Origin of the sequence: Granulicella arctica (assembly GCF_025685605.1) — a bacterium.
GTDB classification, from domain to species: domain Bacteria; phylum Acidobacteriota; class Terriglobia; order Terriglobales; family Acidobacteriaceae; genus Edaphobacter; species Edaphobacter arcticus.
Map to the genome: position 1 here is coordinate 172,708 of NZ_JAGTUT010000001.1, position 57,671 is coordinate 230,378.

Consider the following 57,671-nt stretch of genomic DNA (forward strand, 5'->3'; position numbering starts at 1 on the left):
ACAAGATCGAGGACAATATAAGCATGAAGGCGGTCATTCTTGCAGGTGGACTTGGAACCCGAATCAGCGAAGAGACATCGGTACGCCCGAAACCAATGGTGGAGATTGGTGGGCGTCCCATCCTCTGGCACATCCTCAAGATGTATTCCCAGCATGGCATCTTCGATTTCGTCATTTGCCTCGGCTACAAGGGCTATGTCATCAAGGAATACTTCGCAAATTACTTCCTGCATACGGCTGATGTCACCTTCCACATGACCGATAACCGCATGGAAGTTCACGGCAACACCACCGAACCTTGGCATATCACACTGGTCGAGACGGGTGCTGAGACGGGCACGGGCGGGCGTTTGAAGAAGGTAGCGAGCCACGTAGCGAACGAAGATGCATTTTGCATGACCTACGGCGACGGCGTGTCGGATGTGAATATCACCGAGTCAATCAAATTTCATAAGAGTCACGGAAAACTTGCGACTCTGACCGCTGTACAACCGGTTGCGCGCTTCGGCATGCTCGGTATCGAAGGCGATGAAATACATACCTTCCAGGAAAAGCCGTCGTCTGATCTCGGTTGGTTGAATGGCGGTTTCTTCGTCTTGTCACCGAAGGTTCTCGAGACCATTCCAGACGAGCCGTCGACCATGTGGGAGCGCGAACCGCTCGAGCGTATCGCCAGCGAACACAATCTTCACGCCTATCGCCACTCAGGCTTCTGGCAGCCGATGGACACGCTCCGCGACAAGCAGCACCTGGAAGAACTATGGAACTCCGGAAAGGCGCCATGGAAGACGTGGTAAAAAACGTGTGGGCCGGCAAGCGTGTCTTCCTCACAGGACACACAGGCTTCAAAGGTGGATGGCTGGCCCTCTGGCTGGCGCAAGTCGGAGCAGTAGTGCGCGGTTACGCGCTTGATCCTTCGACGGAGCCGAGTCTTTTTGGAGGCGCACGGGTCGGCAGTGTCATTGAGGACATTCGCGGCGATCTTCGGGACCATGCCGCGCTCGACCGAGCCATGCGCGATTTCCAGCCCGATGTGGTCTTTCATCTGGCTGCGCAGCCGCTCGTGCGGCGATCATATGCAGATCCTTTGGCTACGTACAGCACCAACGTGATGGGGACGGCTCACGTCCTTGAATCGATCCGCACGATTGCCTCCGTGCGTGCGGCCGTAATCGTCACGACGGATAAGTGCTACCTGAACCGGGAATGGCATTGGGGCTATCGGGAAACCGATCCGATGGGTGGATATGACCCATACAGCAGCAGCAAGGCATGTGTAGAGATTCTGAGTGCGTCGTATCGCAGCTCCTTCTTTCCTCCGGAACGGTTCGCAACCCACGGCGTTGCGCTTGCAACTGCACGTGCGGGAAACGTAATCGGAGGCGGCGACTGGTCGGAGGACCGCCTTTTGCCCGATCTCATCAGGGGCTTTATGTCGGGGGAACCTGTGATGATCCGGCGACCGCACTCCATCAGGCCGTGGCAACATGTGCTCGAGCCGGTGGCTGGATATATCGCGCTTGCGGAGCGTCTACTCGCCGGCAAGATCGAATTTGCGGACGCCTGGAACTTTGGCCCGTGGGATGACGATGCATGGCCGGTCGGAAGAATCGCCACCGAAATGGCACGCCGCTGGGGCAACGGCGCGAGTTGGGTTACGGATGAGGCCGAGTCTGTTCACGAAGCAGGATACCTCAAGCTGGACTCCAGCAAGGCTCGCTCCGAGCTAGGCTGGCTGCCGCGACTTAAACTCCAGACGGCGCTCGAATGGCTGGTCGATTGGTACCAGGCTTGGGAACAAGGGACAGATATGAACATGATCACATTGGGCCAGATCGCGAAGTATCAAAGAACCATGCAGACATTCACAGCATCGCAACCGACAGGTGCCGCTCTGGCGAGCATGGAGAGCGAAGTCAAGGTGTCCGCGTGATAAAAGCCACAGATTACGTTGCACGGTATCTCTACAGCCGGGGTGTTCGCACAGTCTTTGAGCTTCCCGGAGGTATGATCACGCACCTGCTCAACTCGCTCTACGAGTTCGAAAAGATCCGCGTTCTCAGCGTGCATCACGAGCAAGCTGCGGCCTTCGCCGCCGACGCCGCTGGACGCATTACCGGTGTTCCCGGAGTAGCGATGGCTACCAGCGGACCGGGTGCGATCAACCTTCTCACGGGCATCGGAAGCTGTCACTTCGACTCGTCGCCGGCCGTCTTCATCACTGGCCAGGTTAATCGACACGAGCTTCGCGGCGATCGCGCCATTCGCCAGCTCGGTTTTCAGGAGAGCGATATCGTCTCGATGTCGACACCGATCACCAAGGCATCGTGGCAGGTTCGTACCCCGGAAGAACTGCCGGAGGTTCTGAAGAACGCCTTCGATCTCGCAGTCGCCGGGCGACCGGGCCCAGTTCTGGTCGATATCCCCATGGATATCCAGAACTCCATGCTTGACGTTCCAGATCCTCTGGAAGATCCCGGTACTGGAGCCGTCGCCAGCTCCATCGACCCGCTCCAATGGGAGCAGCTAAGCGATGCGCTCAAGGGAGCTAAGAAGCCACTTGTCCTTGCAGGAGCCGGCATTCGTGCCGGCAATGCTCTGGAAGAGTTCCATGCTTTCGTACGGAAGCTCGGTCTCCCCGTCGTCAACTCGCTGCTGGCTGTGGATGTCATGCCGTATGGCGATCCGTTGCGAGTCGGAATGATCGGCAGCTATGCCAATCGGTGGGCGAACCATGCGCTCGCCTCAAGCGATCTGCTCATCGTCCTCGGCAGCCGTCTGGATATTCGCCAGACCGGAAACGACACCTCCTTCTTCAAGGGCGACCGCGTCATCGTTCATGTGGACTGTGAGACCGGTGAGATCAATAACCGCATCCCCGGATGTGTTGCAATCGTCTCCGAGTTGCGGCCATTTCTAAAGGCTGCTGCAGAGCAGCTTGGCGATCTGGCGCACACCGATTGGACCCCATGGATTGACGAGATAACCGCGTTACGTGAGAAATTCGACGATCGCCTTGAACTTGGTACAGCGACTGGCATCAACCCGAATGTCTTTATGCACCAGCTTTCGGCTGCGTCGCATCAAGCTGGCGCATACCTCGTGGATGTCGGGCAGCACCAGATGTGGGCCGCTCAGTCCATCGAAGTACAGGCAGATCAGCGATGGCTGACCTCAGGCGGCATGGGTTCCATGGGATTCGCATTACCTGCAGCGCTCGGCGCTGCTGTCGCATTGGCTCCTCGACCAGTCGTCGTCATAGCCGGTGATGGAGCCTTTCAATGCAACATCCAGGAGTTGCAGACGATCGTACGTAATCGGCTTCCCGTCAAGATCATCGTCGTCAACAATCATTGCCACGGTATGGTGCGTCAGTTCCAGCAAAGTTACTTCAAGGAACAATATCAGTCGACCTTGTGGGGATACAGTACACCGGACTTCGCACGGGTTGCTGAGGCTTTTGGCATCCGCGGCGTCAGCATCCGTAACGAGGGTGAAGTGGCCGAGGGTCTGCGTGCTCTCTGGGAAGACCCGAGCGAACCCGTCCTGATCGACCTGACCATCGATACCTTCACCAATGTCTATCCAAAGATTGCCTTCGGCCGCCCCCTCACCGAGATGGAGCCCGACGCGCAACCAATCGCGATGGAAAGCACCTAGCCTGTAGAAGTCGGCATGGACACCATTTGGTTCCATGCCACAGAACACTCGCCCGCACTTCAAGGACGTCACGATGCAGCAGGAACCGGCGGCAGAAGATAGGTTTGTCAGCTCCGGTCGAATGATTCTGAGCGTCATTCTGTGTGCGGCGGCCCTCTTCTTCGCCTATAGAACCATAGGCTGGCGCTGGATGCACGACGAATCCATCATGCACTACGTCAACTTTCTGATGGATCACGGCAAAGTTCCATATAAAGACATCGTCGACCTGAACATGCCCGGCTCTTACTTCATAGACGGCTGGGCTATCCGTCTATTTGGCACAGGCGATCTCGGCTGGCGCTTCTACGAGTTCTCGCTGCTGGCTTGCCTCACAACCTCCATGATCGTCATAGCGTGGCCGTACGACTGGTTTGCAGGCCTCTTCGCCGGAGTCTTATTCGTCCTGGCGCATGCGTTCGAGGGGCCTGACGATGCCGCTCAGCGGGATGAGATCATGACCGTCCTCGTAATGTTCGGCTATGCCATGCTCTTCTTGGCGTTACGCATGCGAAGACCCATCCTAATGCTCCCTTTCGGAGTGCTTCTTGGTCTGGCAGCTTCGCTCAAGCCCACCGCCGTCCCTCTTGGGATTGTGCTGATCTCCATGGCCGCCTTCGAGGTAAGAAGAAGACGGGAGGCTATGGGTTCCTATCTGGGTATTGGGCTTGCGGGTCTCCTCGGCGGATACTGCGTCACGCTCGGCTTCCTTTTGCAGAAGCACGCTTTCGGAGCCTTCCTTGGCCTGATCGGCCGGCTGGTTCCCTACTACGCAGGCCTCGGGCATATGAGCTACATGACTCTTGCCCCGACGCTGTTTTCCGTCCGTGCGCTGATCGTCCTGCTTCCGATCGCGATCATTCTTACCATTGTGAATACAGACTGGAAAAACTGGGAGCGGTGGGCGCTCGCTCTAGGCATCTGCTTTGGTCTGCTATCGTACTTCTCCCAACGAAAAGGTTTTCATTACCATCGCTATCCCTTCCTCGCCTTTGTTTTCCTGTGGATCGGCCTGGAGTTTGTGCGGGCCGTGCAGAAGAAGGGATGGGTTCGGGTGTTCGGCGCGACTGGCATCCTTCTCGGTGTTCTCTACGTCGTTCCTGTGTACGCTCTTCGACTGAACGCAAAACCATCTACGATCGACCTCCCTGACACCCTGGAGCGCGATCTTACAAGTCTGGGCGTGGCGAAGCTGCAAAATCAGGTCCAATGTATGGACCTTGTAAGTGGCTGTCTGAACGCCCTCTATCGCCTCGATCTCGTGCAGTACTCCGGATACATCGGCGACTACATGTTCTTTCCGCCGCGAGGAGTCTCTGCCTCCCAATATGATCATCGCGTTCTCCAGGATGCTTTCTCCGCGGCTCCCCCTAAGGTGATCGTGGTCACAAGCCAGTGGCTCGGTGAAGACAATTCGTTTGACAAGATAGACCAGTGGTCGCAGTTCGCAAGCTACCTCAACATCCACTACTCACTGAGCATAGCCAGAAACTTCGGTCCTCGCGATTACATGGTGAACTACCGAATCTATGTTCTAAAAGGTGCTTTCTAGTCCTCGTAACGTTCCGGCACATCCTCGCGTCACAATGGCAAAGCCTGCAGCTAGCCGAGTTCGAAGACCAAAGGTATCATTCGAGAGGAAGCGAAAGGAGTCCTAACTATGCCTCGCATCTCTCGACTCAAGCGCGATGAGGTTTCATCCTCGACCAGCGTTATCTACGATCGGTACCTCCGCGATCGTGGCAACGTCCCGAATATGTTCCGCACCATGGCTCATCGCCCTGAAATATTCCAGACAATCATCGCCCATCTCGAGGCAGTGCTGAAGACAGGCACACTCTCCACGGCGTTGAAGGAACTGGTGATCGTACGCACATCGCAGTTGAATCAGACACCCTATTGCCTTGCATCGCACACAACAATCGCGCGGCGTCTAGGCTGGACGGACGACCAGATAATTGCCTTGGAAAACGCCGCCGGAAGCGATGCCTTCACCGAGGCGGAGAAGGTCGCGATCCACCTTGCTGAGGTAATGACGCTCAACGCTCACGGATACACTGAGGCAGACTTCAAGCGCCTCCGCAGCTTCTACGACGAAGGTGAAGTCGTCGAGTTGATGGCCGCGATCGGTCTCTTCAACTACTTCAACCGCTTCAACGATCTGCTCGAGATGGAGCCGACCCAGCCTGCGAGCGCAGAAGAGCTCGCAACCATCGGTGCTGCATAGCTACGGGTAGAGAACCACAGCAATACTGTAGGTACTGAAAGCACCCGCGCCCCGCGAGGAACATGCCCCCACGGACGCCTGATGATCCTGAGCCAGCGCGAGACGCTCCTTCAACTTGCTTGGCAGCGTCGAGATATCGCCCGTCGTGTAGCGAACGACGAACGATGGTTGCTGGTCGCCGGCATACCCCGCGGACATGGCGCACGTCTTTCGAGCATTTGCGTCCGGCACCAAATCAAGACCGGCACGATCGAGCAGCAGCCCGACAGCACCCTCCTGCTCAGCAAGCGTCAGGCTCTGGACCGTGCTCTGAAAGTCCTCCACCGCGTAGAGCTGCCCATTGCGCACCAGCACAGCGATCCCAATCGCATCAACGTCCGGATCAAGGATGTTAGCCCGATGTCCGGGAGAATGCATCCACGCATCGTGCAGAATCACGGCAGTCGGCCCTTCGGCAACATTCTCCGTGATGCGGTCAAAGTGTGCTCCGGCCTGCGAACCGCGCGTCGACAATTCAGGCTCTCCACTGAAACGATGTGAAATGCTGCCATGCGCCGCCATCTGTCGCGCATGGGTCACAGCCGCCTGGACCAACGCTGAGTCAAGTCGAACGGGTCCGAGTTTTCGCAGGGCTCGCTCCTGATTTACCGCAGAAAGAAGGTACTGTTCCGCAACCGTGCTGGACTGCGCATACACCGGCGCGAATGACGCAGTTAGAAGTGCAAACCCAGCCAGCAACCGAAGATAACGCAGCGTACCCATACTTCGATTAGACACGACAGCGTCGGCCAAGTCGCTGTGCCTTAACTGAAGGTCACTGTGCCGCAAACTGCGACTGAACAGCATTCCACGTCAGCCGAATTCCCTGCTCAAGATTTATAGTGTGCTTCCAGCCAAGATCGTGAAGACGGGTGACATCGAGCAGTTTGCGAGGCGTTCCGTCCGGCTTGCTTGTATCAAAGATCAATCTGCCCTCGAAGCCCAGCACGCGGCAAATTGTCTCGGCAAGCTCGCGAATCGTGACATCCTCACCCGTACCGATATTGATCAACGGCGGCACATCATCCAGCAGCAACGACCGAAAACGTGTCTCGTCGAGCAACATTAAAAAGATACACGCCGCAGCAAGATCTTCCGAGTACAGGAACTCCCGTCGCGGTGTGCCGCTACCCCAGACGATCAGCTCTTCCCTGCCCGCCCGTTGCGCCTCTGCCGTTTTTCGTATCAATGCAGGCAGCACATGCGAGTTGTTGAGGTCGAAGTTATCTCCCGGACCGTAAAGATTCGTCGGCATCGCAGCAAGATACTGCGTCCCAAACTGGCGGTTGTATGACCAGCATTGCTCGATCCCTGCAATCTTCGCAATCGCGTAGGGCCGGTTCGTTGGCTCAAGCGGGCCAGTAAGCAGGTACTCCTCACGAATTGGCTGCGGTGCGTTCTTTGGATAGATACAGCTCGATCCCAGAAAGAGCAGACGCTTTACACCCGCTGCATGACTGGCCTCGATGACATTGCTCTGGATAACCAGGTTTTCGCGAAAAAAGTCTGCCGGATACGTGTCGTTGGCAAGAATTCCCCCGACCTTAGCTGCCGCTAAAAAGACGTACTCAGGTTGTTCGGTTGCAAAGAAGCGAGAGACCGCAGCTTGATCGGTCAAATCAAGTTCTGCATGGCTCCTGACTATCAGCCTGGTGAAACCCTGCTCCTCAAGCCCACGTTGAAGCGCCGAACCGACTAATCCTCGATGTCCAGCAATGTAGATGCGCGCATCACGGGGAGGAGCGCTCATCAGCCAGTGCGCAACATGGGCAGTTCGCTGCGATAGCGAAGCATAAGCCCAACCAGTTTGCGCGCCTCCCAATAACGTGGAACATAGCGCTTCGGCTCGGAGAGGCAGCGCATCAGCCATCCAAGATAGAAGCGGTCACCCCACATCGGAATCTGTACCTGGTCGCCGCTCAGGAATGCAATCGCTGCACCGATACAGTGGATCGCCGGCAGATAATCCAGATTCTGCTTCAGATAGAGTCCAAGACGTTCCTGCGTCCCGCCACCAATCGTCACGATCACGTGCTGCGGACGCAGGCGGTTCAGCAGCGCAACGAGCTTGGGATCTTCCATCTCAGAACCGTACATCGGCGCCATGTAGACATAGTCCTGATCCACCACAATCCCCGACTCAGCAAGCCATTTCAAATTCGTAGCTGCACTCTTCGGGCTTGCCATAATCCAGACGGTATTGCCGGTCTGCCGAACATCCGGCTCCTCCAGCAGTTCCTTCAGATATTCCAGTCCAGACAGTCGATAGAGTGAATCCCGCTCAATCAAATTCCAGATCAGCACCATCAGCGCAGAATCAGTGATCACCAAGTCTGCACCGAGCAGCGCATCACGATACCCGATATCGCGGTCCATATCCTTGAGTGCGGGTGCAGCGGGAACGACTAGCAAACCACCGTGGCGAATCTTGGCTATCGCTTCGGCTGCGTTGCCATCAAAAAAGTTAACACCGAGAATCTTGCGAAAAACGTCTTCAGCGCCACCATTGATATTCTCCATCGTCACCCTGCTCCCAAAGAATGGCAACTACTTTGAAACTCCCGCAAGCATCTCGTTTTCGATCCAGGCATAGGTCTTCGCCATACCGTCACGTAGCTTGATCGACGGTTCCCAACCGAGCTTCTCAAGGATCAACGTGTTGTCGCTGTTGCGCCCGTTGACGCCCTTAGGAGCGCTAAGATTGTAGTTGCGCTTTAGCTTAATCCCGGCAATATCCTCAACGATATCGACGAGTTGGTTGATCGAGACAAGCTCGCTCGAACCGAGATTCAGCGGCTCGTGGATGTCGCTCTCATAGATCAACTGGGTGCCCTTGACGCAATCATCGATATACATGAAGCTGCGCGTCTGATGCCCATCGCCCCAGATCTCAATCTCGTGTTTGCCGCTATGCTTGGCTTCAAGAATCTTGCGACACATCGCCGCTGGAGCCTTCTCTCGACCACCATCCCAGGTCCCGTTAGGGCCGTAAACGTTGTGGTAACGCGCCACACGGCACTGCAGGCCATAATCTTCTTCAAAGTGACGGCACATCCGCTCGCTGAACAGCTTCTCCCAGCCATAGCCATCTTCGGGAAGAGCCGGATAGGCGTCTTCTTCCTTCAGCGCCACGACATCAGGATTGGTCTGCTTCTCGCCGTTGTACACACACGCGGAGGAGGAATAGAAGAACCGCTCGACTCCCTTTTCGCGTGCTGCCATCAGCATGTGCGTATTCGTAAGCACACTCAGCATGCACAGCGCCTTGTTGTTCTCGATAAAGCCCATTCCGCCCATATCGGCAGCGAGTTGGTAGACAGCTGTTGTGCCCTCTGCAGCAGTCATGCAATGCTCTTTGTCCTTCAAGTCGATGGCAAGGTTTTCTACTCCACTCGTCACCTGGTACCACTCATCGAGCGGCTTGATATCGACGGCGCGGATCACATCTACACCATCGGCGATAAGGCTCTTGACGAGATGACCGCCGATGAAACCGCCCGCTCCGCAGACTACCGCTTTCTCTTTCTTGTGGTTCATGCAAGACTCCTGTGCTGTTTGGGACGCTAACCTAAGTGTATCAGTGACTCATCCTCCGATAATGCCAAAAGTGCCACCGAATGGGGATACTGAGCAATTCTGCACATCTCGAAGGCTTGCATTCCAAGTGCTGTCACGTCATCCTCAGAAAGGATGATCGGCTACAAAAAGATATTCATAACGCGTTGGATGCAAAACATCCGACAACAACCGCTGGCCGCCGCAGGCATTCTCCTGCTGGCTGGCTTCGTGCTCTGCGCCATCTTCGCTCCACTGCTCGCTCCAGCCGATCCAGCGCAGCTCAACCTGACCAATCGGCTCCTCGGCCCTTCAGCTCTTCACTGGTTCGGCACCGATGAGCTTGGACGCGACACTCTCTCGCGCATCCTCTTTGGAGCCCGCATCTCGATGATCGTCGCTGTCAGCGTCGTCGGACTTTCGCTCTCCGTCGGGCTCGTCCTCGGATGTCTCGCCGGCTTTTATGGTGGCTGGACTGATACCGTCGTCAACATCTACGTCTTAAACGCCTTCCTGGCGCTTCCTGGCATTCTGCTCGCCATCGCATTTGTGGCCTTCCTTGGTCCAGGACTTGGGAATCTGATCCTCGCGCTCGCTATCTCAGGATGGGTCGGCTACGCGCGGCTCGTCCGAGCACAGGTGATGGCGATCAAGGAGCGGGAGTTCGTCGAGGCGGCGAAGGCTCTCGGCGCATCCGATCTGCGGGTTGTCTGTCGCCACATCCTGCCTAACATCCTTCAACCGCTCATTGTGCAGGCGGCGATCGGCATGGCTGGAGCAGTGCTCGCTGAGGCGACGCTCAGCTTCCTGGGTCTCGGCATTCCGGCTCCTGCGGCAAGCTGGGGATCGATGCTGAACGACGCCCGATCGCACCTCTTCGACTCGCCGCATCTCGTCTTCTTCCCGGCGATGGCCGTGATGCTGAGCGTGCTCTCCTTCAACTTCATTGGCGATGCGCTGCGCGACTACCTCGATCCGCGAGCCAGGTTGCACTCCGGTCTGTAGCGTGCTCGCGTATGCTTGCCTCTGAGGCAATAAGGAGCACGTATGCGCAAGAGTATCGTTACACCCACAGCCGTAACCGCCGTTCCGATCGGCGATCTCTGGCGTGATCTGGAGCGCATTGCACGGGTCGAGATGACCTCGGAGGATGCAGCCTTTCCCATCGAGAACGCAATCGCCCGGAAGTCTACGACTGGCTGGAGAGCGTCGAGCGTCGGTCCGCAGGTCATTCGGCTGCACTTCGACGAGCCTCAGGCGATCAAGCGGATTCAGCTCCACTTCGTCGACCGCACCGCGGAGCGCTCGCAGGAGTTTGCCGTCTTCGCGAACGGCAGCGACGGAACGATGCGCGAGGTCGTAAGACAGCAGTGGAACTTCAGCCCGAGCGGAACGACCGAGGAGCTTGAGGAATACGCACTTACGCTTGCTGGAGTGACCGTTCTCGAGCTACAGATTGATCCCGATCGCAGTCACAATCCCGCGGACAGCAAGAATTATGCCTCGCTGATGAGCCTGAAGATCGCCTGATGCTGGTCGGCGTGATCTCCGATACGCATGGTCTTCTGCGGCCCGAAGCTGTTGCCGCACTACGTGATGCCAAAGTCGCTCACATCCTCCACGCGGGCGATGTGGGCAACTTTGACATCCTCGATACGCTCCGAGCGATTGCACCGGTAACCGCGATTCGCGGCAACATCGATCTGCATGGCCAATGCGCCGAACTGCCTGCGACTGAGGCCATCGAGCTTGATAGCGCGCTCTTCTACCTCGTCCATTCCGTCCACGATCTTGATGTAAATCCAGTTGCGGCGCAGCTTGCGGCTGTCGTCAGCGGACACTCGCATCAGCCCGGCTTCGAAATGCGCGATGGCGTGCTTTACCTCAATCCGGGAAGCGCTGGACCACGCCGCTTCAAGCTTCCGGTGACGCTTGCGTTCGTAGAAATTGATGGTGGCGTTCTGACGCCGACGATCCTTCCCCTCCTCTAGACGAGGTACCCCCCACCCCCCGTACTTGAAGTACGAAAGTCTTCTAAACAGGCGACTTAGCTGGGTACCTGTACACCCGTGCGCCAGCTCTCATGGAACAGGATGGGGCTTCTGAGTGCCGGAAATGTCAAGTTTGTGCCGACTGAAATGCCCCTTGCCAGGCATGGAAGCGACTCGTTGGAAGCTATCGTTCGCTTCGTCTCGTCTAACGCTTCAACACCGGGAGACCTGATGGCCGCATACGAGAACGACCTGTCGCAGCTTGTCTATGAACTGAATTCTTCAACAGCCAATGCGAAACTCGACAAGCTGGACAAGTTCGACCGGCCAGACCGGACCACATCGCTCGACCTGCACCTCGTCCACGCCGCAGAGCAGAAGGCCTCCGACGTGCTCCTCGTGGCGGGCACGCCTGTCACCTTCCGGGTGAACGGCTCGCTGACACTGGCGGCGGGCAAGGCTCCGCTCGCCGCAGACGAGCTTCGCAACATGCTCCTGCCGCTCCTCACGACCGAGCAGACGAAGGAACTCGACACAAGTCGAGCCCTCGACTTCTGCTTCGTTCGCGGCACGATTGGCAGGTTCCGCGCGAATATCCACTACCAGCGCGGCACGCTGGCGGCCAGCATCCGGCTGCTTCCTTCGCAGGTTCCGACTCTTGATTCGCTTCACCTGCCGCCGGTTCTGGCCCGTCTGATGGAACGTCGGCAAGGACTCGTGCTCCTCACCGGGCCGACCGGTAGCGGCAAGACATCGACCATGGCCGCGATGATCGATTACATCAACGGGCGCCGTCGCGAGCACATCATCACCATTGAAGACCCGGTGGAGTACCAGCACAGCAACCGGCATTCCATCGTCGAGCAGATCGAGGTCGGCGACGACACTCCGAGCTTTGCCCACGCTGTCCGGGCCGTCCTGCGCCAGAATCCCAACGTCATCCTGATCGGCGAGATGCGCGATCCCGAGACCATTGCAGCCGCGCTCACCGCCGCCGAGACCGGTCACCTCGTGCTCTCCTCGCTGCACACCAACGATGCCGCCCAGACGCTCTCCCGCATCCTCGACAGCTTCGCCGCCAACAACCAGGCGCAAATTCGACAGCAGTTATCGCTGGCGTTACTGGCGGTGGTCGCGCAACAGCTTGTTCCGGCAATGGGCACAGTCGGGCTATTTCCCGCCGTCGAGGTGATGGTAGCAACCCTCGCGATTCGCAACCTGATTCGCACCGGTCAGGATCACCAGATACGCTCCCAGATTTCAACGGGCAGCAAGGACGGCATGAACACTATGGACCAGTCGCTGGCTGAACTCGTGCACACGCGCCGCATCACGCGCGAGACGGCGCTTGCCCACTGCTACCATCCCGACGAACTCCGCTCGCACCTCAACCATGCTGCCCAGTTGAAGTAGCTCAGGCTTCAGGCGCGAAGTCTTGGGTTGGCGACGGTGTACGCCACATCGGTGAGCAGGTTGACGGCGACATAGGTCAAGCCAATCGCCAGGATGCATCCCTGCACGAGCGCGTAGTCGCGGTTCGAGATGGCGGATAGGGTGAGTCGACCGATTCCCGGCCAACTGAAGATCGTCTCCGTGACGATGGCCCCCGAGAGCAGACTGCCGAACTGCAGGCCGAGGATCGTCAGCACCGGAATCAGCGCGTTCGGCAGCGCATGACGATAGACCACCGCCCGTTCGGTAAGGCCCTTGGCGCGAGCGGTGCGGATGTAGTCCTGACTCAGTTCCTCAAGCATCGCCGTCCGGATCATGCGGGTAAGGACAGCCGCGAGCGAGAGCCCGAGCGTGATTGCCGGAAGGACAAGGTGCGTCAGCAGAGTCGTGCCGCCCGTTCCCGCACCCGAGACGGGCAACCAGCCAAGCGAGATCGAGAAGACGAGAATCAGGATCGGTCCGAGCGCGAAGTTGGGGAAGGACAGCCCGACCAGCGAGACGACGCCTAAAGTGCGGTCCTGCCATCGGTCGCGATGCAGCGCCGAGGCGACGCCCGCCGGAAACGCAATCGCCATCCCGATCAGCAGCGCCGCAAGCGTAAGCCAGAGCGTATACGGATATCGCTGTCCGACGAGATGCAGCACCGAATCATGCAGGCGCAGCGACTGCCCCAGATCGGCATGGAGGATGCCCCGCCAGTAGTTGGCATACTGCGTCCCGAGCGGGAGATCAAGCCCGTAAGCATGCCGCAAAGCCGACACATCGGAGGCAGTCGCCCCCTCGCCCAGCATTTGCACAATGGGGTCGCCCGGCACAAGGTGAATCAGTAGAAAGACAACACTTACCACCACCCACAGGACGGGCAGGGTGATCGCGATTCGTCGTAGCGGCCTTGCGATTGCCAACAACGTCATGCGGTGGCTTCTCTGCTCTCCGCTTCGAGTTCGGCTGCGGATTGCGTTTCTGCGATGGTCTCGACGCGGATCTGGCTGATGCGGCGACCGTTCATTCCAGCGACCGTGAAGCGGCGGCCGTCGTGATCCAGCGACTCGCCAGAATGCGGAATGTGACCGAGGTGAGCGAGCAGGAAGCCGGCCAGCGTTTCGACACCTGCCTCGCGTGGAAAGGTCCAGCGCAGCTGCGTGCCGAGGTCCCGCAGGGTGGTGCTGCCGTCGAGAGTCACGACGCCGGTTGCGCTGAGCGGCATGATTGCCGTCGCGATGTCGAACTCATCCTCAAGTTCGCCGACGATCTGCTCAAGCGCATCCTCGGCGGTGACGATGCCGACCGTCGATCCGAACTCGTCCACGACGATGGCAATCTGGCGGCGGCGCTCCTGGAAATCCTGAAGGAGTTCCACGGCCAGCTTGGTCTCGGGAATAAACATGACCTCGCGCATCACGCTCTTCAACGTAAGGACGGATGGCTGCGCGGCACCGAAGCCCATCGCCACGGCGCGAAAGTGCATAAGGCGGGCGATGTCCTTCGAGTAGACGACTCCGATGATGTGTTCTGCACCCCCTGCGGGATCGTAGACGGGCACGCGGGAGTGCTGCTCGTCGATGACGCGGGCACTGGCGGCCTCGATCGTCAGGTCCGCCGGAAGCGAGAAGATCTTGCCGCGTGGCGTCATGATCTCACGCACCGTGACGTGGTTAAGCTCGATGGCCCGGTGGATGATCTCTTCCTGAAAGACCGGCAGCAGACCCATGCGGCGAGTCGCCGTGGCGATCAGCTTCAGCTCCTCCGGCGAGTGCACGGCGCCCTCACCCCGGAGCGGTGCCCGGAAGAGTTGGAGGACGAGCGTGGCCGAACCGTTCATCAGCTTGACGGCCGGGCGGGTGATGCGGATGAAGACGTCCATCGGCCCGGCGACGGCCAGGGCGATCCGCTCGGCGCGTTGCAGGGCGAGCGACTTGGGGACGAGTTCGCCGAGCAGCACCTCGAAGTAGGTGATGATGCTGAACGAGATCAGGACCGCGAGCGCGTGGGCGTAAATCAGAATGTGCGGCGGCGCGACCGCGAGCCAGTGCGCGACGAGGCGCAGGATGATCTCCGTGACGGCTGGTTCGCCAATCCAGCCGAGGGCGAGCGCGGCCAAGGTGACGCCGAATTGAACGGCGGGGAGGAACTCGTCAATGGACCGTTTGAGTTGGAGGGCGGTGCGTGCGCCGGGACGGCCGAGGGCGATCAGTTGCTCTACGCGAGTCTCGCGAATGCTGACGAGCGCAAACTCCGCGGCGACGAAGAAGCTGTTGGCCAGAATGAAGAAGGCCACCATGATCGCGCGGAAAAGCATCCACTCCAGCATGGTTTTAGTGTAACTGCCTCAGAAACAACAATGGCCCGGCTTGTAGCGCCGGGCCATCTTCGATATCAAATCGTTTACGCGAGAACCTTTGTATCTGCAGTGCCGATGACTTTGCTCACCGACTTGTCGATTGTGTCCTTGGGGACGAAACCGACGATCTGGTCGGCAACCTGGCCGCCTTTGAAGATCAGCAGGGCGGGAATACCGCGAATACCGTAGCGCGCAGGAGTGGCGTTGTTCTTGTCCACATCCATCTTCATGACCCGGAGCTTACCGTTGTACTGGGTTGCAACCTCATCCACAACGGGAGCGAGTGCGCGACAGGGTCCGCACCATGCGGCCCAGAAGTCCACTAATACTGGCTGTTCCGACTGCAACACCTCTTTTTCGAAGGTGTCATCGTTTACTTCGGTGACGAATTGTCCTGCCATTTCAATCCTCCCGTCGATCTCATCTGCCTCTACGATTCGGGCCTGATAAGCGACGTTCTGTTGTACCACTTACTAATAGATGCATGTTTGAACCGCGCGATTCATTGGCGGTTAACAGATAGCGTTTGCTGCAAAGAAAACGCCCGGACCTCATCACAGAGGTCAACGGGCGGTGAAGCAGCCCTCCCCAGAACTGCTTACATCCCAAGTTTATGGAGAATTGGGAATCCTGTAAATCAAACTTAGGTAACCTATCGCGGCTATCCAGCTAACTACTTGTCTGACAACCGCTTGCAATATTGGTCTTCAGAATTTCCACAGGATTTCGGTCGGCCATCAGCCGAATTTTGGAGTTCAGATCGGCAAAATCTGCCTCTTCTTCGGCAACGATTAGTACCGATGGTCCTGCTCCGCTCAAGGCTACCCCCAGCACGCCCTGCTCCGACACCATCGGAAGTAACGCCGGAAGCAGGCTGCATGCGTCACTTCGGTACGGTTGATGGACCCAGTCCCTCATGGCGTACCGAAGAAGATCGCCTCTACCCAAGGCAAAGGCAGATACCAGGAGCGCAGTGCTTTGGATATTGGAGACCGTGTCCGCGCGGCTATAGGTATCCGGCAGAAGGGCGCGCGCTTCGGTCGTAGGGAGGCTTGTCGCGGGAAGAACAATCACGATGTTCCACTTGAGATCGCGTCCACAAGTTGCTGTAATAACAGTAGATCTGACAGAAGCGGAGCTGGTCATGCCGCCCAGCCAGCAGGCGGCGACATTGTCTGGATGGCCTTCCCGACGGCAAGCCTCCTCAAGAATCTGCTGTCCGCTCCAGCTGAGATCGCCGAAGTGATTCGCCAGGAGGACACCCGCCAGAAGGGCCGCCGCACTCGAGCCGCAACCCATGCCGAGGGGAATCTCGTTATCGAGCGCGAGCGCCAAGGCAGGAGCGGACGAGCCGAGAAGGTCGCGGTAGGTGGTGAGGATGAGGCTGCGCTCGACATCCGCACAGAGGTCGGCGTTGCGCCCGGTCGCCGTGATCTGGTAGCGGTCAGAGGTAACCGCATCGATCGTCAGGTACAGGGCCATGGCGAGGCCCACAGCGTCAAAGCCGGGGCCAAGATTGGCAGAGGTTGCGGGCAGGCGAATATGTAACGGACGCGGTACGTTAGCCATCAGGCGTGCTGGACCGCGTTCATGTGGGCTTCAAGCGTTCTCAGAACGATGTCGGGATCTGCCTCGAGCACCATCGGCGGCTTACGCAGCTGATCGTGGATGACTCGGTCGGCCGGGGAGATCAGCGCAGCCTCTTCGTCCGTGAGCAGTTCGCCGCGATGGTAGTGGATCGTGTAGTCCGAATCCTTCAAGGTGTGGCCGGTAAGGAGCAGGACGACGCGCTCCTCGCGCTGGACCTTGCCGTGGGCGACCAGCTTCTTGAGGCCCGCCAGCGTAACGGCAGACGCAGGCTCGCAGCCCACGCCTTCCGCACCAATCTGTGCCTTCGCGAGCGCAATCTCCTGCTCCGAGACGTCCTCGCACCAGCCGCCCATCTGCTCGATGATCGCAGCCGACTTGCGCCAGCTGGCTGGATTGCCGATGCGGATCGCCGAGGCACGCGTATCGGCTGTGACCGGCTTCATCACCTGGTTCGAATCCAGAAACCAGCGGTAGAGTGGGTTCGCGCCGTGCGCCTGGATCACGCTGATCTTGGGGATGCGGCTGATCATGCCCAGGTGCAGCATCTCCGAAAAGCCCTTACCCAGCGCTGCCGAGTTAGCAAGATTGCCGCCGGGGACGACGATGTGTTCTGGAACCTGCCAGTCGAGCTGTTCGAGGATCTCGAAGGCGGGAGTCTTCTGGCCCTCAAGCCGATACGGATTGACCGAGTTCAGCAGGTAGATCGGGAAGCGCTTGACTAGGTCGGTCAGGATGCGGACGCAGCCGTCAAAGTCCGTCTTGAGCTGAATGGTCAGTGCGCCATAGTCCATCGACTGCGACAGCTTGCCCCAGGCGATCTTGCCCTCCGGGATGAAGACGATGCTGCGCAGACCGGCGCGGGCGGCATAGGCGGCCATCGCGGCGGAGGTGTTCCCTGTCGACGCACAGGCGACCCACTCAAAGCCCCGGTCGGCGGCTACCGATAAGGCGGCGGTCATCCCTGTGTCCTTGAAGGAGCCGGTGGGGTTCATGCCCTGGTGCTTGGCGAGGAGCCAGTCGATCCCTGCAGCCTTAGCGCAGCGCGGCAGATCGTAGAGCGGCGTGTTGCCTTCGCGCAGGGTGACGGCGCGCTCGAAGTCACTGATGATTGGCAGAAGGTCGCGGAAGCGCCAGACGCCGGATTGGTCGATCGCCTGGCTGGAGGTGCGGCGTTCCTGCCACAGCCAGCGCAGCGCGGAGGCGTTCGGAAGCTTGCTGCCGGTGCCGGAGGGCGTGAGCGACCAGGGATAGGTGACCTCGTAGAGGCCTCCACAGAGGCCGCAGCGAAAGTCGCTGCCGGCCTGGGTCCCGGCTATCTCATCGCCGCACTCCGTGCATCGAAGTAGATGTGTTGACACTTTCATGGGTTCCTCTAGGGTACCGTATCTCCATGCGGCTTCCCAAGTTGTTCGCTGTATTGATCCTCGCGGGTAGCCCTTTTCTGCACGCACAGGATGCTCCCAAGTCTGCCGAGCATCGCCGGATTCGCATTGCAGCGGCATCTGACCTGATGCCCGTCATGCCCGTCCTTGAAACTGCCTACGAGCACGCCACCGGAATCGATGTTGTGGTGAGCTACGGCTCCTCCGCCACGCTGGCGACGCAGATTATCAACGGCGAACAGGTTGATATCTTCCTCGGCGCTGACTTCACCTACCCGGAGCGAATCGTCGCAGCGGGCATGGCCGACAGCAAATCGCCCGTCGAATATGCCAAGGGCACACTCGTTCTATGGGCCCGCAAGGATTCGCCCTACCTGCCCTTGCACCTTGAGGTGCTCTCCGACCCGCGGGTGAAGTCCATCGCGATCGCGAACGAGTTGCACGCACCATATGGCCGAGCGGCCGCGTCTGCGCTGAAGTACATGAAGCTTTATGACAAGGTTGCGCCAAAGCTCGTCATCGGCGAAAACATCTCGCAGACAGCGCAGTTTGTCGAGTCCGGTAACGCTGAACTGGGCTTGATCTCACTCACGGCAGCAGCTTCCGAACACTTCAAACAGCTTGGAAGCTACATCCTGCTGCCACCGGTCAGCTATCCACCCATTGTGCAATATGGTGTCGTTCTAAAGGATTCGCCGAACCGAAGTGACGCCCACGCGTTCATGGACTGGCTCACATCGGGAACAGTTCAGGCGAATCTGCCCAAGCTTGGTCTTGGCGCAATCAAGTAATTTCCCAGCAATTCACGTCGCGAAACCGAGACGCTGCAATTGCTTGTCGGAGACGTAGAACCATCGTCCAAACATCATGGGCGATGCCTCGTTATTCCACTCCAGGCTCGATTTCCGAAGATAGTTGCCGACGGCAAGCTCATTCAAAAAGCTCATTTTGGAGATCTTGGGGTCAGCGGTGGCAGTATCGACTTCACACAGTAACCTGTAGCTCGTTCCTGATCCGACTTGAAATTGGAACCGTACGTTGTGCATCGACATGAGGGCATCATAGCCATGTAATCCCCTTCTGTCTGTGTCCCATCTTACGTCACTGCATAAATAGATACTGGGTACACTGGCCACAATGGACTTTGCCGCCCTTCTGCTGACGCTTCGACTGGCCATCACGACGACCGTGGTGCTGTCCGCAGTAGCTGTGCCGCTCGCCTGGTGGATCAGCTCTCAGCGCGGTTTCGTTAAGGCGATTGTTCAGACGGTGGTGGCGTTACCGCTGGTGCTGCCCCCTACCGTGATCGGCTTCTACCTCCTGGTGGCACTCGGGCCACTCACTCCATTTGGGCGAGTGTGGATTCATCTTGTCGGCCATCCGCTGGCGTTCAGCTTCGCCGGACTGCTCATCGGCTCACTCCTCTACAGCCTGCCGTTCGCTGTGCAGCCCCTCGTCGCCGGGTTTAGCGCGGTCGACCCGGGATATGCAGAAGCAGCGTCGGCTCTCGGCGTCGGTCCGTGGCGGAACTTTCGCGAGGTGGTGCTGCCGATGGTTCGCGGGTCGGTTCTGACGGCGATGGTGCTCACCTTCACCCACACGGTAGGGGAGTTTGGCGTCGTCCTGATGCTTGGCGGGAACATCCCCGGGGCTACACGAACGCTGTCCATCTCTCTCTACGATCAGGTGCAGGACTTTGACTACGCCGCCGCCAACCGGACAGCGGGTCTGTTGCTCGGCGTCGCCGTTATGGCGTTGCTGGTTATCTATATGCTGCCTCACAGGCGCAGGGCGGGCAGAGGTGACTTCGTTGCCTGAGAGCCTACTCGATGTGACGATGCAGCATCGTGTCGGATCACTGGCGCTTGACGTGTCGTTTCGCCTGACCGGTCCATGGACCGTGCTCTTCGGCGCCTCAGGCAGCGGCAAGACCACCGTGCTGCGAGCTGTGCAGGGATTCGTGCAGCCGTACACCGGACGAATCGTCATTGCCGCTCAGGTTGTGACGGATAGGGTCGCAAAGGTGAACCTTGCTCCTCACCGACGGCAGGTTCGGAGCGCTGCACAGGCCGCTCGACTCTTCCCCGGAAAGACTGTTCGGGAGAATGTCTGCTTCGGGGCAGAGCCTTCAATCGCGGACGAGGTGCTGGCTATCTGTCGGCTTCAGGAGTTCGCAGGAGCGATGCCCGGCACACTCAGCGGGGGCGAGCGGCAGCGTGTGTCCGTAGCCCGAGCGGTAGCCTCCGCAGCGACGAGTGGGACGCTGCTTCTGCTGGATGAGCCGTTCGGCGGCCTCGACCTTGCCCTGCGCGACGCACTTGCGATCGAACTGCGAGACTGGCTCCGGCTGCGCGGTGTGCCCGTCCTCTCGGTGACTCACGACGTCGGCGAGGTCTTCTTGCTGGGGGCCGAGGTCATCCGTCTTGTCGACGGGCGGATCGTGGAACAGGGACCGGTAGAGCAGGTGTTGGCTAAGGAGCGGGACCGTCTGCTGGGACAGCTCGGGGCAGGAAATCTGAACACCCAATCATCACCGCACGTCTAAGTCGTTTAGAATCTTATATTTACTTGTAAACCATTTATAATGTCATATTTAGCGACATACAGAATCGATATGTCGCCCATTGCCAAGGGGTTACGCTCAGCGTCCCGACCCTTTTTTTGCCGATTCCGCTCCGCAACGTAAAACTCTACTCTGCACGTCCGATTAAGGAGCCCACCTGAATCGGCTCTTGTTCTAAGGTGATGCTGAAGCGGCTTAGCACCTCGGCACGGACTGCGTCGCGAAGGGCTGCTACATCGGCAAAGGTCGCCGCTCCGGTGCGGTTGATGATGGCCAGTGTGTGCTTCGAAGAGATCCCGGCAGGGCCGAGCGCAAAGCCCTTGTGGAAGCCGGCGCGTTCCACGATCCAGGCAGCCGGAAGCTTGGTCGTCCCCTGCCCCGTCGGCCAGTTTGGGACCTTGGCTTCCTCAAGGTTGAGTGCCAAGGCAATCCGGGCGAGCGTCTCGAGCGGGACGATGGGGTTCTTGAAGAAGGAGCCTGCGCTCCGGGTGTCGGGATCGTCGGGAGCCGTGGCGTCGATCAGCATCCCCTTGGTCGCCCGGATGGCTCGGACAGCATGATAGATGTCCATTGGCGTCGGGTTCGGGTTCTCGGCGAAGTGCCGCTGGAGGTCGGGGTAGGTCAGGGCTGGACGAGACGTTGGGTCGAATCGAAACGTAACGGCGGCGACGATGTATCGATCGCGATGGGTGGTGTTGAAGATGCTCGTCCGATAGGCAAATCCGCAGGCCTCGTGCGGCAGCGTCACAAATTCAAGGGACTCAAGGTCAAGTGCGGTCACCGAATGGATGGTCTGTGCGACCTCCTGCCCGTAGGCACCGATGTTCTGGATCGGGCTTCCGCCAATGAGGCCGGGAATCCCTGCAAGGCACTCCACGCCACTGAAGTTAAGCTGGCAGATGGCAAGGACGAATTCATCCCAATCCGTCCCGGCAGCTACCGAGGCGACAATGCTCAACGGGTTTTGCTGCGGGATCGTCGTGATCGGCGGCAGGCTGCTGAGAACGTTGTGGATGACCAGGCCGTTGAAGCCAGCGTCCGTGACGAGCAGGTTGCTGCCTCCACCCAGGATGACGATCGGGAGGTGATGAGCGCCAGCAAACTGGACCGCTTCAACCAGTTCGGCGGGGTTCGTCGCGGTCGCAAAGAAGCGGGCGGGGCCTCCGATACGGAGGGTTGTCAGGGGGGCCAAAAGGACGTTTTCTTGAATCAGCACCGTTTGAGCATACCCGAGGTCGAGATCGAGGTGCCCGCGCCCATGTGGAGCGCGGGCACAGGTTTGCTTAGGCGAGGAGCTTCAGGACGCTGATGCGGAGCTCTTCGCGGAGGAAAGCCTTGGCTTTGTCGAGCCCGGCCTTGTTGGTGCTGAGGTGGGTGTCGAGGGCTTCTTCGCTCTCCCACTCCTCGTAGGTGAAGAAGCTGCCGGTGTAGTGCTTGTCCTCGAACAGGTGGTACGTGATGCAGCCAGCCTCTTTCTGTGAGGGGCCGACGATCTTCTCGAACATGGACCGGACTTCGTCCTCGTGTCCGGACTTTGCGCGGATCTGAGCGATCACGCTGATCTTGCTACTGATGGCTTCGTTGTCACTGCTGCCGAACAGGCTCATGGTGTTCTCCTGAAGCCTCAGATGCGGAATGTGCGGGAAGGATTACAATTGGGAAAAGGTTTTGAAGTTCCAGGAGGACACCATGTACCCAGAGATTATGTTGATTCCGATGCGCGAAGAGCTTACCCGTGCTGGCCTGCAGGAAGCACGCGACGCCGCCGAAGTAGACACGGCTGTAGCCCAGCCAGGAACGACGATGCTGGTCGTGAACTCGATCTGCGGCTGTGCGGCAGGCAAGATGCGTCCGGGCGTTCGTCTCGCGATGCAGCATGGCACCAAGCCGGATCACGCAGTTACCGTATTCGCCGGGCAGGATCGTGAAGCGACCGAGCGGGCACGCAGCTACTTCGGCGGTCATCCGCCAACCTCGCCTGCGATTGCGATTCTTCGCGATGGTCAGCTTGTCTACCTGATGCAGCGCTCCGCTATCGAGACCTCGACGGCACCAGCGATCGCTCAGGAGTTGCAGCGCGCCTTCGACACCTACTGCGCTACGACCACAGCGTAAGGTTTTTGCAGATTCAGCCGAGCCCCGACCCCGCCGTATGCGGTGTCGGGGCTTTTGTTTTGGGCACGACCAGACCGGCTGAACAGATAGCCCGTCCTGCCGATGTAGCGATAAGCTATGTCAATTCAACACCATCTCCCTGATCCTCAGAATGCCTCCGCAGTTGCGGGCGCGGCGTCTGAAGCGATCGACTCGTTTTATCTGGCCGGCAATGGCGTGGCAATGCAGCGTGTCCGGTCGCAGGTGCAGCGCATCGCTCCGTACTTCCGCATGGCGCTGATCACGGGCGAGGCTGGGACGGGCAAGGAGACCGTGGCGCGGGTTCTGCATGCAGGGAGCGCCGGTGCTGGCGGCCCGTTTGTGGCCTGGCGGGCGGCGAAGTTTGTGGAGTGTCTTCTGGGTCGGGACGAAGGTGTCGCCCTGTTGCAGGAGGCGCATGGCGGGACGCTTTTTCTCGAAGAGATTCGTGGCGTACCGTTTGCGCATCAGTCGGTGCTCTTGCGCATGCTGCAGCAGCAGGAGTCGCGTGCCCAGCGATACGACATCCGCATCGTCGCGGCAAGTCAGGACGAACTGCGGCCACTGATGGCGACGGGCCAGTTCCGCGAGGACTTGTACAAGCGCATTACCGCGGTAGAGATCGGCATGACGCCGCTGCGAAGGCGCGTGGACGATATCGCCACGCTGGCGACGATGATGCTGCGGCGCACGGGCGTAAGCGCCATTACGGGGGAGGCGCTGGTGCGGCTCGGACAGCATACGTGGCCGGGGAACGTCCGCGAGTTGCGAGAGGTGCTGGAGCTTGCCGCGGCGACCGCAGGGGGGCCGGTCGTCGAGATCGGCCACCTTGCGCTGCCCGAAGAGCGAGCGGATGAGCCGGAGCAGACCCTCGAGAGGCTCGAAGACGTCGTCCAACGTCATGTCCTCGAGGTGCTGACTCGATGCGCGGGCAATAAGCTCAAGGCGTCCGAGGTGCTGGGAATCAGCCGATCGACACTCTACCGGATGCTTGATGCGCGGGTCGGCGAGTCAGAGCTTGGGGGTTAGGTCGGCAGAAGGAAAGAGACACTGCAGCCCCTCCAGAGAACTTTTTGGAGCTGTCCACGTAGACTTGAGGCATGGTTGATTTTTGCTGGATGAAGAGAGTTTCGGTCGCCGGACTGGGGACGGCAGTTGTGATGTGTGGGCTGGGCTCAGGCGTGATGCAGGCGCAGGCGACCGCTTCTGTGGTTGAGCGCACGAAGGCGCTGAACAGCCTGCTTGCGGAGATCTGGCAGGATAACCTGAAGCACTCGCCGGAGTTCGCCTCGTCGATTGGCGACAACCGCTATAACGACCAACTCTCGGATTACTCGATCCAGGAGGTAAACGCCTCTCTTTCGCGCGGACGGACGTTCATCGAGCGGCTATCGCAGATCGACGTGACGGGGCTGCCGGAACAGGATCAAGTGTCCGACGACCTGATGTTGCGCAGCCTGATTGATGCACAGGAAGGCGCGAAGTTCAAAGAGTGGGAGATGCCTGTCAACCAGTTCGGTGGCCTGCACACCGACCTGCCGCAGATGGCGAATCGTGCTCCGTTCGAGACGGTCAAAGACTACGACGACTACATTGCGCGGCTGACGAAGGTACCGACCGCCTTCTCGCAGATCACAACGAACATGCAGTTGGGCATGGACGATGGCAGAATGCCGCCGAGGATGATCCTCGACAAGGTGCTGGTGCAGACGCAGGCGATTGCCGCGGGTAAGGCTTCGGAGAGCCCGTTTGCGGCTCCGCTGAAGAAGTTTCCAAAGACAATGAGCGCCGAGGATCAGAAGCGCATTCACGACGCGATGCTGCAGTCGATTGCGAATGACGTACAGCCTGCCTATGCGCGCTTCGCGAAGTTTCTGAGTGCTCAATATATCGCCAAGGGACGCACGGAGCCGGGCGCGTGGGCGTTGCCGGACGGCGACGCTTACTACGCCTACCGTGTGAAGCAGAGCACGACGTTGGACAAGACACCGGCGGAGATTCACCAGATCGGGCTGGACGAGGTGAAGCGCGACGAGGCCGAGATGCTCGTGATCGTCAAGAAGCTTGGCTTCGCGGATATCAAGAGCTTCTCGGCAGCGCTGAAGACGAATGCGAAGGAGCATCCAGCCTCGAAAGAGGCGCTGCTTGACGCCTATCGCGGCCACCTCGCGGAGATGAAGCCGCGACTGCCGGAGCTATTCGGCAAACTGCCCAAGGCCCCGCTTGAGGTGGTTGCGGTGCCTGCTTACATGGAGAAGGACCAGTCTGCGGCGTACTACGACAATGGCACTCCCGATGGCAGCAGGCCGGGCAAGGTGTACGTAAACACCTACAACTTTGCAGAACGCTCGCTCGCTCCTGTGGAGGCCGTCTCGTACCACGAAGGCCTGCCTGGGCACCACCTGCAGATCTCGATCGCGCAGGAGTTGACCGGGCTGCCGGAGTTCCGCAAATACAGCTACTACACGGCGTACACGGAGGGTTGGGGGCTCTATAGCGAGCGGCTCGGTAAGGAGATCGGCTTCTACCAGGACCCCTACAGCGACTACGGTCGTCTGGAGGCAGATATCTGGCGGGCGATTCGGCTGGTGGTTGATACCGGCGTGCATTCAAAGCATTGGACACGGCAGCAGATGGTCGACTTCTTCCACGATCACTCGGCGATCGACGAGACGAATGTGCAGGCGGAGACGGATCGCTACATCGCGTGGCCGGCACAGGCGCTCGGCTACAAGATGGGACAGTTGAAGTTCCTCGAACTGCGGCAGAAGGCGCAGACGGCGCTCGGGCCGAAGTTCCAGCTGAAGGAGTTCCACGACGTCGTGATCGACTCGGGCGCGCTGCCGATGGATGTGCTGGAGAAGCAGGTGGATCGCTGGATCGCGGAGAAGAAGAAGGGCTAGGGCTGCGCGTGGGTCTGATAGCCTTCTGCCATGAGTGAAGATGTGTACGAGATGGTGGTTCCTGTGGCGCAGGCGTCCGTGTTGCCGGGCGTGCGGGTGGCGGTGCTGGGTGCGGGCAAGATGGGCGGCATCCTGCTACAGGCTTTCCTGAAGAACAACCTGATTGCGCCGGATCAGATCTTCGCAACGGTGCAGCACCCGGACCGGGCGCTGGCGCTGTCGGCACAATTCGGTGTCACGGTGACTACGGATAATCTGCAGGCGGCGATGCAAGCAGACGTGATCCTGCTTGGCGTAAAACCGCTGCAGGTGCCCGCGGTGGTTGAGCAGATACGTCCGGCGTTGAACACAGGCAAGATGCTGCTGTCGTTCGCGGCTTCGGTGAAGACGCGGAGCATTGAGGACGCGGCAGGATGTGAATTGGCCGTGATCCGCGCCATGCCGAATACCCCGGCGATGATCGCGGCGGGAGTTACCGCGTTGTGCGGCGGACGGTTTGTGTCGGAGCAGCAGATGGCCGTGGCTCAGCGGATCTTTCAGACGGTCGGCCGCACCGTCGTGGTCGATGAGAAGCATATGGATGCGGTGACCGGGCTGTCTGGCTCCGGACCGGCGTTCCTGTACATCATCATCGAGGCACTAGCGGAGGCGGGCGTAAACGTTGGCCTGCCGCGGGATGTGGCCACACTGCTGGCGGCGCAGACGACGTATGGCTCGGCGCGGATGGTGCTTGAGACGGGCTATCACCCGGCACTGCTGAAGGACCAGGTGACGACCCCGGCGGGTTGCACGGTCGACGGCATTCTGGAGTTGGAAGAGGGCGGACTCCGTGTGACGCTGATCAAGGCAGTGAAGCGGGCTACTCAGCGCGCGAAGGAACTAGCGCAGGGCTAGTTGTATCGATGGGATGAAGCATCGGCGACGGGCTGCGCCGTAGAATAAGACATGGCTACAGCGGCGGTGAGTCGAGGGACGGTGGCAGGGCCGGGGACGATGCGCGGCGTAGAGCGCTTTGCGTGGCTGGTCGTCGGGTACAACGTGCTTGTGATTCTGTGGGGAGCGCTGGTGCGGGCTACGGGGTCGGGTGCGGGTTGCGGCAACCATTGGCCTCTCTGTAACGGACAGGTAATTCCGCTATCGCCGACGGTCCACACGATTGTCGAATTTACGCATCGCTGCATGACCGGTGGGTCGCTGTTCATGGTGCTTGGGTTGCTGGTCTGGACCTTCCGGGCAAGCGTAAAAGGTGAGGCGGCGCGGGTGCTGGCGGTCGTGTCTACCCTGCTGCTCTTGAACGAGGCGCTGCTGGGTGCGCTGCTGGTGAAGCTTGGCTATGTGACGGGCAATCAGTCGGTGGGCCGGATGGTGCTGCTATCGATCCATCTGAGCAATACGTTGCTGCTGCTGGCAGCTCTGACGTTGACAGCGGTGCTGCTGAAGACGCGGCAGCGATGGGCTGGATTGATGCGGGCCAAAGGGCTCGGCTGGGGAGTTGCCGGGCTTGTGGCTACGCTGGTCGTTGGCGTAAGCGGGTCGATGGCGGCGCTGGGCGATACGCTCTTCCCTGCTGCCTCGCTGCAGGCGGCGATCGCGCAGGACCTGTCGACCGCGTCACCGTGGCTGCTGCGGTTGCGCGGCGTGCATCCAGTAAGCGCGGTGCTGGCGGCGATCTTTGTGGCGTGGCTGCTGGTGAAGGCTCGACGGATGCGGGCGGGTGGCCTGGTGACGGTGGTGCTTGGGCTGCTGGTAGCGCAATTTGTGCTGGGGATTGCGGATGTGCTGCTGCTGGCTCCGCTATGGATGCAGATCCTGCATCTGCTGGGTGCGGACCTTTACTGGGTGGCGCTGGTGTCATTGGCGGCGGCTGTGGTGCGGCCGCGCGACGGTCAGTTCGGGACACAGGTAGCTTGAATCGACGACAGATGCTGGCACTGACTGGTGCGATAGCGGCTAGCGTGGCGCTGCCGCAAATAACGCGTGCTGCGGAGGCTGCGGACTTCTCACTTGAGATTGCGCCGTTTGACCTTGAAGTTGCGGCCAAGAAGTTCGTGAAGACAGTTGCGTATAACCAGCAGGTGCCCGGACCGCTGCTTCGGATGAGAGAGGGTCAGCCGGTGACGATCGACGTGGCGAACCGGTCGGCAAACGACGAGATTGTGCATTGGCATGGACTCTTTCTACCGTCGGCGGTGGACGGCGCGATGGAAGAAGGGACGCCAATGATCACTCCGGGTGGCCAGGCGCGCTACACCTTTACGCCGCGGCCTGCGGGATTTCGCTGGTATCACAGCCATATGCTGGCAGGAAACGATCTCAAGAAGGCGCTGTACAGCGGGCAGCATGGTTTCCTGATGATCGAGCCGAAGGAGAATCCGACGCGGTATGAGCAGGAGGTCTTTCTCGCACTGCATGACTGGAACGGCCACCTGATGGGCAGCGGCGATGGTTCGATGAACCCAGAGTATGAGGTATCCACCGTCAACGGGCGGGTGCTTGGGTTCGGTGAACCGGTGCAGGTCAAGCCCGGGACGCGGGTGCTCTTCCACATCCTGAACGCGAGCGCAACGGAGCAGCATTGGATTGCGTTGGCGGGGCATACGTTTCGAGTCGTGGCGCTGGACGGCAATGCCGTGCCGACACCGCAGGCGGTGCCGATGCTGCGACTCGCACCGGCGGAACGGATATGCGCCGTAGTCGAGATGAATCACCCTGGAGTGTGGGTGCTGGGCGAGGTGCGGAAGCACGTCCAGGCGGCTGGCATGGGCGTCGTCATCGAGTATGCAGGAAGCACGGGTGCGGCGAAGTGGGAGCAGCCCGAGCGCCTGAGTTGGGACTACCTGCAGTTTGGAGCGGCGGGGGCGGTGAAGCGTGTGGGTGTCCTGGAGATTCCGCTGGTGTTTACGTCGAAGTTTGCGGGCCATGGGGCGCTGGATCGATGGGCGATCAATGGCAGGTCTTACCCGGAGACGGATGCGGTAACCCTGACACAGGGCAAGCGCTATCGGTTGATCTTCAAAAACCACAGCGCGGACGATCATCCGGTACACCTGCACCGGCATAGCTTTGAATTGCGGCGGTTGGCGGGCAGCGCGGAGACACAGGGGATCTTTAAGGATGTGGTGCTGGTAGGCGCGGGCACCGAGGTCGAGGTAGAGTTTACGGCAGATAACCCAGGGCTGACGCTGTTCCACTGCCATCAGCAGGATCATATGGATATGGGCTTCATGATGCTGCTGCGGTACGCATGATCTTCAGGATCAATAAAGGTTCGCTGACTACGGTAAAGAGTATGGTGCCTCTGAGAGGACTGCTTCTCCTGCTTGCACTGATCTGGTTCTGCGGCGGTGCCACGGCGCGAGCGCAGGGAAACTACGAGATCCAGGTGTATGGCGCGGATACGATTGCGCCGCGATCGACGATGGTGGAGTTGCACTCAAACTTTACGCCGAGCGGTCAGCGGTACACGGTCGACGGCGTCTATCCAACGAACCACCAGGAACACGAGACGATCGAGATCACGCAAGGCCTGACGAAGTGGTCCGAGGTAGGGTTTTACATCTTTACGAGCGAACAGGATGGACACGGACTGCAGTGGGTGGGCGACCATATCCGGCCGCGGGTGCGGGCTCCGGATGAGTGGCACTGGCCAGTGGGGGTGAGCATCTCGACCGAGATTGGGTATCAGCGTGCGGTGTATTCGCCGGATACGTGGACGTGGGAGATTCGACCCATCATCGACAAGCAGGCAGGGCGATGGTACTTCGCGATAAACCCGGCGCTTGAACGAACGTGGCATGGGCCCGACGTCAAGTTGGGGGTGGGGTTCTCGCCCGCGGTCAAGGTGGGTTACGACTTCACGAAGAAGATCAGCGGCGGGATCGAGTATTACGCAGACTACGGGCGGATCGGAAGGGTGGACGCATTTCACGACCAGCAGCAGCAAGTCTTCGCGGTGACGGATCTGAATGTTTCGCCGAAGTGGGAGATCAACATCGGCGTAGGTGTGGGGCCTACCGCCGCTACGGACCACCTGATTGTGAAGGGGATTCTGGGACGACACTTTGATTGGGGACGCCACTCCGAGGTGGAGTAGGCGCGCCGGTCTGGTGACGACCGGCGCTCTACCTCTTACTGGTTTGGCTTGCCTTCGATCTTGTCGCCCAGCTTCTTGGTTCCGTTTACGGTGCCGTGATAGGCATCCTTGCTGACGTCGGCAGTCTTATCGGCAGCGACCTTGGTGCCGTGTGCAGTGTCTTTCGCGCCGACCTTGGCCCCGTGGCCGATGTCGTCGCCAACGACCTTCGAGTCATGGCCGGCGGTCTTAGTGCCTGATTCGGTCTTGTGATAGGCCTTCTTTGTGACGTGCTTGGTCTTGTGGTAGGACTTCTTGGTGCCCGTTTTGACGGCGTGGCCGGTGTCAACGGTGGCGTTCTTGGTGTCCGTGCCAGCGTTCTTCATGTCCTGCTTGGCGCCATCCTGCGCGAAGAGTGCAGGGGCTGTGAGAGTGAAGGTCGCTGCGAGGACGAGACTGCCAATGTGACGAAGGTGCATAAGGATCTCCTGCAATGACTGTATGGAAGCTGGATATGTGCGTCAAACCTAATAGGATTCATAAATCAAGCTGGGTGTTGTAGGGACTGGCTTTGTGAACGCCTCAAGAGCAGCAGGAATCGTCTGGATTGCGGTTGTTTGCTTCCTGTATATTTGCTTCGTCTCGGGAAAATCCCGGGGTGCCGTGTGAGAGTATCGGTATCAGGCACTTCCAGAAGACGCTTACCCGGGATGCTCTAAACCTTTTAGTACTACTTGTTGGCTTTTATATCGATCGAGAGAACGAGTGAGCCGTCCTTTGCCGGATAAGGCCGCCGTTGGGAACCCTGACTTATGTATGTATCGGCCGCGCTTCTGCTGTTCTCCGGCACGCAACTGACCAAGCTTTCTCCGGTCGACATCCTCATTCTCGTGCTGTACTTCGCGCTGGTCATCTTCATTGGTTTCTATGTGAAGGGCCAGACGAATACCAGTGAGGAGTTCTTCCTCGCGGGTCGCGAGATGACGGCGTGGATCGCCGGACTGAGCTTTGTATCGGCCAATCTCGGGTCACTGGAGTTGATGGGCTGGGCTGGGTCGGCGTATCAGTACGGCATCCTGGCAGCACACTGGTATTGGATCGGTGCAATTCCGGCGATGCTGTTCCTCGGCATCGTGATGATGCCGTTCTATTACATCTCTAAGACGCATTCGGTACCGGGCTATCTCAATCTTCGCTTCGGTAGCGGTGCACGCGCGTTGAGCGCGGTGTCGTTCGCCCTGATGACGATCCTGATGAGCGGCGTCAATATGTACGCCATGGCCGTCGTCATGCAGACGATCCTGGGCTGGAACATCACGTTCAGCATCTGGATCGGCGCGGGCACGGTGGCGCTTTATGTCATGCTCGGCGGTCTTCGTTCCGCGATCATCAATGAAGTTCTGCAGTTCGTTCTAATCTGGGCCGGCGCAGCGATGATTCCGATCCTCGGCTTGATCGAGGCAGGTGGCTGGTCGAAGCTGAAGGCACAGATCGCGGTAAACGTCGGCAGCAGCGACTACACGCATATGTGGACGACACTCGGTCACTTCAAAGACAACCCGATGGGCGTTAACTGGACCGGCATCGTGTTTGGGCTTGGATTCGTCGTGAGCTTCGGCTACTGGACGACAGACTTCCTGGTTGTCCAGCGTGTGCTGAGTGCGAATAATCTCAGGGCTGCGAAGCTGGCTCCCGTGATTGGCGCCGCATTCAAGATGGCTGTTCCGTTCATTGTGATCGTGCCTGGTTTGCTGGCGCTGGCAGTTCTCAAGAATCCTGACGGCAGCATGATGCACCTTGTGGCCGGAAGCATCGCGAAGGGTAATCCTGCGCTGCACAGCTATGACGAAGTGCTTCCGCTGATGCTGATTCGCTACTGCGGACCGGGCCTGCTGGGGCTGGGAATCACGGCGCTGGTCGCGGGTTTCATGAGCGGTATGGCTGGCAACGTCAGCGCGTTCTCGACGGTTTGGACCTACGACCTGTACGGCGCTTTCATGAACAAGAAGGCGAGCGACAAACACTATGTCGCGATGGGCCGCTGGTCGACCGTGATCGGCATGCTGATCTCGATCATGACGGCGTATCTCGTGATGAATGCGAACAGCATCATGGACTACGTGCAGGCGCTCTTCAGCTTCTTCATCGCTCCACTCTTCGGCACGGTGATCCTCGGCATGATGTGGAAGCGGGCTACACATGCTGGCGGCTTCTGGGGTCTGCTGGCAGGTACGGCTGCTTCGATCGGGATGTTCTCGTGGGTTCAACTGAAGCCCGCGGCTCTGCAATATATTGCGATGAGCGCAGATGCCCGGCCCATGGCTGAGAATCTGTACCGCGCTCTGTGGAGCTGGATTATCTGCGTGGTTGTTACGGTTGTGGTGAGTTTGATGACCAAGCCGGTACCGACAGCAGAACTCGCAGGGCTTGTCTATGGCGTGACGCCGCTTCCTGATGATGGTTCGAAGGGCTTGTTCCAGAAGCCTATCTTCTGGGCAGTCGTTGTGATCGTGATCTTCTTTATCCTGAACCTGATTTTCTTCTAAAGGCTGCACCCGCTGAATCGGCGGAGGACGAGGTTTTATGTCGGAAGTACCGAAAGAGCGCAAGGAAATATCGATCTGGTTTTTCTGCGGAATTCTGATGCTGGGCTATGGCCTGGTGCTGATCGCAACGGGATTTACGGAGTTGCATAACCCTCCGCCTACGGTTTTGGCGAATCTTCAGCCGACACTTTGGTGGGGAGTTCTGCTGTCCGTCTTCGGCGGCTTCTACACCGTGAAGTTCCGCCCTGGCAAGGGCTGACCTCCGGCGCTTTATAGCGCCGCTTGAAAACTAAATCGCTTCAATGAAATGGAATGCACGACCTGAGGAGAAGTATGGCTAAGCAGATGACGATGGGTGTGATTGTAGGAAACCGTGGCTTTTTCCCAAGCCACCTTGCGACAAGTGGACGATTGGAGATGATCGCTGCCCTTGAAGCGGCGGGGATCAAGCCGATCGTGCTGACACCGGAGGAGACGGCGCACGGAGCGGTCGAGACCTATGAGGATGCTAAGAAGTGCGCTGCCCTCTTCCAGAAGCACGCGAAGGAGATCGACGGCATCATCATCACGCTGCCGAACTTTGGCGAGGAGCGTGGGCTTGCCGATGCTCTGCGGCTCTCCAATCTCAAGGTGCCGGTGCTGATCCAGGCGACGCCGGACAATGCGACGAAGATGTCGATTGCCTTTCGGCGCGACAGCTTCTGCGGCAAGATGTCGATCTGCAACAACCTGAAGCAGTACGGGATTCCCTATTCGCTGACGCGGCTGCACACAGAGGCTCCTGACTCCCCGGAGTTCAAGGCAGACCTTGAGTGGTTCGCTGGAATCTGCCGCGTGGTTGGCGGCTTGAAGAATGTACGGTTCGGCGCGATCGGCGCTCGGCCCACGGCGTTCAACACCGTTCGCTACTCGGAGAAGCTGCTGGAGCGATCGGGCATCACCGTAGAAACGCTTGATCTGAGCGAGGTGATGGGACGCATCGGACGGATGAACGACAACGATGACGCGGCGCAGGAGAAGCTTGCGGCCATCAAGAAGTACATTCCCGTTGGACAGACCCCGGAAGCGGCGCTGATGAAGATGGCGAAGCTGGGCGCGGTGATCGATCACTGGATGAAGGCGAGCGAACTGACGGTCTCGGCTGTGCAGTGCTGGACCTCCATCGAAGAGTTCCTGGGCATCGTTCCCTGCACCGTGATGAGCATGATGAGCGAGAACCTGATTCCTTCGGCGTGCGAGGTTGACGTGCTGGGAACGCTGAGCATGTATGCATTGACGCTTGCCAGCGAGTCCCCTTCTGCGCTGCTCGACTGGAACAACAACTACGGCGACAACCCGGATAAGGCGGTCTGCTTCCATTGCTCGAACCTGCCGAAGCACTTCTTCAACGAGGGCGTGAAGATGGACTATCAGCTCATCATCGCGGGTACCGTTGGCAAGGAGAATACACACGGGACGCTGGATGGCACGGTTAAGGCTGGCGCGATGAGCTTTGCGCGCTTTTCGACCGATGATTTTGGTGGACAGATCACGGGCTATGTCGGCGAGGGCGCGTTCACCAACGATCCGCTGAATACCTTTGGCGGCGCGGGCGTGGTGGAGATTCCGAAGATGCAGGAGCTACTGCGCTACATCTGCGAGAACGGTTTCGAGCACCATGTAGCGGCGAACTTCTCGACGACCGCTGCTCCGGTGTTTGAAGCTGCCACGAAGTACCTTGGCTGGAAGATGCACTGGCACAACAAGGCCTAGCAAGTTGAGAGTGCAGAGAGGCCGGGTATCGCTACCCGGCCTTTCTGCGTGTGGCCTGATCGCGCCAGCGGGTGACAAGGTCGTGGGCGGCGGCGGCCATTCGGGATATGCGAACTCGAAGCCAGCGGCCTCGAGGCGACCGGGGATGACGCGGCGGCTCTTCAAGACGAGTTCTGACTCGGTACGCATGAAGAAGGTGCCGATCTCGATCATCCATGCTGTCGCGGGCAAACCGAAACGAGTGCCCCAGCTTTCGCGCAGGATGCGCATGAAGTCGCGGTTCGGGACGGGATGCGGCGAGGCGAGATTGACGGGGCCGCTGAGAGCTTCGCGGGCGATGAGGAACTCGATCGCGCGGATGAAGTCTACGTCGTGAATCCACGAAACGTATTGGTTGCCGCTTCCCTGCGTGCCTCCAAGGCCGTGGCGGGTTAGGGCGAGAAAGACGTCGAAGACTCCGCCGGGATCGGGGCTGAAGGTCATCGCACTGCGGACCGCTACCTTGCGGGTGCGCGGCGTCGGTGTGGCGAAGAAGGCTTCTTCCCAGCCTTTCGCTACGGAGATGGAGAAGTTCCATGTGTCGGGTGCGCCGGGTTCGCTGCCGCCATATTCGCCGGTCGCCTCGTCCATGGGACGGTCGAGAGCGTGGCGATAGATCGTGGCGGTGCTCGAGTTCAGCCAGAGACGGGGCGGATTTGGAAGGCCGGCGATGACTTCGTTCAGGAGCTGGGTTGAGCGGATGCGGGAATCATAGATGGCGCGGCGATTGGCGTCGTTGTAGCGACAGTTGACGCTGCGACCGGTGAGATTGATGCACAGGTCGCTTCCGTCGAGGGCGTCAATCCATGGTCCGCGCGTCTGAGCATCCCATTGAAGTACGTTCCATGGAGCCCTGGTCAAGGTTCGGCTGAGAATGGTGACGATGTGACCCTGGGCGTGGAAATGACGCGCCAGAATCTGTCCAACTTGTCCGCTGCCACCCGGGATGACGATTCGCATGGATGAAGTTTACTGTTCCGTAGCGGAAAGGTATCGCTGCCAGTCGTTTGACTCGGCGATCCGTCTCAGAACGACGTTGCGCTCGTGGAGGAGAGCTTGCATGTAGCGGCGGAGCAGGAGGACTTCCGCGATGCGACCGAGGATGGGGATTGGTGCGGCAAAGCGGAAGATGTCCTTCATCTCGGTTTGACCGTCTTCGTCAAAGCGAAAGTAGTGATCGTGCTGCATGAAGCGGAAGGCGCCGCGGAGCATGGTGTCCTGAAAGTAGGCTGGGCGATCCATCGCGGTGATGGCGCTGGTGAGGTTTTGACGAATGCCGAGGTGGCGGGCGCGCCATGTGACTTGCTCGCCGAGATCGATGAGGCCGGAGGTGACGCCGCCGATTGGAACAGCTTGCTCGCCGAAGTGGATATTTCCCGCGAGGTGGACTTCGACGCTGCGGGCCAGGTCGAAACATCGGTCGATGGGTGCGTTGATGAGGGTCGTTTCTTCGAGGGTGACGATGAGGTGGCTCCGGCGCAAGGATAGCCTATTTGCCCTGTATTCATATCGTTGGGTTAGTCTATGGAACTACTATGACGACGACCAAGCGACCGCCTGCCAAACGTAAGAGTGCCAAGAAGACAGTGCCCGAAGCTGTTCCAAACCTGTTCTTCAGCCGGGACGAATCGTGGTTGAAGTTCAACCAGCGGGTGCTGGAAGAGGCACAGGATGCGACCAATCCTCTGCTGGAGCGGGTGAAGTTCCTGGCGATTACGGCGAGCAATCTGGATGAGTTTGTCGAGATTCGGGTGGCTGGCATTCTGCAGCGGATCGAGGATGGCTACAACCAGCCGCAGGCTCCGGACGAGGGCGGGCTGACACCGCAGGAGCGACTGGATACGTTGAGCGTTTCGGTGGAGAGCTTCGTCAAGGAGCAATACCGATGCTGGAATGAGCAGCTTCTGCCGGCGTTGAAGGCTGAGAAGGTTCGCGTGCTTGGCTGGAAAGAGCTAAGCAGCGAGGCTCGGACTCGAGCGTTGGAGTTCTATCGGAGCGAGGTCGATCCGCTGCTGACGCCGGTGACGATTGATCCATCGCATCCGTTTCCCCGGGTTCTAAACAAAGCGCTCTGCATTGCGCTGCTGCTTCGTTACAAGCGGAAGGGTGCGCTGGGGGTGAAGACGGAGACGGTGCTTGGCGTGGTGACGGTTCCGCGCTCGCTGCCGCGTTTGGTTCCGCTGCCGTCGGTTGAGGGTGGAGCGGACTTCATCCTGCTGCATGAGTTGATCGAGTCGCAGGTGGAGCGGATGTTCCGCGGCTACGAGGTTCTGTCGAAGTCAGCCTTCCGGGTGACGCGGAACAGCAACCTTTATATGCAGGAAGAAGAATCGCGGTCGGTGCTTGAGAGCGTGCGGGCCGAGTTGCATAACCGCCGCAAGGGCGATGCGGTTCGGTTGGAGATTGAGAGCTCAGCGGATGAGCAGATCGTGGAGCGGCTGCGGGTGAACTTCGAGCTTGATCCGTGGCAGGTCTTTCGCACGGACGGGCCGGTGAACCTTTCGCGGCTGATGAATCTGGCCTCCGAGGTGAAGCGGGCGGATCTCAAGTATGCGGAGTTCAAACCTTGTCACTACAAGCTGCTGCCGAAGTCGCAGGACCTGTTCGAGGACCTTCGCAGCAGAGATGTCATGCTGCATCATCCGTTTGACAGCTACCAGACGGTTGAGGAGTTTATTGAGGCCGGTGCGATTGATCCGGCTGTGATTTCGATGAAGCAGACACTCTATCGAACCAGTAAGGATTCGCCGATCTTTCGGGCGCTGATCGAGGCGGGCCAGAGTAAGGACGTTACGGTCGTTGTTGAGTTGATGGCGCGCTTCGATGAGGACTCGAACATTCGCTGGGCGCGGGAGCTGGAGGACGCCGGTGTCGGGGTGTATCACGGCATCTTTGGGCTGAAGACGCACTGCAAACTGGCGCTGCTGGTGCGGCGCGATCCAGATGGCGTGGTGCGGCGGTATGCGCATCTTGGGACGGGAAACTACAACCCGGTCACGGCCCGTTTTTACACGGACATCAGCTTGCTTACGTCGCGTCCTGAGCTAACGGAGGCGGTGCAGTCGGTGTTCAACTATCTGACGGCCGAGTCGGAGTCGGACACGTATGAGCCGCTCCTGGTGGCTCCGCTGACGATGGCAGACGGCTTTCTGAAGCTGATCGATCGCGAGGCTGAGCATGCGCGCGCCGGGCGACCTTCCGGAATCGTTGCGAAGATGAATGGCCTGCTGGAGCGTCGCACCATCGAGGCTTTCTATGCTGCTTCGCAGGCAGGCGTGCAGATCGACCTGATCGTTCGCGGTATGTGCTCGCTGCGGCCAGGAGTGAAGGGGCTGAGCGAGAACATTCGGGTGCGGTCGATCGTTGGGCGATATCTTGAACACAGCCGCATCTTCAGCTTTGTCAATGGAGACGAGCCGGTGATCTACTGCGGCAGCGCCGATCTAATGGCGCGGAATCTGCATGAGCGCTGCGAGGTCGTTTTTCCTGTGAGCGATGAGGCCGCCTCGAAGCGACTGCGCGAGGACATTCTTGCTTCGTACCTGACGGACAACGTGAAGGCGCGCATTCTGCAGTCGGATGGCTCGTATGTGCGGGCTCCGCAGGAGGGCAAGCCGTGCAATGCGCAGCGCCACTTTATGGCAATGGCGCAGGGGAACGATGAGACGGTTGAGGCTCCGGCGGCTTCTCCAAAGGTGCCGAACAAGACGACCAAGTAAGCGCTGACCTAGGTGGATCAGTCATCGAGTTCCGATGGCTGATGCGGGTGGAGGTCAAAAGTTTTCCATAACCCGTTGACTTCTAAACTGTCTGTTATGAGCTACTTATCGATCCAAGTCCACGCAAAGTATTCATTCGATTGAGGTTACGCTCAAGATCCTCGTTCTGAATGACTTAGCCCCGAGGCTCAGCCGATCCTGATACAAGCCCCGACATAATGGTGTTTGTATCTTGCGGGCGGAAGCTGGTCTTGGCTCTCACGCCGAGGATGCGAACCGCTTCGAGGTTTGGTTGTTCTCGTGTCTTTATAGTTTACCAAATTGAGTGGAACTAATCGGCCACTTTTGTTTGGTTATTATTTGCGATTTGCTGGGGTTTTCCGTGATTTCACGACGGCAGGGCTTGACAAGTTTTCTGACTTCCCGGAAATACGGGGCTCACGCCGGGGCAGAGTGGATACCGATGTGGGGTACAAAACATAAGAAGCCGCGCCTCATGGGCGCGGCTTCTTGTCAGGCGTCGATCTTACTGGATCGTGACAGTGAGAGCCGTGTTAGCGGTGATGGCACTCGTCAGGCTGTCGGTACCGGTGATTGTGATGGTGTAGGTGCCGGTGCCACTGCTGGTTGTGGTTGTAGTCGTGGAGGAACTGCTGGAGCATCCGGCGCTGGCGATGAGACCGGCAAGCGCGATCAAACTGAGCAAGGACGACCATCCTCTTTGACGTCGATTGCCGAAGCCTAGGAAGAACAGACCGGCGAGGGTTATGCCGCCACCGAGGACGAGGCTGCTGACGCCGGTGGCCGTCTTGAGTCCACCGCCAGTTTTGCTAGCGGCAGTGATTGTGTTGACGGTGAAAGTGGCCGTCGCAGTGCCGCCCGCCGGAACGGTGAGCGAGGTAACGTTAGCGCCATTCGAGGTGAATGCGTATGAGCCGTTGAGGGTGTTCGCTACAGCGGCGAGATTGACCGTGCCCGCATAGCCGCCCGCCGACGTTACCGTAATGACCGAAGAGATGCTGCCGGAGCTTGCGACCGTGAAGGTTGATGGTGCTGCGCTCAGGCTGATAGTGCCGGTAGGTACAGTTCCAGCAACCACGTTAACGCTGCCACTCGAACCGTAGTAGTTGGTGTCGCCCGAATAGACGGCGGCGATGGTATGGGTACCGTTCGTTGTGAAGGTGGCCGCAAAGGTAGCTACACCCGCATTGAGAGTCACCGGGTTAGCCGTGCCACTATCAACTGTGAAGGACACCGTTCCACTTGGAGTTGCCGTACCGGATGTGTGAGCAATTGTTGCGGTAAAGGTTACGCTCTGGTTGAGCGCAGGCGTTGCGGCTGATGAGGTCAGAGTCACTGTTGAGGCGCTTGGCAGTGTTGTGACTACGGTTGGAAACGTATTGACGAATTTGCTTGCGTCGACGCTGCCCCAGCCGCTGGCCTGATCGTAGCCAACGCCAGCACTATAGCCAATCGGACTTGCACCGGCCGGGCAACTGGTGGAGTTGGTGGTACACGGCTGCTTATTGTTGCCGGTCGTGACGTCGTGGAAGATGGTGGAGGCGGAGGCACCGTTTGCCAAGGCGTAGATGTAGGGGTTTGCGTTACCGATGCGACCGCCTAATTTCTGCTCAAGCAGCGCAAGGATACCGGCGAAGGATGGCGTGGAGACGGACGTGCCGCCGAAGGCGTTGAAGGCTCCGCCTGTGCCGAAGTAGGTGCCGTTCAGGCACGAACCCTCCGCACAGACGAGGTAGGGATCGTGATCGGCTGAGGCGTTGAAGGCTAAATCCGGCACGTCACGATGGCTATCTGCCGGAACCCCGGTACCGGTCTGCCAAGTGGGTTTAGCAAAGATGACGCTCACTCCACCGCCGCCTGAACTAAGGGTTGCAGTGGTGGGAGCAGCAGCAATTGAGGCCGCTGTATCGTTCCAGACGGTTTCGGGAATGTAGGAGAGGGCGGACGAGACGCTTGTCGTGGTGTTGTTCCAATATGTGCCGTTGGGGGTAGCGGTATCAGCACCTTCGCTGAACTCCGTGCCTCCTACGCCAGTAACGTTTGGCGAGCTGGCCGGGAAGTCTACGGCGAGGCCGTCCTTGGCTGTTGCAACGTCAAAGTCGCAATCTGTCGCGCCCGCGTCACCAGCCGGTCCGACGATGGTGATGCCCTGGGCGTTTGCTTGCTGAAAGGAGGTGTTGAGCGTGCCGATGGCCGTTGCCGAGAAGTCCTGAACCTCGCAGCCGCCGTAGCTGACCGTCATGATGGGCGCGATGTTGTTATCGATGGCGTTGACGAGGGAGGTGCCGATGACATCGGTGGAGTTGACGAAGATGATGCTTGCCGAGGGTGCCGTGGCTCCCGCCCACTCCACATCTAGCTCGGACTCTTCGAGATCGCCACCAGTGACGGTGCAACTGGTCGGAGGATTGGAGCCGAGGCAGGTGCCTGTGGGCGTGCCAGGGTCTGTGCCATAGGTCTTGATGACGGGAACGTTGGCGCTGAGACCAGAGGCGGTGCGGAAGGCAGCGATGTCGGTGAGGCTGATGTCGACCTGTCCCATGACGGCGATCGAAATGCCTGTTCCGTTGATGGAGGAGGTGAAGAGCGGATTGAGATCGTAGATGGTGGCAAAGTCGCCGGGCGCGATGAAGTGTTCGAGACCCGCCGTCGTGTTGACGGTGTCGCGGGGACGGCTTCCGATGGGGCTGACATTAGCCAGGGTGACGCTGCGTACTCGCGAACGCGGCCTGAGCTTGAAATCGTCCAGACCGCTCACCATATCCACTACGCCAGCAAGAGCAGCCGGGAGGGTCGGTTCGGTGAGGTTGGCGATGTGTTGTTCGCCATCGAGAGAGACGCTGTGGATGCTGGTGCCGAAAGCCTGCTGGGCCTGGGCTACGGTGCCACTGAAGGCGATGAAGGTGGAGCTTTTTGCGGTAGTGGTGATGGTGAAGCCCTGTGCGGCAAGCCAGGATGAGACGGTGGACAGGTCGGCTGCGCTGAGGCCGAACTGTGCGCCGAACTGCTGCGGCGTCAGCCACTGATGGTAGAGCGGTGAAGATGAGTTCTGCTGGTCGACGAGGAGTTTGCTGAGCGCCGCCTGCTGCGTATCAGTCATGCTGAAGCGCATCGTCATGTTTTCAAGCTTGAGCGAGGAGGGAGCGAGGCCAAGATCCTGGGCACGAGCAGCCCTGGGAGCGACTGTCCGGGCGAGCGCGACGCGATTGTTCGTCTGGACGGCGGAGGTGATCCGGTTTTGGACGGCGGCGTGGCTGGTGGCTGCGAGGGTGGCAACTGTGAGTAGGGCTAGAGCGGAGCGGAGGAGTTTCGAGCAAATCTGAAGATGGCTGCGCATTGGCTGATCCTATAGGGGTGCAAGGGTTCCTGGTACCTGCGATGTATCGAGCGGAGCTGAATTGGAACCAGCGTACGCGGCTTGCCTAGCATCGGTTGTAATTTCTTAGACCAAGGTTGCGGGAGAAAGTTGCGGTGATCTTTGCTGGTGGTTCCGTTCCAGGAAATTTAGGTGTGATGAAAAGACCGCCTCCAGCGTGATGTGGAGGCGGTGAGTGTATCGCCTATTCGGATAGACGAGCTTGTGACGGATCGGTTTGCGTTCAGAGGGTGTACCTTCCGGCCTGGATGACGTGGCGGGCGATCTGGCGGCGGAGGGCGATGGTGTCGGTGGTGTCGTGTTTGGAGAGACGGCGGAGGATGGTGAGCTGGGTGCGGAGCATGTCGCCCTCGGCTACGGTGGCGATGATGCGGCGGGCGGCGAGTTCGATCTTCTCGAACGCGGTGGCGGTGTAGACGCGGGCAAAGGCGACGGGCATGGGCGAGTTGGATTTGGCGGTGCTCATCTTTTCGGCTCGGAGGATTGCGGACTCCATGGCGTAGACCTCGATGATCATGTCGGCGATGGAGCCCATGACCTCCTGTTCATCGGCAATTTTGGCCATGTACTTCTGTGTGGCGGCTCCGGCGGCGAAGAGGGTGAGCTTTTTGGCGGCGGCGAGGAGGTTGAACTCTTCGGCGAGGGCTCCTTCGCGGTCCTCTTTGGGGGTGGGACCGGCCATGACCTCGTCCATGAGCTGCTTGATGGCGGCCATGAGGGGGAGCTTGCCGGACATGGCTGACTTCATGAGCCAGCCGGTGATGATGAGGCGGTTGATCTCGTTGGTGCCCTCGAAGATGCGATTGATGCGGGCGTCGCGGTAGGCGCGCTCGGCCGGATACTCCTCGACGTAGCCGTAGCCGGCGAAGATCTGGAGGGACTCGTCGACGACCATGTCGAGCATCTCGGAGGCCCAGACTTTGACGATGGAACATTCGACGGCGTAGTCCTCGATGCGCTTCTGAATCTCGGCGGTGTCGTTTTTGGCGACGCCTTCGAGGGCGCGGTCGATGAGGCCTACGGTGCGGTAGCAGAGGGACTCACCGACGAAGATGCCGGTGGCCATATTGGCGAGCTTCTCCTGGATGAGGCCGAAGTCGGCGATGGGCTTGCCGAAGGCTTTGCGCTCTTTGGCGTAGCTTAGGCCGTTGTTGAAGGCCATGCGGGCTCCGCCTACGGCTGCGTTGCCGAGCTTGTAGCGGCCGACGTTGAGGATGTTGAAGGCGATGTGGTGGCCCTTGCCGACTTCGCCGAGGAGGTTGGCAGAGGGGATGACGCAGTCGGTGAGGATGAGGGGGGTGGTGGAGGAGCCGCGGATGCCGAGCTTATGCTCCTCGTTGCCGGGACGGAAGCCGGGGGTGCCCTTTTCGACGAGGAAGGCGGTGAGGCGTTCTTTGCCTGCGTCCTTACCTTCGGTGACGAGGCACTTGGCGAAGATGGTGAAGAGGTCGGCGAAGCCTCCGTTGGTGATCCACATCTTTTCGCCATTGAGGGTGTAGGTCTGGCCGTCGGCGGAGAGGACGGCGCGGGTGCTGGCGTTGACGGCGTCGGATCCGCTGGATGATTCCGAAAGCGCGTAGGCTCCGATCATGGTGCCGTCTGCGATGTGGGGGAGGTATTTCTGCTTCTGCTCGGGGGTGCCGTACCAGACGAGCGGGAGCGTGCCGATGCCGGTGTGGGCAGAGAAGGCTACGGAGAAGCTGCCCTGCTTCGAGATGTTTTCGGCGATGATGGCGGAGGTGGCCTTGTCCATCTCGAGGCCGCCGTACTCCTCGGGGATGTCCACGGAGGTGAGGCCGAGCTCGGCGGCTTCTTTGAGGAGGCGGCGGGTGACGGCGAAGTCCTTATGCTCGATGGCGTCGGAGTTGGGGACGATCTCGTTGGTGGCGAAGTCGGCGGTGGTCTGGGCGATCTGGCGATGCTCTTCGGTGAAGTCCTCGGGGAAGAAGCAGTCGGCGGGGGTGGGGTTGGTGATGAGGAACGAGCCGCCGGGGATGCGGGTTGTTGGGGTGGATTTCGGATTGATGGTGGTTACTTCGGGTGGGAGATTGGTGGTTGTAGCCATGGTGTTACCTCACAGTGCGGAGTTGGAGGAGACGGGAGACGGAAAGGATGAGGTGAAGGGCGTTGAAGACTAGTGGCACGAGGAACATCGTCCACGTTGGGAGGTGAAGACCTGCCATAGAGAGCCGCTCATTGGGGCCTGATCGGATGTACTGGACCATCGCGAATCCGAACAGGGCGAGCATGATCAACGACGTGACGATTGGCGACCATTGCGGCAAGGTATCGTGAGAGCGAAGAAAGAAGAGCGGCAGCAGCGCGCCAAGGGCCAAGACACTCAATGGAATGAAGAAGCGCAGGCAGAACATGGGCGTTGCGTTGCCTGGTTCCATGAAGACAGAGAGCCAGAGCCAAATGAGGGCTAGGCCAGCGGCCGCGAAAAAGGCCACCAGGGCCGACACGGAGTAGACGATACGTCCGCTATTGGAAAGGAGGTCCATTCGTCTACTTCACAGCCTCGAAGATACCGGCTGCGCCCATGCCACCGCCTACGCACATCGTGACCATGCCGTACTTTGCGTTGCGGCGGGGCATCTCGCGGAGGAGGGTGGCGGTGAGTTTGGCTCCGGTGCAGCCTAGTGGGTGGCCGAGGGCGATGGCTCCGCCGTTGACGTTGAGCTTTGCGGGGTCGATGCCGAGGACCTTGATGACGGCGAGGGATTGGGCGGCGAAGGCTTCGTTGAGTTCGAAGAGGTCGATATCTTCGAGGGACAGGCCAGCCATCTTGAGGACTTTGGGGATGGCGTGGATGGGGCCGATGCCCATCTCTTCGGGATCGCAACCAGCGTAGGCGAAGGCGATGAAGCGGGCCATCGCGGGGATGCCGAGTGCGGCGGCGCGGCTGGCGGACATGACGATGGCGGCGGCAGCTCCGTCGGAGGTCTGGGAGGAGTTGCCGGCGGTGACGCTGCCCTTGGCGTGGAAGACGGGCTTGAGTTTGGCGAGGGCTTCAGGGCTGGTGTCGGCGCGGGGGCCTTCGTCCTGCTTGAAGGTTGATTCAACGGGCTTGGCTTTACCTTTGCCGTTCGGGGTTGTGGTGGTGACGGTTACGGGGACGATCTCGTCCTCGAACTTGCCGGTGGCGATGGCGCTGAGGGCCTTCTGGTGGGAGTCGAAGGAGAACTGGTCTTGTTGTTCGCGGGTGATGCCGTAGTGGGCGGCCACGCGCTCGGCGGTGAGGCCCATGGACATGTAGCTGCCGGGATAGTTTTCAACGAGCCAGGGATTGACGGAGATCTTATTGCCGCCGAAGGGGACGTAGGACATGGACTCAGTGCCGCCGGCGACGATGACGTCGGCGCTGCCGCCGCGGATGCGGTCTGCGGCGAGGGCGATGGACTGGAGGCCGGAGGCGCAGTAGCGATTGACGGTCATGGCGGAGGTGGTGAAGGGCAGGCCCGCGCGGAAGGCTGCGATCTTGGCGACGTTCATTCCCTGCTCGGCCTCGGGCATGGCGCAGCCGAGGATGACGTCTTCTATTTCAGCTTTGTCGAGTTGAGGGATGCGGTCCAGCGCTCCCTTGATGGCGAATGCGGCGAGATCGTCGGGGCGCGTGGTGCGGAGGGTGCCGCGCGGGGCTTTGCCGATGGCGGTGCGGACTGCGGAGACGATGACTACTTCGTTCATGGGGTACCTCGTGGTGCTTGGAACTGCGAAGGGCAATGGCTACAGCACGACAACCGCAGGTCCTTCGACTTCGCTCAGGATGACAGTCTATTGGGGGTGGACAAAATACGGACGCAGGTCCTTCCTAGTTACGGAGTGGTTTGCCGGTTTTGAGGGTGAAGGCGATGCGTTCCTGGGTCTTCTTTTCGCCGCAGAGGGAGAGGAAGGCTTCGCGTTCGAGGTCGAGGAGATATTGTTCGCTGACGAGAGTGCCGGGCGTTACTTTGCCTCCAGCCAGAGCGTAGGCGACCCAGTTGGCTACCTTGGCGTCGTGGTCGGAGATGTACTGGCCTTCGCGCATCGTCCATACGGCGAGCTTGAGGGTGGCGAGGACGGACTCGCCGGGGGCGGGAATGTCGGTGCGAGGGGTGGGGGCGGTGTAGCCGGCATCGGCGAGCGCGCGGGCCTTGGTGGAGGCGTCGGTTAGGAGGCGTTCGCGGTTCATGGTGATGCCGTCCGACGGGCGGAGGAAGCCGAGACCGCGGGCTTCGGCGGCGGAGGTGGAGACGGTGGCTTTGGCGATGGTCTCGAAGTTCTTCTTGATGGACTCGAAGATTTCAACGCCTTCGCCGCGGGCGTCGGGACGGATGGAGGAGCCTGCCTCGATGGAGCGGAGGACCATCTCTTTGCAGCCGCCACCGCCGGGGATGAGGCCGACACCTGCTTCGACGAGGCCCATGTAGAGCTCGGCGTGTGGCTGGCGGGCGGCGGCGTGGAGGGAGATTTCGACTCCTCCGCCGAGACACATGCCGTAGGGTGCGACGACTACGGGGCGGGGGCAGAACTTGATCGCCTGAGTCATGTTCTGGAAGGCGCGGACGGCTAGCTCGACCTCGTCCCACTCTTCCTCCTGGATGCCCAGGAGGAGTTGCATGAGGTTGGCGCCGACGGAGAAGTTGGCGGAGTCGCCGGTGATGACGAAGGCTTCGAAGTCGGCTACCTGCTGGCTGGCGGGCTTGAGGGTCTGGGTGATGAGGTTAACGATGTCGTCGCCTAGCGCATTCATCTTGGAGTGCAGTTCGATGGCGGCTACGCCGTTGCCGAGATCGACGACGGAGGCTCCTGGGTTCCTTTTGACGACGCCGCGTGCCTTCTTGATGGTGGCGAGGCTGCTGACACCTGCGGGAACGGGGACTGGCTTGTAGGCGACGGTGACGGGGTCGAAGTACTGGCGGCCGGAGGGGGTGGAGGGGTCGTCTTTATACCAGTTCTCGCCGATGGCGAGGAGCTTCTCCACATTCGCGGAGACAGTTGCACCGGCGGCTTGCATCTTGTCCGTGGTGGTGCGGACACCTGCTGCGTCCATCATCTCGAAGGGGCCTAGCTCCCAGTTGAAGCCGGTCTTCATGGCCTGATCGATTTCGACGATGTTGTCGGCGATTTCGGGGATGCGGTTTGCGGCGTAGGTGAAGAGCTCAGTCAGGAGAGGCCAGTAGAAGGCTGCGGCCTTGTCGCGGGAGGGATCGCCGTGGAGAAGCTGTGCGATGCGAGGGGCCGTCTGCTCGAGATTCTTTGCCATCTCGATGGCGGGAAACTTAGGGCGGGTGCTGGGCTGGTAGTCGAGGGTCTGCCAGTCGAGGACGTGGCGGAGGTCTCTTCCCTGCTCGTCGCGACCGGCTTTCTTGTAAAAGCCCTGGCCTGCTTTATCGCCTAGCCATTTGCTTTCGAGCATCTTCGTGATGAATGGGGCGAGGGTGACGTCCTGCCGCTCGTCGTCGATGCTGGCCGCCTGCTTGGCGAAGTTAGTGGCTACGTGGGCGAGGACGTCGACGCCAACCATGTCGCCTAGGCGGAAGGTGCCTGTCTTGGGCCAGCCGAGCGCGGCTCCGGTGAGGGTGTCGACCTCTTCTATGGAGAGGCCCTGCGCCATCATGAGGCGGATAGCGTTGCCCATGGAGAAGGTGCCGATGCGGTTCGCGATGAAGTTAGGCGTGTCGTGCGAGTGGACGATTGCTTTACCGAGACGCTGGTCGCAGAAGTGAGCGATCGCGGCGATGTCGGCTGGATCGGTCTGGGGAGTTGGAATGATTTCGAGGAGGCGCATGTAGCGCGGCGGGTTGAAGAAGTGGGTTCCGAAGAAGTGGGGCTTTGCTTCGTCGGAGAGGCTGGCGGCGATGCTGGCGATGGGGATGCCGCTGGTGTTGGAGGTGAGGATGGAGCCAGGTCGGCGGTGCTGCTGGACTCGGTCGAGCAGGGTGCGCTTGATGTCGAGATTTTCGGCGACAACCTCAATGATCCAGTCGCAGTCGGCGATGAGGATCAGGTCGTCGTCGAAGTTGCCCAGGGTGAGGAGGCGGGCGGCTTCGGCGGAGTAGAAGGCGGCGGGTTTGGATTTCTTGAGGCCGTCGAGGGCGGCGAGAACGATTTTGTTTCGGTCGGGGCTGGGTGCTTCGGCAGGAGTGCCGGGTGGAACGATGTCGAGGAGGACAACTGGAACTCCGGCGTTGGCGATGTGGGCGGCGATGCGCGAACCCATAGTGCCCGCGCCGAGAACGGCGACCTTCCGAATCTGGCGGCTGGCGGAATGAACATGAGAGGCGCTGCTGGACATGATCTTGGCTCACCTTGGGGACAAAATCCCGGACGCGTTGAACTGTACTGAATGGTCATTCATTCCGTCAAGTAAACAGTACGTGAATGGCCGCCGGATGGTGTTGGCCATGTTCAGTTATGGTTAAGGTTCTGTGCTTCTGGAGGATTGCTTGCCGCTTTTGAGCTTGAAACGGGTTTGCGTTGTGGGAGTGGTGGTTCTGGCGGCGGGCGTTTGCGGATCGGTGCGGGCGCAGGATCTGGCCAGCTTCGAGAAGCGGACGACGGTCAAGGTGCTGGCGAACGGGCTTACGCTGATCGTGTGTGAGCGGCCCGAGGCACCGGTTTTCAGCTTCTACACCGAGGTCGATACGGGCTCGGCAGACGATCCGCAGGGTGCGACCGGTTTGGCGCATATGTTCGAGCACATGGCGTTCAAGGGAACGACCGAGATTGGGACGACGAACTATCCGGCCGAGAAGGTGGCGCTGGCGAAGGTCGAGGTGGCCTATGCAGCGTATGACGCGGAGTTCCGCAAGCGTGTGGGGAAGGATGCGGCCAAGCTTGCCAGCTTGAAGAAGAGCTTTGCGGACGCGCAGGCGGCTGCAGAGAAGTACGTGATCCCGAACCAGTTCTCGGAGATCGCGGAGCAGAATGGTGCGGTGGGCATCAATGCTTCGACGTCGGAGGATTCGACGCAGTACTTCTGGAGCATGCCTTCGAATCGGTTTGAGTTGTGGGCGTATCTGGAGAGCCAGCGGATCGGGCATCCGGTCGAGCGCGAGTTCTATAAGGAACGCGATGTGGTGCAGGAAGAGCGCCGCATGCGGGTTGACTCTTCGCCCGTGGGGCGCATGCTGGAAGAGTTTCTCGCGACGGCGTATGTGGCACATCCGTATGGCCGGCCCGGTACGGGATGGGAGAGCGACATCAGCCAGGTGACGGCTACCGAGGCTGAGGCGTTCCACAAGAAATATTATGTGCCGGCGAATATGGTGATCGCGGTGGTTGGGGATGTAAAGGCGAGTACGGCGATGCCGGTGCTTGAGAAGTACTTCGCGTCGATCCCTGCCGGGCCGAAGCCGGAGCCGATGACGACGGTCGAACCGAAGCAGACGGCGGAGAAGTTCGTGGTGCTCCACGATGCTTCGCAGCCTTTTTATCTTGAGGGATATCACAAGCCGGACTATCGCGACCCTGACGATGCAGTGTATGACGCGATCACGGACATCTTCTCGAATGGCAGGACGGCGCGGCTTTATCGCAGCCTTGTACGCGACCAGAGAATTGCGCAGACTGCTCAGGGATTCAGTGGGCTTCCGGGGGAGAAGTTTCCGGGAATGTTTGCGTTTTATGCGGTGCCGCTGCCTGGGCACACGGACGATGAGATTCGCGTGGCGATTGGGAAGGAAGTGGATCGGCTAAAGAATGAAGAGGTCTCCGACGCCGAGCTTGATCGCTATAAGACGCGCGCCAAAGCGGACATGCTGCGGGGGCTTGCGGATAACGATGGCCTGGCACATTCGCTGGCGGAGTACCAGACGCGGTTTGGGGATTGGCGGCAGATGTTTCGGGATCTCGACAAGATCGACAAGGTGACGAAGGCGGATATCAAGCGGGTGGCGAACAAGACATTTGTGGATAGTAATCGCACGACTGCACGGATTGAGACGGTGGCTGCAACGCCCGCTCCGGTAAGCGCAGGAGGTGCGAAATGAAGAATCCCTCGATGAAGCTGTTTGTGCTTGGTTTCGTTGCGCCGCTTACGGTTTCGGTCGCTCTGGCGCAGGCTGTTCCGGCGCATGCTGCGGCCTCACAACCGTGGAAGCGCATTGCAATTCCTCCGCTTCATGAGTTCAAGCCAGTGCAGCCGCGACGAGTGGAGCTTGCGAACGGCTTGATCGTTTTGCTTGAAGAGGATCATGAGTTGCCGTTCATTAGCGGACGCATAGTGATTCGGGGCGGGAGCCGTGATGAGCCGGCGGCTAAGGTTGGTCTTGCATCGCTTTATGGACAGACATGGCGGACGAGCGGGACGGCAAAGGTAAGTGGCGATGCGCTTGACGACCTGCTCGATGCTAAGGCGGCGACCGTCGAGACCGGGGGTGGTCAGGCGACTAGCTCGGTGAGCTGGTCGAGCTTGAAGGGTGACTTCGATACGGTGTTTGGGATCACGACGCAGCTCCTGCTTCATCCTGATTTCAAGCAGGATAAGCTGCAGCTTGCAAAGCGTCGGACCGAGGCGAGTATTGCACGGCGGAATGATGATGCCAGCGGGATTGCCGGGCGCGAGGCGACGCAATTGGTCTATGGGGCAGACAGTCCGTATGGGCGCGAGACAGAGTTCGCGACGATTGAAGCGGTGGGTCTGGATGATCTGAAGGCGTGGCACGAGAAGACGGTGACGCCGAACAATATGATTGTTGCGGTCTCGGGTGACTTCGACAGTGCTGCCATGGAAGCGAAGCTGCGTACTGCCTTTGAGCCGCTGCCAAAGGGCGCTCCGTTCCAGACGCTGAAGGCGAGTTTCCCTGGACCGAAGCCGGGTGTTTACTTAGCGGAGAAGACGGATGTCGATCAGTCGAATGTGTACATCGTCGGGCTTGGAACGACCGAGGACAACCCTGACTACTATGCGCTGGATGTGATGAATCAGGTGTTCTCGGGTGGGTTCGGATCGCGTGTTGTGCAGAACGTCCGTACGAAGCTTGGGCTTGCCTATGACGTTGGCGGCAGCTTTGGTGCTTCGTACGATCATCCTGGAATGTTTTATGTAGGGGCCGGGACGAAGAGCGAGAGTACTGTCGAGGCGACGAAGGCGATGATGGCGGAGATCGGTCGGCTGAAGACTGTGCCTCCAACGCCTGATGAATTGCGGAAGGCTAAGGAGCAGGTGCTGAACTCATTTGTCTTCAACTATGACTCTCCGGAAAAGGTGCTTGGTGAGCAGGTGACGCTGGCATTCTTCGGCTATCCGACTGACTTCCTTGAGCGCTACCGGGTTGGGATCGATAAGGTGACCTCGGCCGATGTGGCGCGGGTTGCGAATAAGTACATCGATGAGTCAAAGCTGGCTACTGTTGTGGTCGGGAACGCGGCACAGTTCAATCCCCCGCTGAGTTCGCTTGGGAAGGTGACTACGCTGGACATCACGATTCCACCTATGCCTAAGAAGTAAGTAGCACCGCGAGTTACATTTTATGGACACTGCTGATTTTTCGATTGCAATTATGGCGGCTGGTAAGGGTACGCGGCTGAAGAGCAAGCGCCCGAAGGTGCTGCATGAGATTGGCGGTAAGGCCTTGCTGCTCCACGTTATTGCAGCGGCTCGGCAGGTGGTTGCGGTGGAGCGCATCTATTGCATTGTTGGACATGAAGCGGAGCGGGTACAAGCTGCGGTTGAACGTACCGGGGTGCAGTTCGTTCTACAAGCGGAGCAGCGGGGCACGGGTCATGCGCTGCAGCAGGTGAAGGCCTGGTTTGCTGCGTCGGGTGCGAACGTTCCGGAGAACCTGCTTGTGCTCTCCGGGGATGTGCCACTGATTCGATCTGAGACGATCAGGGCGATTTGCGAGGTGCATCTTGGCGAGCGTGCAGCGATGACTATTTTGACGGCGGTACCTGACGACCCTACAGGCTATGGCCGTGTGCTGCGGGCTGACCCTGCGCGACCAGAGGTTACTGCGATAGTCGAGCAAAAGTCGCTTACGGCGGAGCAGAAGGATGCGCCCGAGATCAATTCCGGGATCTATTGTTTTCGAACGAAGGCGCTCTTCGACAAGCTAGACCTTCTATCTACCAACAATGCTCATGGAGAGTTTTACCTGACGGATGTCGCCGCGATGCTGGTGGCCGATGGTGAGCGTGTTGTCGCGGTGAAGGCGGAGAGTGTTGACGAGGTGCTCGGGGCGAATACGATCGCCGAGATGATGCACCTGGATGCAGCGATGCGGATGGGTACAGCGTTGCGATTAATGGCGAATGGAGTCACGATCTTTCAACCTGAGACTACGGTGATCGATGCCGAGGTACGCGTCGGAGCGGATACAGTGATCGAGCCTTTTGTGCAGCTACTCGGCGCGACTTCGATCGGGACAGAGAGTCGTGTACAGTCATTTTCGGTGATCCGGAGTTCCATTCTTGGTAATCGAGTTGTGGTGCGGAACGGCTGCATTCTGGAGGATGCCACGGTTGACGATGACGCCATCCTGGAGACCTACACGCATCTTGTTTCCCCACCTTCCAGCTAGATCAGTTTTAACGAGCCTTATATCGCTACGGTGCGGGAGAGTTCAGCATGAAGCTTTTGAATGAGTCGGAGATCGCGTCGCTGCTGAAGGATCAACCTGCTTGGGCGCTTGTGGACGGAATGCTCACGCGTGAATGGGTGTTCGGAGACTTTGTTGAGGCGATGCTCTTTGTCAATCGCGTCGCGGGCATGGCCGAGGATGCCGGTCATCATCCTGACATTGAGATCCGGTATAACAAAGTTCGACTGACGCTGGTATCGCATGATGCTGGTGGTCTAACCGACCGGGATCTATCGTTAGCTTCCCGGCTCAACGAAACGGTTAGTTTACGTTGGCCGGGTAGTCCGGACCGTTACATAGCCTGATGCTCGGCTTTCATAAATTTGGCAGCAAATACTAACTTTGATCCTGTGCAGATGTATGAGGCATCACCTTCTCGCTTACAGCTCGATGGCGCGCGCAGATGGCCTTCGCGGGCGATTGCGGCGAGCGCCTGTGGCAGGAGAATATGAGCACGGACCTGCTCCGGCAGAGTTATCGTCAGGAGCGGCATTGCCGGGGTCCACGCTATTGTGACTGGCCCTTTGGGCGTCATGGTTGTTCCTTCGATATGAGTCAAGCCTGCTGCATCGGGCTGAATCATCAGTTCGCTGCCACCCGGAACCTCGATGGAGACGCCAAGGAGTCTCTTGTGGAGCCACACAAGAGCGACGGCATTCCAACCGTGCGAGCCTGTCGCATCGATTGGCTGCGTGGGAACGGGAGTTCCGGGAGGTAGGCCGAGATCCTTCCGGCTGATCCAATATTCTGGAAGGGGTCCACCAAATGCGCCCTGCAATACCTTCGGAGAGAGGTTGTTTGGATCTCCAGGGAGGTAAGGGCTGAAGCGATCGAGGAGGTGGCGTACTGCCCTGTCAGAAAGCCCTACGGAGCTAAGAGCGTCGAGGGAACGAAAAACATAGGTTGGATTGTTCCAGCGATCTACACCGGCCGGAGGAGATCCCAGCGGATCGGTGAAGGCGTATTCCAGATCTGCTTTCGCATCAGATGGCTGCAGCAGATTGGCATCGATCGCCATGACCTGCGCGGCCTGACTGTAGCCTCGAGTTGCCTTTAGGTTGCCGGGCTCGGCGACATCGTCCACGTGCAACGGAAGGCCAGCCGAACTTCCGATGAGGTGATCTCGTTGAAACGCTGAGGTCATGCGATCGTGGATCGCCTGCCACTCAGCAGCCTTCTCTGTTCGGCCTGCGGCATTTGCCATTTTGATGGACAATGCCAGCCTATCAATAAGCTGGGCTGTCACGATGCCGCTGGACTGTCCGGCTGTCGGGTGTACGCCGATGCGTATGTCAGCGAAGACCTTATCCTCGACCCACAACCCTGTGGGCGTCACCGAAGCGAGTACGTGCTGCCAATATGCTTCCACCTGCGGCCAGTAGGCATTGATTCGCGTTGTTTCGCCAGTCCACAGGTAGTCGTCATAGAGAGCTCCGACCCACTCTGCTACCCAGTCTGCATTCGAGACGATTGGATAATTGCTGGGTGGGAATGGATGAAAGGTTCCATCCGGGCGCTGACTCTCCGCTACAAGACGCAGGAAGAGCTGCCGTAGTTTAGTGTCTCCGAACCATTGCGCGGCCAGCTCTGCTCTTAGACGTGCGTCCTCCAGCCATTGCCCATCTTCTCTGCCCGGTGTGTCGACGTACGTGTCGCTCATAGAGACGATGGCGTGCTCAAGACTCAGCTGAACGATTTGAGCGATTCGCGGGTCGCTTGCACGAAAGCTACCCTTTATGTCGACTGGATACTGAGAGCTTACAAAACCTAAGTCTGTGATCTGGAACGTGCCTTTGGTTGGGAAAAACAGATGCAAGGTCCACCATCGAGCCGTACGCTCGTCAGGCAGTTCGACGTGCTGAACGCCCGCGATCGACGTGTAGCGATCCATGTAGCCCTCGCCGACGATTGCTTCCGGGTTGAGCCATCCGGAGGTCCTGACGAGCGGCTCTCCAGTGAGCGGAGAGACGCTGAGCTCCCCGTAGGCAAAGTCGATGACAGGAGTTGCGTGGGTTGCGGAACCGGTGAAAAAAGGGTAGCCATGCACGGGTCTGCCGAAGTCGAGGGTGAGGTACCGCGTCTCGCCCGCATTGCCGCTGACCGTAATGGTTTGCGGAGTGGCGATTGCCTGCTGACCCAGAGGTTTCATGACTGCGTTCAGGATCGACTTCTCGATCTTCACAGGCTCATTTTCCGCTATGTGATGCTCGATGCTGCGACCCTGCGCGAGTAGGAGCACAGGCTTCACCTGCTGCTCCCGCTGGCCAGGTGTCCCGGTCGGTAAGGGCTGGGCTGGCCAGGGCCCGTCCTCGACCTCAATGGCTTGCGACCATTTCGAATCGTCATAGAGTGCGGTAAACAGAGACAGGCCGGGCATGGAGGCGCCCTGGACGAACTGTGCAAAGCGGATACGATGAGCACCTTTGTCCGCAGGCAGGCCGATGATTTGCTTTGGGTTTGGCGCGAACTCCTCGGCGCGGTGAACTCTCCACTTTTGATCGGAGACGACCCAAGAAGACGCGATGTACACGCCCGCGTGCAAACATCCGTCACGCTGGAAGGTTACGATGGGACCCCAACTGTGATGTAGCAGGACAAGAGTGTTGTCACCAACGTGAAGCCATAGGCGGGGATCGATGGTTTCGGTGGCAATCGTCGGCTCGAAGAAGCGGGTTACCTTGCGTCGAACGATGTGGCCATTGATCCACAGGTGCGCGTTGCTGTCCGCGGCCATGTGCATGGTTAGATCGCCCTTCAGATCAGCCAGGTGCACGACTCTTCGAAGGTAGGTGAAGGTGTTGACTGGGCATGGAACATCGCTCGGCGGTGCGATCCACTGCGCCTTTGGCACAGCAGCGAGTGCCGGCGCGGAACTGATGATGAGCAGCAGCAGCGTTCTGCACAGGTGATTCAAACAGGCCATGTCATACGCTCCAACCTCGTGCCTTCGCTGCCGGTTGGCATCAGCCATTCAGCGTGCAACTTTGACGATAGTACGAAATTGGGTTTGGCGTGCGGGCGGCGACTAAGGTGAACAAAGTCTGATTGTTATTTCTTGCTCGTCGACACTGATGAATGCGGCTTTGAATGACTTCTTACAACCAGGACGGTAAAGCTTCCGTCGACCGGAGTCGGGCGGTATCGCAGTTCCTCTGACGTCGCGCCGGTCCTCTGGCCAAATTCGGCGGTCGCTACATAGGCTTCACCATCTGTCGAATTGACCGTCAAGGACTGTGCACCGGGAAGTATTGCCAGTTCCTGCAGTTTGACGAAATGGTTCAAGGACCTTTCTCGAAGGATCGTGAGGATGCCGGCACCATTCGAGACAAAGAGTAGATGACGCTGTGAATCAAAGCTCACGTCGCCTGCGCCTTTCGGTATTTCGGAGATCAAGGATGTCACTCCACTGCCTGCGTCGACTGCAACCAGCTTTTGGTTCTCACACGTGGCGAAGATCTGTCTTCGGGTCTTATCCATTGTCAGACCGCTCGGACCATCGCAGGGTGCAAGCGGCCAGACTGCTGTAATCTTCCGCGTAGATGCATCGATGCGGAGTATCTCGCTTAAACTTCGGATCGCCACGAAGATGGAACCATTTCCATCTGAGACGATAGAGCCGGGCCGCGCGGGCAATGCAATTGTTTCAACGGCCTTATTGGTGCTGCCATCGATGACGGTTGCGTTGTGCGCGCTGCCGTCGAATACGAAGACGGTGTTCGTTGAAGCATCGAACGCGATCCGATCTGGCGTGCGTCCGACCGGGATGGACGCGAGTATCTGCAGTGTGGTGCGATCGAAGACGCGGACAAAGCCAGCCCTTCCATCTGCAAGATCGGAGACGTAACCAAACTTACCGCTTTTATCGAGTGCGATGTCGTGAGCACCTATAAAACCACTCACCTGCCCAGATACTTTGCCTGAGTCTGTGTCGACGATATCGACGCGGTCGCTACGCGGAATGAAAAGCTGGTTTGCAGCTGGGTCCAGCACCATCTTGCCCCACCCGCCGGTGCCACCAAGATGCCATCGCGTTTCAGTCTGAAAGCCACCTGGCTGTGTGGGAGTGGCAGCGCCAACGGCGTACGAGGTGCCGAGCATTGTCCAACCTATGCCGACGATTAATACGAGGAAAAAACTCCTGAAGAGTGACATAGTTCCTTTGCATTCTTTAATAGCTACTAAATGCATATCGACAGCCAGGGTAAGTGGCTGTCGATATGCCTAGTGAAAGCGGTAAATCTTTAGTTGCTTCCGAAGGTAAACGCCGTCGTCATATCGCCGATGGCGGGGCTGTTGGTCGGGACATAGGGGTTGCTTTCCTTCTGCGTAGGGTTCGGGAGATTGTCGCGGCTACGACCGGTGATGGTTGGCAGGCCCCAGTTCTTCTCGATGAACTTGAGGAGCGAAACGTGATCGCCATACTCATGATTTACGTGTCCACCCTTGGCGTACTTCGAGACGATGATGAGGGGGATACGGGTACCATCGCCAAAGAAGTCAACCGGCTGGATGTAGCCCGAGTCATAGTAGCCGCCGCCCTCATCCCAGGTGACAAAGATAGCCGTGTCCGCCCAGGCAGCAGGATTGGCCTTGACCTGATCGACGACCTTCTTGACGAAGCCTTCGAAGAGATCAAGCTTGGAGGAACCAGGATGACCGTCGTTGAGACCGCCTGGCTTTACGACAGAGACAGCCGGCAGGTTGTTGGTGTCGATGTCCTCATAGAGTTGCGTGGTGTCGGCGATGTGCGACTCACGAACGGCTGCATTGCCCATGATGGAGCTGGAGTACTGGAAAGGGTTGCAGATGTTGCAATAGACATCGAAGGGGCTCGACGGATCAGCAACGTACAGGTTCCAGCCTTCACCGTAGTACTTGAAGGGGAGGTTCTTCGCGAGCATCGTGTCGCCGATGCTGGGGACCGAGGTCGGAGGAATGGTGAAGGGCGAAACCGACGTGCTGATAACGGTACCGTCACCGTTGTAGCCAGGGTTGTAGTTGTTGACGAGGTAGTAGTTACCCTTCGTGCAGTTGGGGGCAACCGGCCGCTTCAACGACTGAAGATAGTTAGTTACGGCAGGTACGCCCGGCTGACCGAGGTCGCCGCAGTTGACGTAGCTTCCGCCGCTGTAGCCATCCTGATCGTAGTAGTTGTTGGAACCAGCCTGTGGGTTGGGGTTCTCAACTTCGTTGACAGGGGGAACGAGGGGGTGACCTGCACCATCGCTGTAGTAGATCATGTCCGCAAAGCCGAACATGATGTGGTTAGCACCGGTACCACCCATGACAGACTGGTGAAAGTTGTCGTTGATGGTGTACTCATCGGCAAGTTGCTTGAAGTAAGGAGCATCGCCCTGTGCCATGTTGTAGAAGCCCATGGCGGTCGAACCTTCACCGGTGGTTGCGTTGGTGAAGTTCGCAGGAAGAGACTTTCCGTTGCTACCAGCACCAATGGTTGTTTCGACATAGGGAAACAAGTCGTTCAAGCAGCCGCTGGCATTTTCGAGCGTGGCGTAGTCGGCATTGCAATCTGTCTGCTGCCACATCTGGAAGAAGCGATGAACTGGGCTTGCCGTGTATGCGTCATACGGCATCTTGGGTCCGCTGAGTTGGAAGACGCCTTCGCGCAGGTTGGTATCGTTCGTGATGCGGGTATCGACCTGGCCTGATTTGATTCCGGTTGCGCCCGTGAGGAGGAGCTTC

Annotated in this window: 49 protein-coding genes and 1 pseudogene (1 of these 50 running past the window's edge); 27 read left to right on the plus strand and 23 right to left on the minus strand. The window is 59.2% G+C overall.

The genetic code is table 11. The annotated features are described in order from the left end of the window. Window positions 1-23: 23 nt before the first annotated feature. From rfbF to OHL20_RS00730, 5 genes are all read left to right on the plus strand, one after another. Window positions 24-797, plus strand: coding sequence for a glucose-1-phosphate cytidylyltransferase (gene rfbF, locus OHL20_RS00710; protein WP_263381301.1), 774 nt, complete (start codon window positions 24-26; stop codon window positions 795-797). Beyond that, window positions 761-1,933 (plus strand): CDP-glucose 4,6-dehydratase, encoded by a 1,173-nt coding sequence (gene rfbG, locus OHL20_RS00715; RefSeq protein ID WP_263381302.1) that lies wholly within the window; start codon window positions 761-763, stop codon window positions 1,931-1,933. Before rfbF ends, rfbG begins: the two co-directional genes overlap by 37 nt. Then, window positions 1,930-3,660 carry a thiamine pyrophosphate-binding protein gene (locus tag OHL20_RS00720; RefSeq protein WP_263381303.1) on the plus strand — a complete coding sequence of 577 codons (1,731 nt, stop codon included), beginning with the start codon at window positions 1,930-1,932 and terminating at the stop codon, window positions 3,658-3,660. The genes rfbG and OHL20_RS00720 overlap by 4 nt, the downstream gene beginning before the upstream one ends. A gap of 34 nt (window positions 3,661-3,694) precedes the next feature. After that, window positions 3,695-5,251, plus strand: coding sequence for a hypothetical protein (locus OHL20_RS00725; RefSeq protein WP_263381304.1), 1,557 nt, complete (start codon window positions 3,695-3,697; stop codon window positions 5,249-5,251). 108 nt (window positions 5,252-5,359) lie between these two features. Further along, on the plus strand, window positions 5,360-5,926 hold the full coding sequence (locus OHL20_RS00730; protein WP_263381305.1) for a carboxymuconolactone decarboxylase family protein: 567 nt from the start codon (window positions 5,360-5,362) through the stop codon (window positions 5,924-5,926). On the opposite strand, the gene OHL20_RS00735 is transcribed toward OHL20_RS00730, so the two are convergent. From OHL20_RS00735 to OHL20_RS00750, 4 genes are read right to left on the minus strand one after another with little or no spacing between them, the layout of a single operon-like run. Then, the gene (locus OHL20_RS00735; RefSeq protein ID WP_263381306.1) at window positions 5,927-6,703 is read right to left on the minus strand and encodes a CAP domain-containing protein; all 777 of its coding nucleotides are present in this window, start codon (window positions 6,701-6,703) and stop codon (window positions 5,927-5,929) included. 37 nt (window positions 6,704-6,740) lie between these two features. Then, window positions 6,741-7,715, minus strand: a complete 975-nt coding sequence (locus OHL20_RS00740; RefSeq protein WP_263381307.1) for a GDP-L-fucose synthase family protein — start codon at window positions 7,713-7,715, stop codon at window positions 6,741-6,743. Then, window positions 7,715-8,485, minus strand: a complete 771-nt coding sequence (locus OHL20_RS00745) for a WecB/TagA/CpsF family glycosyltransferase (protein ID WP_263381308.1) — start codon at window positions 8,483-8,485, stop codon at window positions 7,715-7,717. The genes OHL20_RS00740 and OHL20_RS00745 overlap by 1 nt, the downstream gene beginning before the upstream one ends. Before the next feature lie 27 nt (window positions 8,486-8,512). Continuing rightward, window positions 8,513-9,502: an NAD-dependent epimerase/dehydratase family protein gene (locus OHL20_RS00750; protein ID WP_263381309.1), complete on the minus strand. Its 990-nt coding sequence runs from the start codon at window positions 9,500-9,502 to the stop codon at window positions 8,513-8,515. 189 nt (window positions 9,503-9,691) lie between these two features. Here OHL20_RS00750 and OHL20_RS00755 point away from each other — a divergent pair, with 189 nt between their 5' ends. From OHL20_RS00755 to OHL20_RS00770, 4 genes are all read left to right on the plus strand, one after another. Then, window positions 9,692-10,525, plus strand: a complete 834-nt coding sequence (locus OHL20_RS00755; RefSeq protein ID WP_263381310.1) for an ABC transporter permease — start codon at window positions 9,692-9,694, stop codon at window positions 10,523-10,525. 42 nt (window positions 10,526-10,567) lie between these two features. Continuing rightward, entirely contained in the window at window positions 10,568-11,050 is a 483-nt protein-coding gene (locus OHL20_RS00760; protein WP_263381311.1) for a hypothetical protein, read from the plus strand. Further along, entirely contained in the window at window positions 11,050-11,511 is a 462-nt protein-coding gene (locus OHL20_RS00765; RefSeq protein ID WP_263381312.1) for a metallophosphoesterase family protein, read from the plus strand. The genes OHL20_RS00760 and OHL20_RS00765 overlap by 1 nt, the downstream gene beginning before the upstream one ends. A 231-nt stretch (window positions 11,512-11,742) precedes the next feature. Next, window positions 11,743-12,924, plus strand: a complete 1,182-nt coding sequence (locus OHL20_RS00770) for a type IV pilus twitching motility protein PilT (protein WP_263381313.1) — start codon at window positions 11,743-11,745, stop codon at window positions 12,922-12,924. A gap of 8 nt (window positions 12,925-12,932) precedes the next feature. Here the strand turns inward: OHL20_RS00770 and OHL20_RS00775 are convergent, their stop codons facing one another. From OHL20_RS00775 to thrC, 5 genes are all read right to left on the minus strand, one after another. Beyond that, entirely contained in the window at window positions 12,933-13,877 is a 945-nt protein-coding gene (locus OHL20_RS00775) for an ABC transporter permease (protein WP_263381314.1), read from the minus strand. Then, the gene (locus tag OHL20_RS00780; protein ID WP_263381315.1) at window positions 13,874-15,274 is read right to left on the minus strand and encodes a hemolysin family protein; all 1,401 of its coding nucleotides are present in this window, start codon (window positions 15,272-15,274) and stop codon (window positions 13,874-13,876) included. The genes OHL20_RS00775 and OHL20_RS00780 overlap by 4 nt, the downstream gene beginning before the upstream one ends. Window positions 15,275-15,348: 74 nt before the next feature. Next, on the minus strand, window positions 15,349-15,705 hold the full coding sequence (trxA, locus tag OHL20_RS00785; RefSeq protein ID WP_263381316.1) for a thioredoxin: 357 nt from the start codon (window positions 15,703-15,705) through the stop codon (window positions 15,349-15,351). Window positions 15,706-15,973: 268 nt separating this feature from the next. Continuing rightward, window positions 15,974-16,873 (minus strand): homoserine kinase, encoded by a 900-nt coding sequence (gene thrB, locus OHL20_RS00790; protein ID WP_263381317.1) that lies wholly within the window; start codon window positions 16,871-16,873, stop codon window positions 15,974-15,976. After that, complete coding sequence (gene thrC, locus OHL20_RS00795; RefSeq protein WP_263381318.1) at window positions 16,873-18,258, minus strand: threonine synthase; 1,386 nt, start codon at window positions 18,256-18,258, stop codon at window positions 16,873-16,875. Before thrC ends, thrB begins: the two co-directional genes overlap by 1 nt. Between thrC and modA the strand changes: the two genes are divergently transcribed. Then, on the plus strand, window positions 18,246-19,067 hold the full coding sequence (gene modA, locus OHL20_RS00800) for a molybdate ABC transporter substrate-binding protein (RefSeq protein WP_263381319.1): 822 nt from the start codon (window positions 18,246-18,248) through the stop codon (window positions 19,065-19,067). The genes thrC and modA overlap by 13 nt on opposite strands. A gap of 12 nt (window positions 19,068-19,079) precedes the next feature. Here the strand turns inward: modA and OHL20_RS00805 are convergent, their stop codons facing one another. Then, on the minus strand, window positions 19,080-19,223 hold the full coding sequence (locus OHL20_RS00805; protein WP_263381320.1) for a hypothetical protein: 144 nt from the start codon (window positions 19,221-19,223) through the stop codon (window positions 19,080-19,082). A gap of 190 nt (window positions 19,224-19,413) precedes the next feature. Here OHL20_RS00805 and modB point away from each other — a divergent pair, with 190 nt between their 5' ends. After that, on the plus strand, window positions 19,414-20,094 hold the full coding sequence (gene modB, locus OHL20_RS00810; RefSeq protein ID WP_263381321.1) for a molybdate ABC transporter permease subunit: 681 nt from the start codon (window positions 19,414-19,416) through the stop codon (window positions 20,092-20,094). After that, a complete protein-coding gene (locus tag OHL20_RS00815; RefSeq protein ID WP_263381322.1) occupies window positions 20,087-20,821 on the plus strand; it encodes an ATP-binding cassette domain-containing protein in 735 nt (244 codons plus the stop codon). Before modB ends, OHL20_RS00815 begins: the two co-directional genes overlap by 8 nt. 145 nt (window positions 20,822-20,966) lie before the next feature. Here OHL20_RS00815 and OHL20_RS00820 read toward each other — a convergent pair whose 3' ends face one another. Both OHL20_RS00820 and OHL20_RS00825 read right to left on the minus strand, forming a co-directional pair. Beyond that, window positions 20,967-22,055, minus strand: a complete 1,089-nt coding sequence (locus OHL20_RS00820; protein WP_263381323.1) for a UDP-N-acetylmuramate dehydrogenase — start codon at window positions 22,053-22,055, stop codon at window positions 20,967-20,969. 67 nt (window positions 22,056-22,122) lie between these two features. After that, on the minus strand, window positions 22,123-22,446 hold the full coding sequence (locus OHL20_RS00825) for a putative quinol monooxygenase (protein ID WP_263381324.1): 324 nt from the start codon (window positions 22,444-22,446) through the stop codon (window positions 22,123-22,125). Window positions 22,447-22,528: 82 nt separating this feature from the next. Between OHL20_RS00825 and OHL20_RS00830 the strand changes: the two genes are divergently transcribed. The 7 genes from OHL20_RS00830 to OHL20_RS00860 all read left to right on the plus strand — a co-directional run bounded on the left by OHL20_RS00830 (window position 22,529) and on the right by OHL20_RS00860 (window position 29,968). Beyond that, window positions 22,529-22,954 carry a BrxA/BrxB family bacilliredoxin gene (locus OHL20_RS00830; RefSeq protein WP_263381325.1) on the plus strand — a complete coding sequence of 142 codons (426 nt, stop codon included), beginning with the start codon at window positions 22,529-22,531 and terminating at the stop codon, window positions 22,952-22,954. Window positions 22,955-23,071: 117 nt separating this feature from the next. After that, complete coding sequence (locus OHL20_RS00835; RefSeq protein WP_263381326.1) at window positions 23,072-24,001, plus strand: sigma-54-dependent transcriptional regulator; 930 nt, start codon at window positions 23,072-23,074, stop codon at window positions 23,999-24,001. An 89-nt stretch (window positions 24,002-24,090) separates the two neighbouring features. Then, the gene (locus OHL20_RS00840; RefSeq protein ID WP_263381327.1) at window positions 24,091-25,875 is read left to right on the plus strand and encodes a DUF885 domain-containing protein; all 1,785 of its coding nucleotides are present in this window, start codon (window positions 24,091-24,093) and stop codon (window positions 25,873-25,875) included. Window positions 25,876-25,905: 30 nt separating this feature from the next. After that, a complete protein-coding gene (gene proC, locus OHL20_RS00845) occupies window positions 25,906-26,769 on the plus strand; it encodes a pyrroline-5-carboxylate reductase (RefSeq protein ID WP_263381328.1) in 864 nt (287 codons plus the stop codon). 51 nt (window positions 26,770-26,820) lie between these two features. Next, window positions 26,821-27,786 carry a COX15/CtaA family protein gene (locus OHL20_RS00850; protein ID WP_263381329.1) on the plus strand — a complete coding sequence of 322 codons (966 nt, stop codon included), beginning with the start codon at window positions 26,821-26,823 and terminating at the stop codon, window positions 27,784-27,786. An 11-nt stretch (window positions 27,787-27,797) separates the two neighbouring features. Further along, window positions 27,798-29,123, plus strand: coding sequence for a multicopper oxidase family protein (locus tag OHL20_RS00855; RefSeq protein WP_263381330.1), 1,326 nt, complete (start codon window positions 27,798-27,800; stop codon window positions 29,121-29,123). Further along, the gene (locus OHL20_RS00860) at window positions 29,120-29,968 is read left to right on the plus strand and encodes a hypothetical protein (protein ID WP_263381331.1); all 849 of its coding nucleotides are present in this window, start codon (window positions 29,120-29,122) and stop codon (window positions 29,966-29,968) included. The genes OHL20_RS00855 and OHL20_RS00860 overlap by 4 nt, the downstream gene beginning before the upstream one ends. A 35-nt stretch (window positions 29,969-30,003) precedes the next feature. Here OHL20_RS00860 and OHL20_RS00865 read toward each other — a convergent pair whose 3' ends face one another. Then, window positions 30,004-30,426, minus strand: coding sequence for a hypothetical protein (locus OHL20_RS00865; protein ID WP_263381332.1), 423 nt, complete (start codon window positions 30,424-30,426; stop codon window positions 30,004-30,006). A gap of 333 nt (window positions 30,427-30,759) precedes the next feature. Here OHL20_RS00865 and OHL20_RS00870 point away from each other — a divergent pair, with 333 nt between their 5' ends. From OHL20_RS00870 to OHL20_RS00880, 3 genes are all read left to right on the plus strand, one after another. Further along, entirely contained in the window at window positions 30,760-32,493 is a 1,734-nt protein-coding gene (locus tag OHL20_RS00870) for a sodium:solute symporter family protein (RefSeq protein ID WP_263381333.1), read from the plus strand. A 37-nt stretch (window positions 32,494-32,530) separates the two neighbouring features. Next, the gene (locus OHL20_RS00875; protein ID WP_263381334.1) at window positions 32,531-32,752 is read left to right on the plus strand and encodes a hypothetical protein; all 222 of its coding nucleotides are present in this window, start codon (window positions 32,531-32,533) and stop codon (window positions 32,750-32,752) included. Window positions 32,753-32,826: 74 nt separating this feature from the next. Next, window positions 32,827-34,245 (plus strand): L-fucose/L-arabinose isomerase family protein, encoded by a 1,419-nt coding sequence (locus OHL20_RS00880; RefSeq protein WP_263381335.1) that lies wholly within the window; start codon window positions 32,827-32,829, stop codon window positions 34,243-34,245. A gap of 150 nt (window positions 34,246-34,395) precedes the next feature. Here OHL20_RS00880 and OHL20_RS00885 read toward each other — a convergent pair. Both OHL20_RS00885 and OHL20_RS00890 read right to left on the minus strand, forming a co-directional pair. Next, window positions 34,396-35,244 (minus strand): annotated as a pseudogene (locus OHL20_RS00885) (epimerase); the annotation flags it as partial. Window positions 35,245-35,253: 9 nt separating this feature from the next. After that, window positions 35,254-35,766 carry an SRPBCC family protein gene (locus OHL20_RS00890; protein ID WP_263381336.1) on the minus strand — a complete coding sequence of 171 codons (513 nt, stop codon included), beginning with the start codon at window positions 35,764-35,766 and terminating at the stop codon, window positions 35,254-35,256. Between the two features lie 53 nt (window positions 35,767-35,819). Between OHL20_RS00890 and ppk1 the strand changes: the two genes are divergently transcribed. Beyond that, window positions 35,820-38,003, plus strand: a complete 2,184-nt coding sequence (gene ppk1 / locus OHL20_RS00895) for a polyphosphate kinase 1 (protein ID WP_263381337.1) — start codon at window positions 35,820-35,822, stop codon at window positions 38,001-38,003. Window positions 38,004-38,529: 526 nt separating this feature from the next. Here ppk1 and OHL20_RS00900 read toward each other — a convergent pair. The 5 genes from OHL20_RS00900 to OHL20_RS00920 all read right to left on the minus strand — a co-directional run bounded on the left by OHL20_RS00900 (window position 38,530) and on the right by OHL20_RS00920 (window position 47,680). After that, a complete protein-coding gene (locus OHL20_RS00900) occupies window positions 38,530-41,361 on the minus strand; it encodes a protease pro-enzyme activation domain-containing protein (RefSeq protein ID WP_263381338.1) in 2,832 nt (943 codons plus the stop codon). Between the two features lie 262 nt (window positions 41,362-41,623). Then, complete coding sequence (locus tag OHL20_RS00905; protein WP_263381339.1) at window positions 41,624-43,465, minus strand: acyl-CoA dehydrogenase family protein; 1,842 nt, start codon at window positions 43,463-43,465, stop codon at window positions 41,624-41,626. 4 nt (window positions 43,466-43,469) lie between these two features. After that, the gene (locus tag OHL20_RS00910; protein ID WP_263381340.1) at window positions 43,470-43,904 is read right to left on the minus strand and encodes a hypothetical protein; all 435 of its coding nucleotides are present in this window, start codon (window positions 43,902-43,904) and stop codon (window positions 43,470-43,472) included. A gap of 4 nt (window positions 43,905-43,908) precedes the next feature. Next, a complete protein-coding gene (locus OHL20_RS00915; protein WP_263381341.1) occupies window positions 43,909-45,090 on the minus strand; it encodes an acetyl-CoA C-acyltransferase in 1,182 nt (393 codons plus the stop codon). 124 nt (window positions 45,091-45,214) lie between these two features. Next, window positions 45,215-47,680 (minus strand): 3-hydroxyacyl-CoA dehydrogenase/enoyl-CoA hydratase family protein, encoded by a 2,466-nt coding sequence (locus OHL20_RS00920; protein WP_263381342.1) that lies wholly within the window; start codon window positions 47,678-47,680, stop codon window positions 45,215-45,217. A gap of 151 nt (window positions 47,681-47,831) precedes the next feature. Between OHL20_RS00920 and OHL20_RS00925 the strand changes: the two genes are divergently transcribed. Genes OHL20_RS00925 through OHL20_RS00940 form a run of 4 tightly spaced genes read left to right on the plus strand, consistent with a single transcriptional unit; the run spans window position 47,832 to window position 52,273 of the window. Further along, window positions 47,832-49,376 carry a M16 family metallopeptidase gene (locus tag OHL20_RS00925; RefSeq protein WP_263381343.1) on the plus strand — a complete coding sequence of 515 codons (1,545 nt, stop codon included), beginning with the start codon at window positions 47,832-47,834 and terminating at the stop codon, window positions 49,374-49,376. Beyond that, window positions 49,373-50,836 (plus strand): M16 family metallopeptidase, encoded by a 1,464-nt coding sequence (locus OHL20_RS00930; protein ID WP_263381344.1) that lies wholly within the window; start codon window positions 49,373-49,375, stop codon window positions 50,834-50,836. The genes OHL20_RS00925 and OHL20_RS00930 overlap by 4 nt, the downstream gene beginning before the upstream one ends. 22 nt (window positions 50,837-50,858) lie before the next feature. Further along, complete coding sequence (locus OHL20_RS00935) at window positions 50,859-51,908, plus strand: bifunctional UDP-N-acetylglucosamine diphosphorylase/glucosamine-1-phosphate N-acetyltransferase GlmU (protein WP_263381345.1); 1,050 nt, start codon at window positions 50,859-50,861, stop codon at window positions 51,906-51,908. A gap of 47 nt (window positions 51,909-51,955) precedes the next feature. Then, window positions 51,956-52,273 (plus strand): 4a-hydroxytetrahydrobiopterin dehydratase, encoded by a 318-nt coding sequence (locus OHL20_RS00940; protein WP_263381346.1) that lies wholly within the window; start codon window positions 51,956-51,958, stop codon window positions 52,271-52,273. Here OHL20_RS00940 and OHL20_RS00945 read toward each other — a convergent pair. The 3 genes from OHL20_RS00945 to OHL20_RS00955 all read right to left on the minus strand — a co-directional run. Beyond that, a complete protein-coding gene (locus tag OHL20_RS00945; RefSeq protein ID WP_263381347.1) occupies window positions 52,261-54,891 on the minus strand; it encodes an alpha-L-rhamnosidase-related protein in 2,631 nt (876 codons plus the stop codon). The genes OHL20_RS00940 and OHL20_RS00945 overlap by 13 nt on opposite strands. 125 nt (window positions 54,892-55,016) lie before the next feature. Then, window positions 55,017-56,066 (minus strand): YncE family protein, encoded by a 1,050-nt coding sequence (locus OHL20_RS00950; protein WP_263381348.1) that lies wholly within the window; start codon window positions 56,064-56,066, stop codon window positions 55,017-55,019. Between the two features lie 143 nt (window positions 56,067-56,209). After that, window positions 56,210-57,671, minus strand: the 3' portion of a protein-coding gene (locus OHL20_RS00955) for an alkaline phosphatase family protein (protein WP_263381349.1). The gene runs 491 nt beyond the window's last position; 1,462 of the gene's 1,953 nt are visible here — the last part of the coding sequence; the start codon falls outside the window, past its right edge; the stop codon is at window positions 56,210-56,212.

Bases quoted from the DNA above. Each gene is read 5' to 3' on its own strand.
- rfbF (WP_263381301.1), top strand. From the start codon at position 24: ATGAAGGCGGTCATTCTTGCAGGTGGACTTGGAACCCGAATCAGCGAA.
- rfbG (WP_263381302.1), top strand. From the start codon at position 761: ATGGAACTCCGGAAAGGCGCCATGGAAGACGTGGTAAAAAACGTGTGG.
- OHL20_RS00725 (WP_263381304.1), top strand. From the start codon at position 3,695: ATGCCACAGAACACTCGCCCGCACTTCAAGGACGTCACGATGCAGCAG.
- OHL20_RS00730 (WP_263381305.1), top strand. From the start codon at position 5,360: ATGCCTCGCATCTCTCGACTCAAGCGCGATGAGGTTTCATCCTCGACC.
- OHL20_RS00740 (WP_263381307.1), bottom strand. From the start codon at position 7,715: ATGAGCGCTCCTCCCCGTGATGCGCGCATCTACATTGCTGGACATCGA.
- OHL20_RS00745 (WP_263381308.1), bottom strand. From the start codon at position 8,485: ATGGAGAATATCAATGGTGGCGCTGAAGACGTTTTTCGCAAGATTCTC.
- OHL20_RS00750 (WP_263381309.1), bottom strand. From the start codon at position 9,502: ATGAACCACAAGAAAGAGAAAGCGGTAGTCTGCGGAGCGGGCGGTTTC.
- OHL20_RS00755 (WP_263381310.1), top strand. From the start codon at position 9,692: ATGCAAAACATCCGACAACAACCGCTGGCCGCCGCAGGCATTCTCCTG.
- OHL20_RS00760 (WP_263381311.1), top strand. From the start codon at position 10,568: ATGCGCAAGAGTATCGTTACACCCACAGCCGTAACCGCCGTTCCGATC.
- OHL20_RS00765 (WP_263381312.1), top strand. From the start codon at position 11,050: ATGCTGGTCGGCGTGATCTCCGATACGCATGGTCTTCTGCGGCCCGAA.
- OHL20_RS00770 (WP_263381313.1), top strand. From the start codon at position 11,743: ATGGCCGCATACGAGAACGACCTGTCGCAGCTTGTCTATGAACTGAAT.
- OHL20_RS00775 (WP_263381314.1), bottom strand. From the start codon at position 13,877: ATGACGTTGTTGGCAATCGCAAGGCCGCTACGACGAATCGCGATCACC.
- OHL20_RS00780 (WP_263381315.1), bottom strand. From the start codon at position 15,274: ATGCTGGAGTGGATGCTTTTCCGCGCGATCATGGTGGCCTTCTTCATT.
- trxA (WP_263381316.1), bottom strand. From the start codon at position 15,705: ATGGCAGGACAATTCGTCACCGAAGTAAACGATGACACCTTCGAAAAA.
- thrB (WP_263381317.1), bottom strand. From the start codon at position 16,873: ATGGCTAACGTACCGCGTCCGTTACATATTCGCCTGCCCGCAACCTCT.
- thrC (WP_263381318.1), bottom strand. From the start codon at position 18,258: ATGAAAGTGTCAACACATCTACTTCGATGCACGGAGTGCGGCGATGAG.
- OHL20_RS00805 (WP_263381320.1), bottom strand. From the start codon at position 19,223: ATGAGCTTTTTGAATGAGCTTGCCGTCGGCAACTATCTTCGGAAATCG.
- modB (WP_263381321.1), top strand. From the start codon at position 19,414: ATGGACTTTGCCGCCCTTCTGCTGACGCTTCGACTGGCCATCACGACG.
- OHL20_RS00825 (WP_263381324.1), bottom strand. From the start codon at position 22,446: ATGAGCCTGTTCGGCAGCAGTGACAACGAAGCCATCAGTAGCAAGATC.
- OHL20_RS00830 (WP_263381325.1), top strand. From the start codon at position 22,529: ATGTACCCAGAGATTATGTTGATTCCGATGCGCGAAGAGCTTACCCGT.
- OHL20_RS00835 (WP_263381326.1), top strand. From the start codon at position 23,072: ATGTCAATTCAACACCATCTCCCTGATCCTCAGAATGCCTCCGCAGTT.
- OHL20_RS00840 (WP_263381327.1), top strand. From the start codon at position 24,091: ATGAAGAGAGTTTCGGTCGCCGGACTGGGGACGGCAGTTGTGATGTGT.
- proC (WP_263381328.1), top strand. From the start codon at position 25,906: ATGAGTGAAGATGTGTACGAGATGGTGGTTCCTGTGGCGCAGGCGTCC.
- OHL20_RS00850 (WP_263381329.1), top strand. From the start codon at position 26,821: ATGGCTACAGCGGCGGTGAGTCGAGGGACGGTGGCAGGGCCGGGGACG.
- OHL20_RS00855 (WP_263381330.1), top strand. From the start codon at position 27,798: ATGCTGGCACTGACTGGTGCGATAGCGGCTAGCGTGGCGCTGCCGCAA.
- OHL20_RS00860 (WP_263381331.1), top strand. From the start codon at position 29,120: ATGATCTTCAGGATCAATAAAGGTTCGCTGACTACGGTAAAGAGTATG.
- OHL20_RS00865 (WP_263381332.1), bottom strand. From the start codon at position 30,426: ATGCACCTTCGTCACATTGGCAGTCTCGTCCTCGCAGCGACCTTCACT.
- OHL20_RS00870 (WP_263381333.1), top strand. From the start codon at position 30,760: ATGTATGTATCGGCCGCGCTTCTGCTGTTCTCCGGCACGCAACTGACC.
- OHL20_RS00875 (WP_263381334.1), top strand. From the start codon at position 32,531: ATGTCGGAAGTACCGAAAGAGCGCAAGGAAATATCGATCTGGTTTTTC.
- OHL20_RS00880 (WP_263381335.1), top strand. From the start codon at position 32,827: ATGGCTAAGCAGATGACGATGGGTGTGATTGTAGGAAACCGTGGCTTT.
- ppk1 (WP_263381337.1), top strand. From the start codon at position 35,820: ATGACGACGACCAAGCGACCGCCTGCCAAACGTAAGAGTGCCAAGAAG.
- OHL20_RS00900 (WP_263381338.1), bottom strand. From the start codon at position 41,361: ATGCGCAGCCATCTTCAGATTTGCTCGAAACTCCTCCGCTCCGCTCTA.
- OHL20_RS00905 (WP_263381339.1), bottom strand. From the start codon at position 43,465: ATGGCTACAACCACCAATCTCCCACCCGAAGTAACCACCATCAATCCG.
- OHL20_RS00910 (WP_263381340.1), bottom strand. From the start codon at position 43,904: ATGGACCTCCTTTCCAATAGCGGACGTATCGTCTACTCCGTGTCGGCC.
- OHL20_RS00915 (WP_263381341.1), bottom strand. From the start codon at position 45,090: ATGAACGAAGTAGTCATCGTCTCCGCAGTCCGCACCGCCATCGGCAAA.
- OHL20_RS00920 (WP_263381342.1), bottom strand. From the start codon at position 47,680: ATGTCCAGCAGCGCCTCTCATGTTCATTCCGCCAGCCGCCAGATTCGG.
- OHL20_RS00930 (WP_263381344.1), top strand. From the start codon at position 49,373: ATGAAGAATCCCTCGATGAAGCTGTTTGTGCTTGGTTTCGTTGCGCCG.
- OHL20_RS00935 (WP_263381345.1), top strand. From the start codon at position 50,859: ATGGACACTGCTGATTTTTCGATTGCAATTATGGCGGCTGGTAAGGGT.
- OHL20_RS00940 (WP_263381346.1), top strand. From the start codon at position 51,956: ATGAAGCTTTTGAATGAGTCGGAGATCGCGTCGCTGCTGAAGGATCAA.
- OHL20_RS00945 (WP_263381347.1), bottom strand. From the start codon at position 54,891: ATGGCCTGTTTGAATCACCTGTGCAGAACGCTGCTGCTGCTCATCATC.
- OHL20_RS00950 (WP_263381348.1), bottom strand. From the start codon at position 56,066: ATGCTCGGCACCTCGTACGCCGTTGGCGCTGCCACTCCCACACAGCCA.